54 protein-coding genes and 2 pseudogenes are annotated in these 56,543 nt (G+C 67.1%); 13 read left to right on the top strand and 43 right to left on the bottom strand.

The genetic code is table 11. From position 1 onward, the window contains the following. The 7 genes and pseudogenes from J7024_RS23550 to J7024_RS23520 all read right to left on the bottom strand — a co-directional run. Window positions 1-189, bottom strand: a pseudogene (locus J7024_RS23550) (DNA polymerase Y family protein); the annotation flags it as partial. Continuing rightward, window positions 122-829 (bottom strand): translesion DNA synthesis-associated protein ImuA, encoded by a 708-nt coding sequence (gene imuA / locus J7024_RS23545; RefSeq protein WP_175750989.1) that lies wholly within the window; start codon window positions 827-829, stop codon window positions 122-124. The gene imuA and the pseudogene J7024_RS23550, both read right to left, overlap by 68 nt. Before the next feature lie 279 nt (window positions 830-1,108). Next, the gene (locus J7024_RS23540; protein WP_096507389.1) at window positions 1,109-1,903 is read right to left on the bottom strand and encodes an ABC transporter ATP-binding protein; all 795 of its coding nucleotides are present in this window, start codon (window positions 1,901-1,903) and stop codon (window positions 1,109-1,111) included. A 1-nt stretch (window position 1,904) separates the two neighbouring features. Continuing rightward, complete coding sequence (locus tag J7024_RS23535; protein WP_124827867.1) at window positions 1,905-2,801, bottom strand: ABC transporter permease; 897 nt, start codon at window positions 2,799-2,801, stop codon at window positions 1,905-1,907. A gap of 136 nt (window positions 2,802-2,937) precedes the next feature. Next, window positions 2,938-3,903: an ABC transporter substrate-binding protein gene (locus tag J7024_RS23530; RefSeq protein ID WP_124827866.1), complete on the bottom strand. Its 966-nt coding sequence runs from the start codon at window positions 3,901-3,903 to the stop codon at window positions 2,938-2,940. A 512-nt stretch (window positions 3,904-4,415) separates the two neighbouring features. Further along, window positions 4,416-5,231 carry a MetQ/NlpA family ABC transporter substrate-binding protein gene (locus tag J7024_RS23525; RefSeq protein WP_124827864.1) on the bottom strand — a complete coding sequence of 272 codons (816 nt, stop codon included), beginning with the start codon at window positions 5,229-5,231 and terminating at the stop codon, window positions 4,416-4,418. Between the two features lie 278 nt (window positions 5,232-5,509). Next, window positions 5,510-7,150, bottom strand: coding sequence for a methyl-accepting chemotaxis protein (locus tag J7024_RS23520; RefSeq protein ID WP_234745539.1), 1,641 nt, complete (start codon window positions 7,148-7,150; stop codon window positions 5,510-5,512). 211 nt (window positions 7,151-7,361) lie between these two features. Here J7024_RS23520 and J7024_RS23515 point away from each other — a divergent pair, with 211 nt between their 5' ends. Continuing rightward, complete coding sequence (locus J7024_RS23515) at window positions 7,362-7,652, top strand: YciI family protein (protein ID WP_124827862.1); 291 nt, start codon at window positions 7,362-7,364, stop codon at window positions 7,650-7,652. A 149-nt stretch (window positions 7,653-7,801) separates the two neighbouring features. On the opposite strand, the gene J7024_RS23510 is transcribed toward J7024_RS23515, so the two are convergent. The 5 genes from J7024_RS23510 to J7024_RS23490 are packed head-to-tail and all read right to left on the bottom strand — an operon-like array spanning window position 7,802 to window position 11,884. Beyond that, window positions 7,802-8,419, bottom strand: coding sequence for an SCO family protein (locus tag J7024_RS23510; protein WP_124827861.1), 618 nt, complete (start codon window positions 8,417-8,419; stop codon window positions 7,802-7,804). Window positions 8,420-8,437: 18 nt separating this feature from the next. Beyond that, window positions 8,438-9,340 (bottom strand): heme o synthase, encoded by a 903-nt coding sequence (cyoE, locus tag J7024_RS23505; protein ID WP_124827860.1) that lies wholly within the window; start codon window positions 9,338-9,340, stop codon window positions 8,438-8,440. 8 nt (window positions 9,341-9,348) lie between these two features. Then, on the bottom strand, window positions 9,349-10,461 hold the full coding sequence (locus J7024_RS23500) for a COX15/CtaA family protein (protein WP_175750987.1): 1,113 nt from the start codon (window positions 10,459-10,461) through the stop codon (window positions 9,349-9,351). A 25-nt stretch (window positions 10,462-10,486) separates the two neighbouring features. Continuing rightward, entirely contained in the window at window positions 10,487-11,113 is a 627-nt protein-coding gene (locus J7024_RS23495) for an SCO family protein (RefSeq protein WP_175796167.1), read from the bottom strand. 60 nt (window positions 11,114-11,173) lie between these two features. Further along, entirely contained in the window at window positions 11,174-11,884 is a 711-nt protein-coding gene (locus J7024_RS23490; protein WP_233409980.1) for an SURF1 family protein, read from the bottom strand. Between the two features lie 84 nt (window positions 11,885-11,968). Here J7024_RS23490 and J7024_RS23485 point away from each other — a divergent pair, with 84 nt between their 5' ends. Further along, window positions 11,969-12,178 carry a twin transmembrane helix small protein gene (locus tag J7024_RS23485; protein ID WP_124827856.1) on the top strand — a complete coding sequence of 70 codons (210 nt, stop codon included), beginning with the start codon at window positions 11,969-11,971 and terminating at the stop codon, window positions 12,176-12,178. Window positions 12,179-12,364: 186 nt separating this feature from the next. Here J7024_RS23485 and J7024_RS23480 read toward each other — a convergent pair whose 3' ends face one another. From J7024_RS23480 to J7024_RS23445, 8 genes are all read right to left on the bottom strand, one after another. Further along, window positions 12,365-13,222, bottom strand: coding sequence for a cytochrome c oxidase subunit 3 (locus J7024_RS23480; RefSeq protein ID WP_096507400.1), 858 nt, complete (start codon window positions 13,220-13,222; stop codon window positions 12,365-12,367). 138 nt (window positions 13,223-13,360) lie between these two features. Beyond that, entirely contained in the window at window positions 13,361-13,561 is a 201-nt protein-coding gene (locus tag J7024_RS23475) for a DUF2970 domain-containing protein (RefSeq protein ID WP_124827855.1), read from the bottom strand. Window positions 13,562-13,577: 16 nt separating this feature from the next. Continuing rightward, window positions 13,578-14,186 carry a cytochrome c oxidase assembly protein gene (locus J7024_RS23470; RefSeq protein ID WP_124827854.1) on the bottom strand — a complete coding sequence of 203 codons (609 nt, stop codon included), beginning with the start codon at window positions 14,184-14,186 and terminating at the stop codon, window positions 13,578-13,580. 35 nt (window positions 14,187-14,221) lie between these two features. Beyond that, complete coding sequence (locus J7024_RS23465) at window positions 14,222-14,362, bottom strand: cytochrome oxidase small assembly protein (RefSeq protein ID WP_027789063.1); 141 nt, start codon at window positions 14,360-14,362, stop codon at window positions 14,222-14,224. 80 nt (window positions 14,363-14,442) lie between these two features. Further along, entirely contained in the window at window positions 14,443-16,050 is a 1,608-nt protein-coding gene (ctaD, locus tag J7024_RS23460) for a cytochrome c oxidase subunit I (RefSeq protein WP_124827853.1), read from the bottom strand. A gap of 43 nt (window positions 16,051-16,093) precedes the next feature. After that, complete coding sequence (coxB, locus tag J7024_RS23455; protein ID WP_124827852.1) at window positions 16,094-17,680, bottom strand: cytochrome c oxidase subunit II; 1,587 nt, start codon at window positions 17,678-17,680, stop codon at window positions 16,094-16,096. A gap of 57 nt (window positions 17,681-17,737) precedes the next feature. Next, complete coding sequence (locus tag J7024_RS23450; protein ID WP_124827851.1) at window positions 17,738-18,262, bottom strand: DUF2244 domain-containing protein; 525 nt, start codon at window positions 18,260-18,262, stop codon at window positions 17,738-17,740. Window positions 18,263-18,457: 195 nt separating this feature from the next. Then, window positions 18,458-19,423: a methyltransferase domain-containing protein gene (locus J7024_RS23445; protein ID WP_124827850.1), complete on the bottom strand. Its 966-nt coding sequence runs from the start codon at window positions 19,421-19,423 to the stop codon at window positions 18,458-18,460. 82 nt (window positions 19,424-19,505) lie between these two features. Here J7024_RS23445 and J7024_RS23440 point away from each other — a divergent pair, with 82 nt between their 5' ends. After that, window positions 19,506-20,285, top strand: coding sequence for a ComF family protein (locus tag J7024_RS23440; protein ID WP_124827849.1), 780 nt, complete (start codon window positions 19,506-19,508; stop codon window positions 20,283-20,285). Window positions 20,286-20,392: 107 nt separating this feature from the next. Further along, complete coding sequence (gene trmL / locus J7024_RS23435; RefSeq protein ID WP_098550508.1) at window positions 20,393-20,863, top strand: tRNA (uridine(34)/cytosine(34)/5-carboxymethylaminomethyluridine(34)-2'-O)-methyltransferase TrmL; 471 nt, start codon at window positions 20,393-20,395, stop codon at window positions 20,861-20,863. Between the two features lie 36 nt (window positions 20,864-20,899). Here the strand turns inward: trmL and J7024_RS23430 are convergent, their stop codons facing one another. The 6 genes from J7024_RS23430 to J7024_RS23405 form a co-directional block, all read right to left on the bottom strand. Next, window positions 20,900-21,424 (bottom strand): O-acetyl-ADP-ribose deacetylase, encoded by a 525-nt coding sequence (locus J7024_RS23430; protein ID WP_124827848.1) that lies wholly within the window; start codon window positions 21,422-21,424, stop codon window positions 20,900-20,902. A gap of 87 nt (window positions 21,425-21,511) precedes the next feature. Continuing rightward, on the bottom strand, window positions 21,512-22,510 hold the full coding sequence (locus tag J7024_RS23425) for an NAD(P)H-dependent glycerol-3-phosphate dehydrogenase (protein WP_124827847.1): 999 nt from the start codon (window positions 22,508-22,510) through the stop codon (window positions 21,512-21,514). A 26-nt stretch (window positions 22,511-22,536) separates the two neighbouring features. Further along, complete coding sequence (gene secB / locus J7024_RS23420) at window positions 22,537-23,016, bottom strand: protein-export chaperone SecB (protein WP_011658008.1); 480 nt, start codon at window positions 23,014-23,016, stop codon at window positions 22,537-22,539. Window positions 23,017-23,122: 106 nt separating this feature from the next. After that, window positions 23,123-23,383, bottom strand: coding sequence for a glutaredoxin 3 (grxC, locus tag J7024_RS23415; protein ID WP_011886111.1), 261 nt, complete (start codon window positions 23,381-23,383; stop codon window positions 23,123-23,125). Next, complete coding sequence (locus J7024_RS23410) at window positions 23,380-23,802, bottom strand: rhodanese-like domain-containing protein (protein ID WP_124827846.1); 423 nt, start codon at window positions 23,800-23,802, stop codon at window positions 23,380-23,382. Before J7024_RS23410 ends, grxC begins: the two co-directional genes overlap by 4 nt. Continuing rightward, complete coding sequence (locus tag J7024_RS23405) at window positions 23,799-23,939, bottom strand: hypothetical protein (protein WP_175750984.1); 141 nt, start codon at window positions 23,937-23,939, stop codon at window positions 23,799-23,801. Before J7024_RS23405 ends, J7024_RS23410 begins: the two co-directional genes overlap by 4 nt. Here J7024_RS23405 and gpmA point away from each other — a divergent pair. From gpmA to J7024_RS23390, 3 genes are all read left to right on the top strand, one after another. Beyond that, window positions 23,938-24,684 carry a 2,3-diphosphoglycerate-dependent phosphoglycerate mutase gene (gene gpmA / locus J7024_RS23400; protein ID WP_124827845.1) on the top strand — a complete coding sequence of 249 codons (747 nt, stop codon included), beginning with the start codon at window positions 23,938-23,940 and terminating at the stop codon, window positions 24,682-24,684. The genes J7024_RS23405 and gpmA overlap by 2 nt on opposite strands. 251 nt (window positions 24,685-24,935) lie before the next feature. Then, entirely contained in the window at window positions 24,936-26,477 is a 1,542-nt protein-coding gene (locus tag J7024_RS23395) for a S41 family peptidase (RefSeq protein ID WP_124827844.1), read from the top strand. A 103-nt stretch (window positions 26,478-26,580) separates the two neighbouring features. Then, on the top strand, window positions 26,581-27,333 hold the full coding sequence (locus J7024_RS23390; protein ID WP_096507415.1) for a HesA/MoeB/ThiF family protein: 753 nt from the start codon (window positions 26,581-26,583) through the stop codon (window positions 27,331-27,333). A gap of 94 nt (window positions 27,334-27,427) precedes the next feature. On the opposite strand, the gene ptsP is transcribed toward J7024_RS23390, so the two are convergent. From ptsP to J7024_RS23355, 7 genes are all read right to left on the bottom strand, one after another. Beyond that, entirely contained in the window at window positions 27,428-29,200 is a 1,773-nt protein-coding gene (ptsP, locus tag J7024_RS23385; RefSeq protein ID WP_124827843.1) for a phosphoenolpyruvate--protein phosphotransferase, read from the bottom strand. Window positions 29,201-29,399: 199 nt separating this feature from the next. Continuing rightward, entirely contained in the window at window positions 29,400-29,669 is a 270-nt protein-coding gene (locus tag J7024_RS23380; RefSeq protein WP_006477716.1) for an HPr family phosphocarrier protein, read from the bottom strand. A 74-nt stretch (window positions 29,670-29,743) separates the two neighbouring features. Beyond that, window positions 29,744-30,214: a PTS sugar transporter subunit IIA gene (locus J7024_RS23375; RefSeq protein ID WP_039346239.1), complete on the bottom strand. Its 471-nt coding sequence runs from the start codon at window positions 30,212-30,214 to the stop codon at window positions 29,744-29,746. A 232-nt stretch (window positions 30,215-30,446) separates the two neighbouring features. Continuing rightward, the gene (gene gshB, locus J7024_RS23370) at window positions 30,447-31,403 is read right to left on the bottom strand and encodes a glutathione synthase (protein WP_124827842.1); all 957 of its coding nucleotides are present in this window, start codon (window positions 31,401-31,403) and stop codon (window positions 30,447-30,449) included. Between the two features lie 27 nt (window positions 31,404-31,430). Then, window positions 31,431-32,720 carry a glutamate--cysteine ligase gene (gene gshA, locus J7024_RS23365; protein WP_044848231.1) on the bottom strand — a complete coding sequence of 430 codons (1,290 nt, stop codon included), beginning with the start codon at window positions 32,718-32,720 and terminating at the stop codon, window positions 31,431-31,433. Between the two features lie 237 nt (window positions 32,721-32,957). Then, the gene (locus J7024_RS23360; RefSeq protein ID WP_124827841.1) at window positions 32,958-34,454 is read right to left on the bottom strand and encodes an ammonium transporter; all 1,497 of its coding nucleotides are present in this window, start codon (window positions 34,452-34,454) and stop codon (window positions 32,958-32,960) included. A 32-nt stretch (window positions 34,455-34,486) separates the two neighbouring features. After that, window positions 34,487-34,825 (bottom strand): P-II family nitrogen regulator, encoded by a 339-nt coding sequence (locus tag J7024_RS23355; protein ID WP_006398175.1) that lies wholly within the window; start codon window positions 34,823-34,825, stop codon window positions 34,487-34,489. 357 nt (window positions 34,826-35,182) lie between these two features. On the opposite strand from J7024_RS23355, the gene J7024_RS23350 reads away from it, so the two are divergent. Continuing rightward, window positions 35,183-35,434, top strand: coding sequence for an accessory factor UbiK family protein (locus tag J7024_RS23350; RefSeq protein ID WP_096507419.1), 252 nt, complete (start codon window positions 35,183-35,185; stop codon window positions 35,432-35,434). A gap of 241 nt (window positions 35,435-35,675) precedes the next feature. Further along, a complete protein-coding gene (locus J7024_RS23345) occupies window positions 35,676-37,334 on the top strand; it encodes a YifB family Mg chelatase-like AAA ATPase (protein ID WP_234745538.1) in 1,659 nt (552 codons plus the stop codon). Window positions 37,335-37,667: 333 nt separating this feature from the next. Here the strand turns inward: J7024_RS23345 and J7024_RS23340 are convergent, their stop codons facing one another. Then, window positions 37,668-38,240 carry a hypothetical protein gene (locus J7024_RS23340; protein WP_199568532.1) on the bottom strand — a complete coding sequence of 191 codons (573 nt, stop codon included), beginning with the start codon at window positions 38,238-38,240 and terminating at the stop codon, window positions 37,668-37,670. A 163-nt stretch (window positions 38,241-38,403) separates the two neighbouring features. Between J7024_RS23340 and J7024_RS23335 the strand changes: the two genes are divergently transcribed. Then, window positions 38,404-38,940 (top strand): peroxiredoxin family protein, encoded by a 537-nt coding sequence (locus J7024_RS23335; protein ID WP_124827837.1) that lies wholly within the window; start codon window positions 38,404-38,406, stop codon window positions 38,938-38,940. Between the two features lie 97 nt (window positions 38,941-39,037). Here the strand turns inward: J7024_RS23335 and J7024_RS23330 are convergent, their stop codons facing one another. The 9 genes from J7024_RS23330 to J7024_RS23290 form a co-directional block, all read right to left on the bottom strand. Then, window positions 39,038-40,393 (bottom strand): sigma-54-dependent transcriptional regulator, encoded by a 1,356-nt coding sequence (locus J7024_RS23330; protein WP_124827913.1) that lies wholly within the window; start codon window positions 40,391-40,393, stop codon window positions 39,038-39,040. Between the two features lie 85 nt (window positions 40,394-40,478). Then, window positions 40,479-42,500 carry a sensor histidine kinase gene (locus J7024_RS23325; protein ID WP_124827836.1) on the bottom strand — a complete coding sequence of 674 codons (2,022 nt, stop codon included), beginning with the start codon at window positions 42,498-42,500 and terminating at the stop codon, window positions 40,479-40,481. A gap of 4 nt (window positions 42,501-42,504) precedes the next feature. After that, window positions 42,505-43,794 (bottom strand): dicarboxylate/amino acid:cation symporter, encoded by a 1,290-nt coding sequence (locus J7024_RS23320; RefSeq protein ID WP_124827835.1) that lies wholly within the window; start codon window positions 43,792-43,794, stop codon window positions 42,505-42,507. A gap of 352 nt (window positions 43,795-44,146) precedes the next feature. Beyond that, the gene (locus J7024_RS23315; protein WP_124827834.1) at window positions 44,147-45,832 is read right to left on the bottom strand and encodes a cation acetate symporter; all 1,686 of its coding nucleotides are present in this window, start codon (window positions 45,830-45,832) and stop codon (window positions 44,147-44,149) included. A gap of 11 nt (window positions 45,833-45,843) precedes the next feature. After that, window positions 45,844-46,149, bottom strand: coding sequence for a DUF485 domain-containing protein (locus J7024_RS23310; RefSeq protein WP_059544695.1), 306 nt, complete (start codon window positions 46,147-46,149; stop codon window positions 45,844-45,846). Window positions 46,150-46,247: 98 nt separating this feature from the next. Then, on the bottom strand, window positions 46,248-47,453 hold the full coding sequence (locus J7024_RS23305) for a CaiB/BaiF CoA transferase family protein (protein WP_124827833.1): 1,206 nt from the start codon (window positions 47,451-47,453) through the stop codon (window positions 46,248-46,250). Between the two features lie 30 nt (window positions 47,454-47,483). Beyond that, window positions 47,484-48,620, bottom strand: a complete 1,137-nt coding sequence (locus J7024_RS23300) for an acyl-CoA dehydrogenase family protein (RefSeq protein WP_124827832.1) — start codon at window positions 48,618-48,620, stop codon at window positions 47,484-47,486. Between the two features lie 14 nt (window positions 48,621-48,634). Next, window positions 48,635-49,831, bottom strand: a complete 1,197-nt coding sequence (locus tag J7024_RS23295) for an acyl-CoA dehydrogenase family protein (protein WP_175750981.1) — start codon at window positions 49,829-49,831, stop codon at window positions 48,635-48,637. Window positions 49,832-49,860: 29 nt separating this feature from the next. After that, on the bottom strand, window positions 49,861-51,996 hold the full coding sequence (locus J7024_RS23290) for a 3-hydroxyacyl-CoA dehydrogenase NAD-binding domain-containing protein (RefSeq protein ID WP_124827830.1): 2,136 nt from the start codon (window positions 51,994-51,996) through the stop codon (window positions 49,861-49,863). A 233-nt stretch (window positions 51,997-52,229) separates the two neighbouring features. On the opposite strand from J7024_RS23290, the gene J7024_RS23285 reads away from it, so the two are divergent. From J7024_RS23285 to J7024_RS23275, 3 genes and pseudogenes are all read left to right on the top strand, one after another. Next, a complete protein-coding gene (locus J7024_RS23285; RefSeq protein WP_124827829.1) occupies window positions 52,230-53,192 on the top strand; it encodes a LysR family transcriptional regulator in 963 nt (320 codons plus the stop codon). 70 nt (window positions 53,193-53,262) lie between these two features. Continuing rightward, entirely contained in the window at window positions 53,263-55,146 is a 1,884-nt protein-coding gene (gene ggt / locus J7024_RS23280) for a gamma-glutamyltransferase (protein ID WP_124827828.1), read from the top strand. 354 nt (window positions 55,147-55,500) lie between these two features. After that, window positions 55,501-56,543, top strand: a pseudogene (locus J7024_RS23275) (adhesin); the annotation flags it as partial.

Below are 56,543 nucleotides of genomic sequence, written 5' to 3'. Positions count from 1 at the left end.
AAGCGTCAGCACGCCGCCGCGCTTCATGCCCGCACGCACGCCCTGCCCGCGCGCCGGCGCGTCGGCAATCAGCACGACGCCCTGCTGGAGCACCGCACAGCCGGCATCGCCGGCCGCAGCGTCAGACGGCGGCGGGGCGCACACGTCGAGCGGCAGGCGCGGCAGATGGATGCCGAGCAAGACGCGCATAGCGGCTCTCCACGATGGGCGACGGCAAATCGAGCGTAAGCGGCTCGCTGCGCGCGGGCCCGCGACGCTTGACGATGTCGAGCGATACGCCGCCCGGCACCGGATACAGCGCGACGCGCAGCACGGCCGGCGACGGCTGGCGTGCTGCCGACAGCGGGCGCAGCATCACGAACAGCGTGTCGCCGGTGCGCGCGGCCGCGAGATGCAGGCGCCGCAACGCATCGGGGCGCGCGTCCTGCCAGAGCAGCAGCGCACCGCAGCAGCCCGTCCTGAGCGCCTGCTCGGCGGCCCACAACGCATCGGCGCGGTTGCCGGTGCGCAGCCACAGCAGCGCGTCGGACGGCACGCCTAGACTGGCGAGCGCGGTCGCATGCGGCGACTGCGGCGGCGCGACGAGCGCCAGCGGACGCCGCGCGCTAACAGTGCGCGCGAGTGCCGGCGCGAGCAGCCGCATCTCGCCGCTGCCCGGCTGCGCTGCCAGCAGTTCGACGAGCCCGCCGACCGGCCAGCCGCCGCCCGGCAGCTCGGCCGACAACGGCGCAAAGCCCGTGTCGATCGTGCGCTGACCGCCGCGCGCGAGCTGCGAGCCGCGCCACAACGACGGATGAAGGGATTCGGGAGAAATGGAGGATGCGAGCATGACGCCACCCACAACTGTATGGATATACAGTATATGGCAATGCGCCCGCGTCGCACAGTACTGGTATGAAACCAGTATTTCGTCAGATGAACCGCGGAAGAAAAGCCGGCGTGCCTGTCATCTCAAGGCGAACCGGCCCGGGCGTGGCCGGCTCGCACCGGCCGAACGCCCACCACCCCGGCCCGGGCGACGCCGGCGAAACCGGATCGCGCCGGCGGTCCGGCAAGCAAACCGGCACGATGCCCGCACCGCACACCGCGCCGATCCGCCTGTCGCGCGTCAGCCGAGCAGCAGCGCATCGTCGTCGAGCTGCTCGTGGCGCACCTTCTCGAACATCTGCAGCAGGTCCGGCACGTCGAGCCCCTTGCGCTGGTCGCCCGACACGTCGAGCACGACCTGCCCCTGGTGCAGCATCACCGTGCGGTCGCCGTAGTCGAGCGCCTGCCGCATGCTGTGCGTGACCATCATCGTCGTCAGCTTGCTCTCGGCGACGATGCGCGCGGTCAGCTCCAGCACGAACGCGGCCGTCTTCGGATCGAGCGCGGCCGTGTGCTCGTCGAGCAGCAGGATCCGCGACGGACGCAGCGATGCCATCAGCAGACTCACCGCCTGCCGCTGCCCGCCCGACAGCAGCCCGATCCGGTCGGTCAGCCGGTTTTCCAGCCCGAGGTTCAGCAGACGCAGCTTGTCGCGGAACAGCTCGCGCGACGGCCGGTCGAGCGCCGCACGAAAACCGCGCCGCGCACCACGCGCCATCGCGAGCGCCATGTTCTCCTCGATCGTCAGCGCCTCGCAAGTGCCGGCCATCGGGTCCTGGAACACGCGTGCGACGAGGTGCGCGCGGTCCCACGCGGGCTGGCGCGTGACGTCCGTGCCGTCGATCGCGATGCGCCCCGAATCGACTCGCTGGTCGCCGCTGACCGCATTGAGGAAGGTCGACTTGCCGGCGCCATTCGAGCCGATCACCGCGACGAACTGGCCGTCGGGAATCTCGAGCGACAGCCCGCGCAGCGCGCGCGTCTCGATCGGCGTGCCGGGGTTGAACGTGAGTTTCAGGTCTTGTGCGGACAGCATGTCATGCCCCTCCGTTCTTGCGCGCGAACAGCTTCTTGCGCGTCGCCGGCAACACCAGCGCGATCGTGACGAGCGCGGCCGTCACGAGGTTCAGGTCCTGCGCCTTCAGGCCGATGAATTCGCTGTTCAGCGCCAGCGCGATGAAGAAGCGGTAGACGATCGCGCCGAGCACGACGGCGAGCGTCGTCAGCACGAGCCGGCGTGCCGGCAGCAGCGTCTCGCCGATGATCACGGCGGCCAGCCCGATCACGATCGTGCCGATCCCCATCGAGATGTCGGCGCCGCCCTGCGTCTGCGCGAAGAGCGCACCGGCGAGCGCGACGAGCGCGTTCGACAGTGCCATCCCGGCAAGCGTCGCGCGGCCCGTCGCGATGCCTTGCGCACGCGCCATCCGCGGGTTCGCGCCGGTCGCGCGCATCGCGAGGCCGAGTTGCGACGAGAAGAACCAGTCGAGGCCGAGTTTCGCGGCCACCACGACGATCGCGAGCAGCGCCGGGCGCAGCACGTAGTCGGGCATCCAGTCGGGTTGCAGCACGGTGAAGATCGTCGGCTCGGTGATGAGCGGCACGTTCGGCCGGCCCATGATCCGCAGGTTCACCGAGTAGAGCGCGATCATCATCAGGATACTGGCGAGCAGATCCATGATCTTCAGGCGCACGTTGAGCCAGCCGGTGACGAAGCCGGCCAGCGCGCCCGCGACGATTGCGATCACCGTCGACGTGAACGGATCGTAGCCGGCGGAGATCAGCGTCGCGGCGACGGCGCCGCCGAGCGGAAAGCTGCCGTCGACGGTCAGGTCGGGGAAATTGAGGATGCGAAACGAGATCAGCACCCCGAGGGCGACGAGACTGAAGATCAGGCCGATCTCCAGGGCGCCCAGAAACGAGAACAGAGACATGATGGGGAAATCCTGTTGCTTCCCGGCCGGACGTGTACGACCGGGCGAAGCGGACGGGCGGCTCCGGGTGGGAGCCGCCCGTCCGGCGATGTTGTCCAGGCCCGGATCGGGCCCGCAAGCGCGGCGGTCGGGCCGCTTACTTGATGACCGTTTTCGCTTCCTTCACGAGATCCGGCGACAGCGTCACGCCCTGCTTCGCGGCCGCGCCCGTGTTCACGAACAGCTCGAGGTTGTTGCTCGTCTCCGACGCGATCGCGCCCGGCTTCTCGCCCTTCAGGATGCGCGCGACGATCTTGCCGGTCTGGCGGCCGAGGTCGCCGTAGTTGATGCCGAGCGCCGCGATGCCGCCGCGCTTCACGCTGTCGGTATCGCCGGCGACGAGCGGGATCTTCGCTTCGTTCGCGACCTTCACGAGCGCTTCGTACGCGGACACGACGTTGTTGTCGGTGTTCGTGTAGATCACGTCGACCTTGCCGATCAGGCTCTTCGCGGCCGGGCCGATGTCGACGGTGCGCGGCGCGGCCGCTTCCTTCAGCGTCATGCCCTGCTTCGCGAGGATCTCCTTGAGCTCCTTCACGACCACGACCGAGTTCGCCTCGCCCGGGTTGTAGACCATGCCGACCGTCTTCGCCTTCGGCACGACGCGCTTGATCAGCGCGACCTGGCGGTCGAGCGGCAGCTTGTCGGACACGCCCGTCACGTTGGTGCCCGACGGGCCCCAGCCCTTCACGAGCTGCGCGGCGACCGGATCGGTCACGCCGGAATAGACGACCGGCACGCTCTTGGTCGCCGCGACGACAGCCTGCGCGGCCGGTGTCGCGATCGCGACGATCACGTCGGGCTGGTCACCGACGAACTTGCGCGCGATCTGCGCGGCCGTGCCCGTGTTGCCCTGCGCGCTCTGGTATTCCCACTTGAGCTTGTCGTCGCCGTAGCCTTGCGCCTTCAGTTCGGCGCGCACGCCGTCGCGGATCGCATCGAGTGCCGGATGGTCGACGATCGACAGCACCTTGACCGTCTGCGCGTGCGCAGCGCCGGCGAGTGCGAGTGCGGCCACGCCGGCCGTGATCGAACGGATCGCGAAAGTCTTGAAACGCTTCATGGGTGAGTCTCCCCCGTATTTGTGTCGGTTCTGGATGATGGATTCCCGCCGCCGTCATGCGGGTGCCGGCGCGCGCAACGCGGCGGCACTGGCCCCGCTCGGCCCCCGGGAAGGCGCGCGGCGACGAACGCATGAGAATACCATTTCCGCAGACCACATCCTGACTCCATGCTTTCGCTCGACAGGCCGACGCGCGCCTGCGCCGCGCCGCGTCGAAACGCGCGAGAAGCCCGGCCGACGGCGGTTTGCGCCAGGGTCGGCGCAACGCGTCAGTCGCCGCCGGGTCCTTACGTTATCCTGTCGATCGACCCAGTTCACTCCAGCAGAGGGCAGATGAAACCGGGGATCCGTGCAGCGGCATTCGCGCCGACCAACTGCAATGCGCCATACGGCGATTGCATGCACGACGCGTTGCGCGAGAGCCGCATGCGCAACAGCAACGGAACGCCGCCCGTCGCCCATAAAAAAAGGCCTGCACACGTGCAGGCCTTCGTTCGGTCAACCGATCACGCTCAGAACGACGCAACCATCGAACCCTTGAACTGCTTCTTGATGAATTCCTTCACTTCCGGCGACTGGTACGCCTTGACCAGCTTCTTCACCCACGGCTGATCCTTGTCCTTCGCGCGCACGGCGATCAGGTTCGCATACGGGCTCGTCAGCGATTCCAGCGCGATCGCGTCCTTGGTCGGCTGCAGGTTTGCGGCGATCGCGTAGTTCGTGTTGATCACGGCTGCGTCGACGTCCGACAGCACGCGCGGCAGTTGCGCGGCGTCGAGTTCGGAGATCTTCAGCTTCTTCGGGTTATCGGCGATGTCGAGCACCGTCGCGTTATTGCCGCCCGTGCCCGCACCGGCCTTCAGCTTGATCACGCCTTGCGTCTGCAGCAGCAGCAGTGCGCGGTTCTCGTTCGAGGGATCGTTCGGCACCGCGAGCTTCGCGCCTTGCGGCAGATCCTTCAGCGACTTGAACTTCTTCGAGTACACGCCCATCGGCGAGATGTAGGTCAGGCCCGCGCTGACGATCTTGTAGCCGCGCTGCTTCACCTGGCTGTCGAGGTAGGGCTGGTGCTGGAAGCTGTTCGCGTCGAGGTCGCCCGCGTCGAGCGCCGCGTTCGGCTGCACGTAGTCGTTGAACTCGATGACCTTCACGTTCAGGCCTTCCTTCTCCTTCGCGACCTTCTGCACGACTTGCCACACTTCCGAATCCGGACCGGCAACCGTACCGACCTTGATCACCTTGTCTTCGGCGTGCGCGCCAGCCGACAGCGTCAGTGCGGCACCGGTGGCCAGCACGGAAAATACCTTCAGGAGACTGCGACGCTTCATCTGTTTCTCGCTTTCTTGCTAACTGAAAATAGGGGCGCGATACGGGTATGCCCCGACTCGCAGGAAGGGGCAAATGGTGTCACAGGATGAGCCGGAAGTGAAATACATCCCGCTCATATAGGTATGCACCGCGACGGTGCTGGCAAGGGTGGCTCGAATCGTCCGTTAGTTGCGTTTCATGAGGCGGAGGGATGGCCTTCCCCTCCGAACTGCCGGCCGGGCACGATGCTCCTTCTCGTCGTGCCCGCCTTCGTCGATAGCCGCGCGGGCTGCGGTCGTTACGCGGCGACCGCTTCTTCTGCGGGCTGCACGCCGAACACCGGTTCGCCCGTCCGCCCACCGGCGCGATGCGACGCGCCACCCCCGTTGCCACCACCGACCCGGAAGGCGCCGACCGCGTCGCGCAGCCGCCCGGCCTGCTCCTGCAGCAACGCGGCAGCGGCGGCGGCCTCCTCGACGAGCGCTGCGTTCTGCTGCGTGACCTGGTCCATCTGCGTGACCGCGCGCCCGACCTGCGTGATGCCGCTCGCCTGCTCTTCCGACGCCGCCGCGATCTCGCCCATGATGTCGGTCACGCACGCGACCGCCTGCAGGATCTCGCCCATCGTCGTGCCGGCCTGGCCGACCAGCATCGAGCCGTTGCGCACGCGCTCGACCGAGTCGACGATCAGCTCGCGGATCTCCTTCGCGGCCGTCGCGCTGCGCTGCGCGAGCGAGCGCACCTCGCCCGCGACCACCGCGAACCCGCGCCCTTGCTCGCCGGCGCGCGCGGCCTCGACCGCCGCATTCAGCGCGAGAATGTTGGTCTGGAACGCAATGCCCTCGATCACGCCGATGATGTCGGCAATCTTGCGCGAGCTGTCGTCGATCTCGCCCATCGTGCCGATCACGCGGCTCACGACGTCGTTGCCGGCACGCGCGATCTCCGATGCGTTGTTCGCGAGCCCGCTTGCCTGCCGCGCGTTGTCGGCGTTTTGCTTCACCGTCGCGGTCAGTTGCTCCATGCTCGCCGCCGTTTCTTCCAGCGACGCGGCCTGCTCCTCGGTACGCTGCGACAGGTCGTCGTTGCCGGACGCGATCTCGCGGCTCGCCGATGCAATCGATTCAGCCGACTGGCGGATCCCGCCGATCGCCGCCTGCAAGCGAGCCTGCATGTCGCGCATCGCCGCCATCATGCTCGTGCTGTCGCCGTCGCGCACGGGCACCGGCCGGCTCAGGTCGCCCTGCGCGATACGGATGGCCAGCGCGGCGGCTTCGTCCGGCTCGCCGCCGAGGCTGCCGCGCACGTTGCGGATGATCACGAGCATCGCCGCGCTGATCACGAAACCGATCACGAACACGACCGCGAGGTGACCGAACAGCGTCCGGTAGCAGGCGGTATCGATATCCTTCAGGAATACGCCGCTCGAGATGTTCCAGTCCCACGGGGCGAAGCGCGCGACGTAGCTGATTTTCGGCACGGCCGTCTCGCTGTGCGGCAGCCGTCCGCGATACTCGGCGAAGCCGCTGCCGGTCGCCTTCGCGGCATTCAGGATGGTGACGAACAGCGGCTTGCCGTCCGGATCGAGATAATCGCCGACCTGCGTGCCGACGAGCTTCGGCAACGTCGGGTGCATCAGCACGACGGGTTTCGAGTCCATCACGAACACGTAGCCCGAATCGCCGTAGCGCATCGCGGCCAGGCTCGCGAGCGCATCGCGCTTCGCGTCGGCTTCGGGCAGCGTGCCGTTCTGCGCGAGCGCGTGATACGCGCGTACGATGCCGGCCGCCGAGTCGACGAGGTTCGCGATGCCTGCCTTGCGTTCGGCGAGCATCGTCGCGCGTGTCTCGTACGCGCTCCATGCGCCGACGCCGAGAAGGCCGATCCATACCAGCGCAAGCGCGATCCACAGCTTGCGGTTCAAACTCATTCTGCTCATCTGCATGCCTCTAGTCGATGTCGATGCCCGGCATGCGCGCGCGATGGTCTCGACCGCGCGCAAACGGTTGCTTCCATATTTACGGCAGCGATGCTTACAACTTGAATACACGCGCCCGGCGTGCGAAGCACGGCACGACACGGAACGGCCGCTGTGCTACAAAGACCGGCTAGCCGGCACGCACCGCGCCGGCGACATTCCAGGGCCATCCATGTACGTCATCGACATCCACTACACCGCGTCGCTCGAGCACATCGACGACGCGCTCGAACGCCATCGCGCGTATCTGCAGCCGCTGCTTGAGCGCGGCATCTTCATCGCGGCAGGGCCGAAGGTGCCGCGCGAAGGCGGCGTGATCCTCGCGGCCCGCATCGATCGCGACGAACTGGACGCGATCCTGAAGACCGATCCGTTCGTGACCGAAGGGCTCGCGACCTATCGCGTGACCGAATTCAGGATCACGCGCGCGGCGCAGGGCTTCAACGTACCGGCACTGCCGTAACGCGCTCGAGCGCGCATGTGCGTGCACGCCGCGCGCTGCGAAGCGGTGATGGCAATTCGAGGGGAAGCAGGAAGAATGCGTGACGGCGCGGCGCGGCCGTCACGCGTATCGCCGGGCGAGCGCCCGGGCGATCATGCGGCGCGTGCCGCTCAGTCGACCAGCAGTTTCAGGTCGTGGACCCACGGGCCGGGGCCCTGGCCGTCGCGCACGAACAGGCGCAGCTTGCCGTCGCGATCGAACACGTAGCTCGCGGCGGTGTGATCCATCGTGTAGCTGCCGGGCGTCTTGCCAGGCACCTTCGCGTAATACACGCGGAAATCCTTCGTGACCTTCTTCAACTGCGCTTCGTCGGCCGGCCGCAGGCCGATGAACGACGGATCGAACGCGGGCACGTATTGGCCGAGCAGCGCGGGCGTATCGCGCTCCGGATCGACGGTGACGAACAGCACCTGCACCCGCTTCGCGGCATCTGGCCCGAGCTGCTTCAGCGCCTCGGACAATTCGGCCATCGTCGTCGGACATACATCCGGGCAGTGCGTATAGCCGAAGAACATCACGACTGCGCGGCCCTTGAAGTCGGCCAGCGTGCGCACCTTGCCGGTCGTGTCGGGCAGCGAGAAATCGGTGCCGAACTGCGTGTTGCCGGTGATGTCGAGATTCTGGAATTTCGGCGCGTTGTCGCATCCGGCGAGCAACAAAGCTGTCGCCAATGCGCACGCCAGCATCCAGCCTTGGCGCGCCCGGCGCCCGAATCGTGAATGGAGCATTGCGTTCAAACCGTGCAGTTACACGCCGAGCAGCGGGCGTGCATAGTGATCGACGAGCAGCGCGGCGAACAGCAGCGACAGGTAGACGATCGAATAACGGAAAGCCTTGCGGGCGAGTTCATCCGAGTAATCGCGATAGATCTTCCACGCATATGCGAGAAACACCGCACCGAGCAGCACCGCGCTCGTCAGGTAGACGGCCCCGCTCATCCCCGAGATGAACGGCATCAGCGTGACCGCGAACAGGATTACCGTGTACAGCAGGATGTGCAGCCGCGTGAACTTCTCGCCGTGCGTGACGGGCAGCATCGGCAGGCCCGCGTTCTCGTAGTCCTTGCGGCGATAGAGCGCGAGCACCCAGAAATGCGGCGGCGTCCACACGAAGATGATCAGCACGAGGATCCACGCGTCGCCCGGCACCGCGCCGGTGACCGCGGCCCAGCCGAGCGCCGGCGGCATCGCGCCCGACGCCCCGCCGATCACGATGTTCTGCGGCGTCATCGGCTTGAGCAGCAGCGTATAGATGACCGCGTAGCCGACGAACGTCGCGATCGTCAGCCACATCGTCAGCGGATTCGTGAACGTATAGAGCGTCCATGCGCCGAGGCCGCCGAGCACGGCGGAGAACAGCAGGATCTGCGGCGTCGTGATCTCGCCACGCGCGGATGGACGCCACGCGGTGCGGCGCATCATCGCGTCGATCTTCTGCTCGACGAGGCAGTTGATCGCGAACGCGGCGCCGGCCAGCAGCCAGATGCCGACCGTGCCGCCGATCAGCACATGCCACGGCACCATGCCCGGCGTCGCGAGAAACATGCCGATCACCGCGCAGAACACTGCGAGCTGCGTGACACGCGGCTTCGTCAGCGCCATGTACTGCGAAAACCGGCTACCGGGCGATTGGGAAAGGGTGCTTTGCATGGGGACGGTCACGCCGGGGCGGCGTCGCGCGCGGGCTGCGCGACACGGCCGGGGCGGCTTGAAAGGATGCGAAAGTTTAACATGACGACGAGCAGCAGCAGGATCGCAGCGCCGCCGTTGTGCGCGACGGCCACCGGCAGCGGCCACTGCAGCACGATGTTGGTCAGGCCCGTCACGAACTGCAGCAGCACGACCAGCAGCACGCCGTTCGCGGGCCGCCGCAGCGACTCGAAGCGGCGCATCTTCAGCGCGAACGCGACCAGATACGCGACGACGACGAGCGCGAACGTGCGGTGCGTCCAGTGGATCGCGACCAGCGCGTCCTGCGTGATCGCCTCGCCGTCCTGCGTCATCCCGAGTGCGCGCCACAGATGGAAGCCCTGGCCGAAGTTCATCGGCGGGATCCACTGCCCGTTGCAGGTCGGGAAATCGGTACACGCGAGCACCGCGTAGTTGGTGCTCACCCAGCCGCCGAGCGCGATCTGCACGACCAGCAGCACCAGCGCCGCAAGCGCAGCCGCGCGGTAGCGGCCTGCCTCCGGATCATGCGACGGCAACGGCGTCTGCCGCGCCGCGAGCCAGCCGAGCGTGCCGAGCAGCGTCAGACCGAGCAGCAGATGGGTCGTGACGATCACCGGCTGCAGCTTCATCGTGACGGTCCAGGCGCCGAACACGCCCTGCACGACGATCAGCAGCAACAGGCTCGTCGGCCACCACGGCGACACGTGCAGCGGCCGGCGGCGCAACCGCGCGGACCACGCGATCACGACCTGCGCGATGATCAGCACGCCGATCGCCATCGCGAAATAGCGGTGAATCATCTCGATCCACGCCTTCGTCATGCTGACGGGGCCGGTCGGCATCGCCTGGTGCGCGGCCGTGATCGCGGCGTGCGCGATGAACGGCGACGACGTGCCGTAACAGCCGGGCCAGTCCGGGCAGCCGAGGCCCGAATCGGTCAGCCGCGTGAAGCCGCCGAACATCACCAGGTCTAGGGTCAGGAACGTGGTGATCCACACCAGCTTGCGGAACTTGTTGTCGTCGGCCTTCACCCATACGTACGACAGCGGCAGCAGCGCGATGCAGAAGCCGATCAGGCCGAGTTGCAGTAGATACGACATCGAATGTTTGCCTCGTTGTCTCGCCTTAACCGATGCTCGACCACTTCAGCAGCTTCGTGACGTCCGTCTTGATCTTGCTGGGGTTCGGGTTCTTCGGGAAACGCATCATCAGGTTGCCGTTCGGGTCGACCATGTAGATATGGTCGGTGTCGCGCGTGCCGGCATCGGCCGGCAGCCACGCGGCCACCGCGGCCGCATCGGCGACCAGCCGGCGCGTGTCGGGATAGGCTTGCAGCACCTTCGGCGGAATCGCGGCCGCATCGCTGCGCAGCCACACCATCGTGATCCGGTGCCGTTCGCCCGCCTGCGTGACGCGGATCTGGCGCATGAAATAGAGCTTTTCCGCGCATGCGTCGTCGCACGCGCTCTTGTCGGTCATCACGAACAGCCACACGCCGCGCAGCGACGACAGCGGAACCGTCTTGCCGGTTTCGTCGGTGACCTGCAGATCGGCCGGAATCGGCCGCTGCGGCTCGATCAGCGTGCCGTAGTTGGTCGAGCCGCCCTTCGGCTTGATCACGTAATAGGTGAAGTACGACGCGAGTATCGGCGCCGCGCACACGAGGCCGAGCAGCACGAGCATCCAGCGGCCGCGCTTGCGGGCCGCCGGAGAAATCGGCGCCGTGGCCGAACCCTGACGGGAAGATTGCATGGACAAATCAAACCTCTCGAAACGAACCCGCGGCATGGCCGCCGCGTCCGGGCATCGCGCTCACGCGCCGGCCGACTTCTTCGCCGCACGCCGCGCGGCGTACAGACCGAAACCGAGCGCGGCCGCCGCCATGGCCCACCACTGAAACATGTAACCGTAATTGCGCTCGACGCCGGTCGTCGCCGCCGGCCAGTCGCGCACGAGCTTGTCGCCGTCATCGCTCGTCTGCTGAATCACGAACGGCTGCAACGGCAGCCCCGTTTCCTTCGCATACGCGCCGACGTCCAGGTTCTGCCTGATCTTCTGGTGCTCGGCCGAGCCGCCCTCGCCAAGCTCGAGCGCGCGCGACGCGTCGGCGCGCGCGATGCCCTCGATCTCGACCTCGCCAGCAGGCGTCGGGAACGGCTCGATCGCCGTGCGATCGGAGATGTTGCGCGGCAGCCAGCCGCGGTTGACCAGCACGACGCCGCCGCCCGTGAGTTTAAACGGCATCACGACATAAAAACCCGGCTGGTCGTTATACGGCCGATTGTCGAGGAACACTGCTTGCTCCGGCATGAAGCGGCCCGTGGCTCGCACGCGGTGAAACTCGATCGACGCCAGCGGCATCGGCTGCGCGCCGACGTCGACGGGTGCCGCGTGCTCGTAGCGGACGATATTCGCCTGCAGCGCTTCCTTCTGGTGCGCGCGGTCGCGCTGCCAGAAACCGAGACGGATCGTGACCGCGACGACGATGAGGATCAGCAGCGCAGGCAGCAGACGAATCTTCATCATGCCACCCGCCAGGCGCATTCGCGAAAGCGAAGTGCGATAATTATCCCCTTCCTTTCGAATTGCCGTCGTCCGGTTCGTGTCATGCACATACTCGTTCCTATTGCCTTCGTCCTCATCATCGCCAGCATGGGCTCGGCGCTCTACTTCATGATGCACGACCGCGGCCATACGAAACGCATGGCCTGGTCGCTCGCCACCCGCGTCGGGCTGTCGATCTCGCTGTTCCTGTTCATCCTGCTCGCGAACTGGATGGGCTGGATCCATTCGACCGGCCTGCCGGTCGGGCGTTGATGCATTCGCCACGGCGGCCGCTGCGACCGCTGTGACATTTCGCCGCACAGCCGCGCCACCAAGCAAAAGCGCCGCCTGACTGAGTCGCGGCGGCGCCGGGGTGGCGTTGAGTGCAAGCAGCCAGCCGCTGCCCCATCCCCGCCAATGAAAACGGCCCGCGCATCGCTGCGCGGGCCGCTATTGCATTTACAGCCAGTAGACGACGACGTACAGGCCGAGCCAGACGACGTCGACGAAGTGCCAGTACCACGCGGCGCCTTCGAATGCGAAGTGATGATCGGGCTTGAAGTGGCCGCGGATCATCCGCACCAGCACCACTGCGAGCATCGTGCCGCCGAGGAACACGTGGAAACCGTGGAAGCCCGTCAGCAGGAAGAACGTCGAGCCATACACGCCCGAGTTCAGCGTCAGGTTCAGTTCGTTGTACGCGTGGTAGTACTCGAAGCCCTGCATGAACAGGAAGCAGATACCGAGCACGAGCGTCGCGGCCAGCCAGGCGATCGCCTTCTTGCGGTGATCGTCACGCAGCGCGTGGTGCGACACCGTCAGCGTCACACCCGACGACAGCAGGAATGCCGTGTTCAGCGTCGGGATCGGCCACGGGCCCATGGTCTTGAAGTGACCGGCGAGCGCGGCGGGGCCTTCGTTCGGCCAAACGGCGGAGAAGTCCGGCCAGATCAGCTTGTAGTCGAGGCTGCCGAGCTGGTGCAGCGCGATTTCACGCGCATAGAACAGCGCGCCGAAGAACGCACCGAAGAACATCACTTCGGAGAAGATGAACCAGCTCATGCTCCAGCGGTACGACTTGTCGACGTTCTTGCCGTAATGACCGCCTTCCGACTCGGAAATCGCGTCACCGAACCAGTGATACAGCGTGAAGAGCAACCACAGCAGGCCCACCAGCGCCGTGTACGGAGCCCAGTCGTGACCGTTGATCCACAGCGCCACCGACCCGAGCATGACCAGCAGGCCGATGGCCGCGCTGATCGGGTGCTGCGACGGATGCGGCACGAAATAGTACGGGGTCTGGTTTTGACCGCTCATGCTTGATTCTCCACTTCAGTCCAATTTGTGTACCGGAAACCGCTCCGGCTTTATTTCTTGCGCGGCGCGACCGCCGCCGCTCTTTCCCGCACGCGGCGCCGAGGCGCCGCGCACTGCATTCTTTCGTGGCCGCGGGCGTCAGCCCACGACCGCGCGCACGATCAGGATCAGCACGCCGATGAACACGCCGGCCGCGATCAACGCGACGATCAGCACGTGCAGCGGATTGAGCTGCGTCGCATCGGCCTCCAGATCGCGCCGCTTGCGCACACCGAAGAACGACCACAACACCGCCTTCAGCGCCTGGCCGAACGTGCCGTTCCGCCTGGTCTCCGTCATCGCCCTGTCTCCGTCGTCATGCGCCCGGGGTCGCCGCGCCCTGCGCGGCCGTACTGCGCTGCGCCGGCGCCGACGCGGCCGGTGTATTCAGTTCGAAGAACGTGTACGACAGCGTGATCGTCTTCACGTCCTTCGGCAATTTCGGATCGATCACGAACACCACCGGCATCCTGCGCGACTCGTTCGCGGCCAGCGTCTGCTGCGTAAAGCAAAAGCACTCGATCTTCTTGAAGAACTCCGTCGCCTGCTTCGGCGCGTAGCTCGGAATCGCCTGCGCGACCACCGGACGGCCCTGCCCGTTCGCCACGTCGTACATGATCGTCGTCAGTTCGCCCGGATGCACGTCGAGGCTGTTGTGCTCCGGCTTGAAGCCGAGCGGGCCGCGTGCATTCGCATCGAATTCGACCGACACCGTACGGCTGTAGTCGACCTGCGAATTCTTTGCCTCACGTTCGCTGACGTCGCGCTGCACCAGGTTGTTGATACCGGTGACCTGGCAAATCGCGCGATACATCGGAATCAGCGCGAAGCCGAAGCCGAACATCAGTGCGGCCACGACGAAGAGCTTCACCAGCATCGAACGATTGAATGCGCGATCGACGGCGCCCTCTTCCGGCTTCGACATACGACTGCTTCCTCGCTACTACGTCAGTTACTGCATCAGTGTGTGGACAGCCACCACTGCTTGATCACGACACCCACAAAGAAAACGGCGGCGATGACGAGCAGGATGAGGCCGAGCCGCTTGTTGCCCGCGCGAATCTGCTCGGGCGTACGTCTTTGTTGTGGATTCCGGTTCATCTGAAACTTCGCTGAAACTTCGGTTCGGCGCCCGCCGCGCCTGCCTGCACGGCAGGCAGCGGCGGAGCGCCCGGTGAAACTTATTCGACGTGCGGCGGTTGCTCGAACGTGTGGAAGGGAGCCGGGCTCGGCACCGTCCACTCGAGGCCCGTCGCGCCATCCCACGGCTTGTCCGACGCCTTTTCCAGCTCGCCGCCGCCACGGTAGGCCGGCAGCGCGACTGCGAACAGGAAGTACACCTGCGCGAGGCCGAAGCCGAATGCGCCGATCGTCGCCACCTGGTTGAAGTCCGTGAACTGCGCCGGGTAGTCCGCATAGCGGCGCGGCATGCCCGCGAGACCGACGAAGTGCATCGGGAAGAACGTCAGGTTGAAGAAGATCATCGACGACCAGAAGTGGATCTTGCCGCGCGTCTCGTTGTACATCCAGCCCGTCCACTTCGGTGACCAGTAGTACCAGCCCGCGAACAGCGCGAACAGCGACCCGGCCACCAGCACGTAGTGGAAGTGCGCCACCACGAAGTAAGTACCGTGGTACTGGATGTCGAGCGGTGCCATTGCCAGCATCAGGCCCGTCAGACCGCCGAACGTGAACACGAACAGGAAGCCGATCGCGAACAGCATCGGGGTTTCGAACGTCATCGAACCGCGCCACATCGTCGCGAGCCAGTTGAACACCTTCACGCCCGTCGGCACGGCGATCAGCATCGTCGCGTACATGAAGAACAGCTGACCGGTGACCGGCATGCCCGTTGCGAACATGTGGTGCGCCCAGACCATGAACGACAGGATTGCGATCGAAGCCGTCGCGTACACCATCGAGCTATAGCCGAACAGCGTCTTGCGCGCGAACGCCGGGATCACCTGCGACACGATCCCGAACGCCGGCAGAATCATGATGTACACCTCGGGGTGGCCGAAGAACCAGAAGATGTGCTGGTACATCACCGGGTCGCCGCCGCCTGCCGCGTTGAAGAACGACGTGCCGAAGTGGCGGTCGAACAGCACCATCGTGATCGCGCCTGCCAGAACCGGCATCACGGCGATCAGCAGGTACGCCGTGATCAGCCACGTCCAAGCGAACATCGGCATCTTCATCAGCGTCATGCCCGGTGCGCGCATGTTCAGGATCGTCACGACGATGTTGATACCGCCCATGATCGACGATGCACCCATCAAGTGGACCGCGAAGATCGCGAAGTCCATGCCCGGGCCCATCTGCGTCGACAGCGGTGCGTACAGCGTCCAGCCGGCAGCCGTCGCGCCGCCCGGCGCGAAGAACGAGCCGACCAGCAGCACGGCTGCAACCGGCAGCAGCCAGAAGCTGAAGTTGTTCATCCGCGCGAACGCCATGTCCGATGCGCCGATCTGCAGCGGAATCATCCAGTTCGCGAAGCCGACGAATGCCGGCATGATCGCGCCGAACACCATGATCAGGCCGTGCATCGTCGTGAGTTCGTTGAAGAACTCCGGACGCATGATCTGCAGGCCCGGCTCGAACAACTCGGCACGGATGCCGAGCGCCATCACGCCGCCCGACAGGAACATGATGAACGAGAACAGCAGGTACAGCGTACCGATGTCCTTGTGGTTGGTGGCGAACAGCCAGCGCCGCCAGCCGTGCGGTGTTTCGTGCGCGTGGTCGTCGTGCGCGTGGTCCGCGGCTACGTCGTGCCCGATGCTAGACATGAGAATCTCCTAATGCGAATACGTCGACTAACTCAGCGACACGTCAAGCCGCCGGGCCGATCTCGACACGCCGGGCTTCCTTCGCGTCCGCCCCGCCCGTGATCGTTTCCGGCTTTTTGAGAATAATGTGGTCTTCCGCCACGCCTGCTGCCTTCAGCGCGTCGCGCACGGCTTGTGCACGATGCTTGGCCAGTTCGGCGTTCGCGTCGGCCGAGCCCGTCTTGTCGGTGAAACCCGACAGCGCGAGCTTCGCGTCCGGATGTGCCTTCGCATAGTCGGCCGCTGCGGCGATCGCTGCTTTCGCATCCGCCGGCAATACGCTCTTGCCCGTCTCGAAATAGATCGTCGACAGTGCGGCCGATGCCGCCGGCTGCTCGGCTGCGCCCGACGCGGCTTGCGCCGGTGCCGAGGCTGCTTCTGCCGGTGCTGCCGCGCCTGCCGTGTCTTCCGGCATCTTGCCGTTGCGCGCGTCAGCCACTTGCTTCGGCTGCAGCAGATCGTTCCTGTGGTTGCCCCACGAATTGCGCTCGTAAGTGATGACCGATGCGATGTCGAGGTCCGACAGCGACGCCCACGACGGCATTGCACCCTTGCCGTGCAGCACGCGCTCGAGGTGGCCGGCGATCGGGCCGTTCACGATCGGGCTGCCGTCCATTGCCGGGAATGCGCCGAGACCCTTGCCGTTCACCTGGTGGCAGGCCGCGCAGTTCGCCTTGTAGACGTCCTCGCCGTGCGAGACGAGTTCGGCCATCGTGTAAACCTTGTTCGGATCGACCGCCGCGCCGGCCAGCTTGGCCTTCTGCGCCGTGACCCACTTCGCGTAGTCGTCTTCCGACAGGACAACGACTACGACCGGCATGAACGCATGTTCCTTGCCGCACAGTTCGGTACAGAAGCCGCGGAACGTGCCGACCTTGTCAGCCTTGAACCACGTGTCGCGCACGAAGCCGGGGATCGCATCCTGCTTCACGCCGAACGCGGGCACGTACCACGAGTGGACGACGTCGTTCGCGGTCGTGATGATGCGGATCTTCTTGTTGACCGGCACGACGAGCGGGTTGTCGACTTCCTGCAGATAGGTGTCGGTGATCGGCTTCTTGCCCATCACTTCATCACGCGGGGTGCTGAGCGTCGACAGGAAGCTGATGCCCTCGCCCGGGCCCTTCACGTAGTCGTAGCCCCACTTCCACTGGTAGCCGGTGACCTTGATCGTGAGGTCGGCGTTGGTCGTGTCCTTCATGGCGACGACAGCCTTCGTCGCCGGCAGCGCCATCAATACGACGATGATGAACGGCACGATCGTCCAGATGATTTCGACGGTCGTGCTTTCATGGAAATTGGCGGCCTTGAAGCCCTTGGATTTGCGGTGCGCGAAGATCGAATAGAACATCACGCCAAACACGCCGACGAAGATCACCGTACACAGGATCAGCATCATCGTGTGGAGGTCGTAGAGCTCCTCGGCGATCTTCGTGACAGGCGGCTGAAAGTTGATCTCGTTGACGCGGGGGCCGCCCGGGCTATCACCGACCGCCAGAGCAGCGCCGGCAAAGAGCAATCCGCTGCATGCCAGCACGCCCGTGAGGGCTCGCTTGATTGTTTTCATAGCATCCTTACCCAAAATTTCCATTCAAACCCTCCCCCGTCGCAAGACGCCGGCCTCTCTGCGGCCGGTGCCCGCGCCTCGTCAGCCGCAGCGCCTGAGCGACACGCGCAGTTCGTCGGCGAACTGCGCACGCTTGTACTGCGCGAGATGCTGCCCGATCACGACGGTCTGCCCGCGCGATACCAGTCGAATCGGATCGCGTGGCGTCGCACCCGGCTCGACCCGCACCCAGCGCGGATTGAATTCGATCTGCGTGAGCCGCTCCGCATCCATCCGCTCGATCAGGAGCCGGTGCGGAAACAGCCTGATGCGCTCGTAATCGACTGCGTGGCGAGCATAAATCGCAAATGCGACACCCACTACAAGCAACTCGATTCCGGTGAAGGGCATGACGAGCCAGGCCCCCCGCCACATCAGCAATGCCGCGATCACCAGCGAGAAGCCCGCGAGCGACGCGTAAAACAGCACGAACTGGCGCGGCGACACCGAACAATTGCGTTTCATGAGCCAGTCTGCGATGACCGGTTCGTTGTTCGTCGTCTCCGCCAAAACCCTCGCTGCTTCCATCGCCGCCTCACGCGAATGGCATGCGATGCATGCCTGCATCGGACTCGTCGCCCCGTATTGCGGGGACCCGGGGACGACAAGCTGACGCATTATAGGCGGGTTCAATGGCATCCACAAGCAAGCGCCTATCGGCCCGCGAGCCAAGCGCCACAAGCTTCCCGGCCATTTTCGCCGCTAATTCGACCCCGCTTTGCGCCGCTAATTTCAGACATAACAAAACACCTCTTTACCGCTTTACCGATTCTTCGGACGCCCCTTGCCGATATCTTCGATACGCACGATCCCGTGCCCCTCGGCAGTCGTACGCGGCACGGCCTTCCACGCGTGGCCGTAGACCACCTCGAACGTCAGGGCAATCGTGCCGTCCGCGCGCCGGCGCGCCTCCAGCGCGTCGCCGAGCGCCGCGCGAAAACGCCGCGTCGCGCGCTGCGGCGCCGTGCGTTCGAACGGATAAGCGCCCCAGCGGCGCACGTCGGCCAGCAGGGAATCGGGTGTCTTGTAGGTGACGGTGAGCACTTCCTGGTCCATCACCGGGATCTCGAAGCCGCTCTCGACGAGCATGTCGCCGAGATCGTGCATGTCGACGAAATCGATGACGCGCGGTGCGGGCGGCACGATGCCGAGCGCCGCTTCGGCGTCCGCGCAGGCCGCGCGCAGCTCGCGCAGAGAGTCGGGGCCGAGCGTACTGAACATCAGCAGGCCGTTCACGCGCAGCACGCGCTGCCACTCGGGGAACACCGTATCGGGACGCGAATGCCAGTGAAGCGCGAGATTCGACCAGATCAGGTCGAACGCGCCGGCCGCGAACGGCAGCATCGAGAAGTCGGCCTGTGCGACGCGCGGGCCGCGCTGGCCCAGCGCCCGGCCGAGCGAGGCCGGCAGCCAGCGGCGCCAGCTCGTCTGCTCGACCTCGCGCTGGCCCGCCTGCGCGAGCATCGCGCCGGACAGGTCGACGCCGAACACCGGGGCCTCCGGAAAGCGCGCGCGCAGCGCCGGCAAATCGTCGCCCGGCCCGCAGCCCGCATCGAGCACGGCCGCCGGGCTCACCTTGATGTACTCGAGGCGCTCGTTCATCCGCTGCGCGATCTCGCGCGGCAGGAACGCGACCGTGTCGAACGAGGCGGCACGGCGATCGAAGATCCGCCGCAAACGCCGGGCGTCATTGGCCGGACGGCCGGGTGAAGTCGAGGCTGAGGACATGTCGGGCACACTGGCGAAGAGCCCGAAGTATACTCGCTCGCCTCGCAGCCTTCATCGAGGTGGGCCATCTGGAGTGTTCCCGATGGATCGCAGTTCCGCTCCGCGCACGATGCGCGTCGTTTTGTCGCAGGTCGGTGTGTTGCTTGCGCGCATCGTCGCGCACGCGCTGCCGAATCGATGCGCGCAGTGCGGCAATTTGTCACACAGCGTGATTTGCGCCGCTTGCGACGCCGCGTACTGGAATGAAGCGCGCTTGCGGTGCAACGTCTGCGCCGTGCCGCTGGGCACCGCGCGGCCGCGTTCGCGCGCGGCGGATTACCGGTGCGACGCATGCCGCGCGACGCCGCCGCCGTTCGACGCGACGCTCGCGCTCGCCGATTACCGCGCGCCGCTCGACGGGCTCGCGCGCGGCCTGAAGTTTCACGCGCGGCTCGCGCTCGGCGCGGAATTCGCGGCCCGGCTCGCGCAGCGGGTCGACGATACGGACGACATGCGGCGCGCCGGCAGCTTCGACGTCATCGCGCCGGTGCCGCTGTCGCACGGGCGGCTCGTCGCGCGTGGCTACAACCAGGCGTGGGCGATCGCGCGTCCGCTCGCGCGCCGGCTCGGCGTGCGCGCCGACGCGGCGCTGCTTGCACGCGTGACCGAAACCGCGCCGCAGTCGCGGCTCGACCGGCGCGCGCGGCGGGACAACATGGTCGCGGCGTTTGCGGTGGCGGGCGACGTCACCCGTCGCCACGTGGCGCTCGTCGACGACGTGATGACGTCCGGCGCGACGCTCGCGGCCGCCGCGCACGCATTGAAGGCAGCGGGCGCCGCGCGCGTGACGAATCTGGTTGCGCTGCGCACCGCCAGGGATTAATTAGATAGAGAGGCCGGCCGCCCGAACGCGGCCACGGCCGTCACGAACCGACCGGCCGGGAAGGAATGCACGTCGCTCCGTCCCGACCGGCCCAGCCAGACCCAACCATGTTCAACGTCGTCCTCGTCGCCCCCGAAATTCCGCCGAACACCGGCAACGTGATACGCCTCTGCGCCAACACCGGCGCGCGCCTGCATCTGATCGAGCCGCTCGGCTTTCCGCTCGACGACGCGAAGATGCGCCGCGCAGGACTCGACTATCACGAATATGCGGAAATGCGCGTGCACCGCGACTGGGACGCGTTCGTCGCGGCCGAGACGCCCGATCCCGCGCGGATGTTCGCATTCACGACCCGCGGCTCGGGCCGCTTCCACGATCACGCGTTCGTGCCGGGCGACTGGTTCGTGTTCGGTTCGGAGACGCGCGGGCTGCCTGCCGACGTGCTCGAGCGCTTTCCGAACGAACAGCGCGTGCGCCTGCCGATGCGGCCGGGCAACCGCAGCCTGAACCTGTCGAACACGGTCGCGGTGGTCGTGTTCGAAGCGTGGCGCCAGGCCGGCTTCGAAGGCGGCGCCTGACGCCGCCGCAGCTCGCGCGCCGCGCGGCCCGCCCCGCTAGATGCGCGCGAGCCGCGCGCGATACAGGTCGTAGATGTCGGAAGAAAAGCACGCGAACACCACGCGTGCGAGATTCGGCGCCTGCGGCAGCGTTTCCACGATCGTGCCGACCGCGATGTCGACAGCCGCCTCGGCCGGATAGCGGTATATGCCGCAGCTGATCGCGGGAAACGCGATCGACGTCGCGGCGACGTCCTCGGCCAGTTCGAGCGCGCGCCGGTAACACGACGCCAGCAGTTCGGGCTCGCCGCGCCCGCCGCCGTACCACACCGGGCCGACCGCATGAATCACGTAGCGCGCAGGCAGCCCGTGGCCGCGCGTGAGCTTCGCGTCGCCGGTGTCGCAACCGCCAAGCGTGCGGCACTCGGCCAGCAGGCCCGGGCCGGCCGCGCGATGGATCGCGCCGTCGACACCGCCGCCGCCCAGCAGCGAGCCGTTCGCGGCATTGACGATCGCGTCGACGTCGAGCGTCGTGATGTCGACGACTTGTGCGTCGAACGTGGTGGAACCGATCTGCAGCATGACACCCTCCCGAAACGCCGGAGACTGTTCAAGCGTAGTGCGCTTTGGCGCCGCGCGCATCGCGCGCGCAGCGACGGCAAATCGGCGTTATTCGGCGCGCGCGTCGCGCCGCAGCAGGCCGCTGACCGCATCGCGCGGCGCCACGCCGTCGAACAGCACGCCGCACACGGCTTCGGTGATCGGCATTTCGATCGATTGCGCACGTGCGAGCGCGAGCACGGCCTGTGCGCAGCGCACGCCTTCGGCCACATGGCCGAGCGCGCCAAGGATGTCGTTCAGCGAGCGGCCGGCCGCGAGTTGCAGGCCGACCGTGCGATTGCGCGACAGGTCGCCCGTCGCGGTGAGGATCAGGTCGCCGAGGCCCGTGAGCCCGGTGAAGGTTTCCGCACGACCGCCGAGCGCGACGCCGAGGCGCGACATTTCGGCGAGGCCGCGCGTGATCAGCGCGGCGCGCGCGTTCAGCCCGAGCCCGAGGCCGTCGGCGATGCCGGTCGCGATCGCGAGCACGTTCTTGACCGCGCCGCCGACCTCGACACCGACCACGTCGTCGCCCGTATAGATCCGCATCGCGCCGTGATGGAATGCGGCGAGCGTGCGCTCGCGGCATTCGACGGACGCGCTCGCGACCGTCAGCGCGACCGGCAGCGCGAGCCCGACTTCGCGGGCGAAGCTCGGCCCCGACAGCACGCCGTTGCTGTGCTGCCCGGGCAACTCGGCCGCGATCACCTGATGCGGCAGCAGATGCGTGTCGGCCTCGAAGCCCTTGCAGACCCACACGACGTGCGCCGGCACGCAGCCCGCGTCGCGCATCGCGCCGAACAGCGTGCGCAGCCCGGCCACGGGCGCGGCGATCACGCACAGCGCGTCGTCCGCGGCGCCGTGCGCGAGCGCGACGCCGAGATCGGCGTCGTAGCGCAGCGCATCGGGCAGCGCGATGCCGTCCAGGTAGCGGGAATTTTCGTGCCGGGCCTGCAGCCCGGCGATCAGCGCGGCGTCGCGCGCCCAGAGAAGCGTATCGTGCCGCGCGGCCAGATGGCCCGCGAGCGCGGTGCCCCAGGCACCGGCGCCGAGAACGGCTACTTTCATACCCAGCACCGGTCCGGAGTGAGACGTCAGTTCAGCGTCGTGCCGTTCGGCGCGCCTGCTGCACCGGCCTGCTGCTGAAGCTGCGCGAGACGCTGCTCGTACAGCGCCTGGAAGTTGATTTCCGCCAGGTGGATCGGCGGGAAGCCCGCACGCGTGATCGCGTCGGCGATGTTCGAGCGCAGGTACGGGAACAGGATCGTCGGGCAGGCGATGCCGACGAGCGGGTCGAGTTGCTCGTCAGGAATGTTGCGAATGTCGAAAATGCCGGCCTGCTTCGCTTCGATCAGGAACGCGACCTTGTCCTTCACCTTCGCGGTGACGGTGCCCGACACGACGACTTCGAACACGCTTTCGGCAAGGCGCTCGGCCTTGACGTCGACTTCGACTTCGACAGACGGCATGTCCTGCTCGAGGAAAATCGCCGGCGAATTCGGCTGCTCGAGCGACATATCCTTCAGGTAGACGCGCTGGATGTTGAAGAACGGTTGGTTTTCGACGTCGGACATGGTGTTTCCCTAAAAGTGGTGACGAGACGGCCCGGCTTCTCGCCGGCCGCCTCGGTTGAATCCTGCGCGCTCAGCCGCAGCGCGGCCGGCGGCCATTCTGCCCTAATCAGGCCGCTTGCAGAAGCGGCAGCAGGCCGCCTTCGCGGTCGAGCTTCGACAGATCGTCGTAGCCGCCGACGTGGGTGTCGCCGATGTAGATCTGCGGCACCGTGCGACGGCCCGTGCGCGTCATCATTTCCTCACGGCGGGCCGGATCGCGGTCGATCAGCACCTTTTCGATCTGCTCGACGCCGCGCAGCTTCAGCAGGCGCTCGGCCTGCATGCAATACGGACACACCTGCGTGCTGTACATCAAAACCTTGTTCACTTCGCCACTCCTTGTTTGACGACCGGCATCCCGGCCTGCTGCCAGGCGGCGACGCCACCCTCGAGCACGTGCACCTCGGCATAGCCTGCCGCCTCGACCTCGCGCGCCGCCTTCTGCGACTGCTGGCCGTTCTGGCAGACGAGCAGCACGGGGGTGCTCTTGTTCTTTGCGACCTGCGCAATCTTCGCGCCGATCTCGCCGGCGGCGACCTGGCGCGCCGACGGCAGGTGGCCGGCCGCGAAGTCGGACGCGGCACGCACGTCGATCACGATCGCGTTGCGGCGATTGATGAGTTGCGTCGCCTCTGCAGCCGACAGGCCGCCGCGGCCCCGGCGCAGGGCCGGCCACGCAAGCAGGCCGCCGGAAACCAGCAGGATGGCGATAAGGGCCAGGTTCGTGTAATTGGTAAAGAACGTCACGGAATGCCGCCGGAAAAAGAGAAATCGGAAAAGGACAATCCCACCATTATAAAATAACCGTCTTGCGCGATGGCGGGCCCCGAACCGGGCACCGTGCGACGCGCCCCGCTTCCTTCACTACCGACCGCAAGATCCATGTACAAACTCGTTCTCATCCGCCACGGCGAATCGACGTGGAACAAGGAAAACCGCTTCACCGGCTGGGTCGACGTCGACCTCACCGAACAGGGTCGCAACGAGGCCTATCAGGCCGGCGAATTGCTCAAGGAGGCCGGCTACACGTTCGACATCGCGTACACGTCGGTGCTCAAGCGCGCGATCCGCACGCTGTGGCACGTGCAGGACAAGATGGACCTGATGTACTTGCCGGTCGTCCACTCGTGGCGCCTGAACGAGCGCCACTACGGCGCGCTGTCGGGACTGAACAAGGCGGAAACGGCCGCCAGGTTCGGCGACGACCAGGTGCTCGTGTGGCGCCGCAGCTACGATACGCCGCCGCCCGCGCTCGAGCCGACCGACGAACGCGCGCCGTTCGACGACCCGCGCTACGCGAAGGTGCCGCGCGAGCAGTTGCCGCTTACCGAGTGCCTGAAGGACACGGTCGCGCGCGTGCTGCCGCTGTGGAACGAGTCGATCGCACCGGCCGTCCGCGCGGGCAAGCAGGTGCTGATCGCCGCGCACGGCAACTCGCTGCGCGCGCTGATCAAGTACCTCGACGGCATCTCGGACAGCGACATCGTCGGCCTGAACATCCCGAACGGCGTGCCGCTCGTGTATGAACTCGACGAGAACCTGAAGCCGATCAAGCACTACTACCTCGGCGACCAGGACGCGATCGCCAAGGCGCAGGCCGCCGTCGCGAAGCAGGGCAAGGCGGGCTGACATCCGTCGGGCGGGGCCGCCTTCGGTGCGCCCCGCCCGGCCTTTCCGGTGCGCGGCGCGAACCTTCGCGGCTCCGGTGCTGTCGAATCCGCTTTCGAATCCGTCGCGCGTCCGGCGGCACCCCGCCGGGGCACGAGACCCGGGGCACGAGACCTTTTCGCACCGTTCCACTGAGTAATCGGACGAACAGTTATACTTGTCCGCTACATCCCCGCTACCGCCACGCGCTTCCCGACCGCACCAGACTCTCTATGCGAATGAAATTGAAGAACATCGGCCTGATTGCCGCGGGCCTCGCCACGGGCGTGTTCGCCACGCTGCAGATTTCGGCGTCGGCCGAGCAAACCGCCACGGCACCGCTTCCCCTCGACCAGCTCCGCCTGTTCGCGGAAGTGTTCGGCCAGATCAAGCGCGAGTACGTCGAGCCGGTCGACGACAAGAAGCTGCTGACGGCGGCGATCAAGGGCATGGTGTCGAGCCTCGACCCGCACTCGTCGTTCCTCGACAAGACCGACTACGACGAACTGCAGGAGCAGACGAAGGGTCGCTTCGCAGGTCTGGGCATCGAGATCTCGCAGGAAGACGGCCTCGTCAAGGTGATCTCGCCGATCGAGGACACCCCCGCGTTCCGCGCCGGCATCCGTCCGGGCGACCTGATCACGCGCATCAACGACAAGCCGGTGCGCGGCATGACGCTCGACAAGGCCGTCAAGCAGATGCGCGGCGAGCCCGGCACGAAGGTCACGCTGACGATCTTCCGCAAGAGCGACGACCGCACGTTCCCGGTCACGGTCACGCGCGCGATCATCAAGGTCCAGAGCGTGAAGATGAAGATTCTCGACCCGGGTTACGCATACATCCGGATCACGAGCTTCCAGGAGCGCACGACGCCCGATCTCGCCGCGAAGCTGCAGGACATCGCACGCCAGCAGCCGAACCTGAAGGGCCTGATCGTCGACCTGCGCAACAACGGCGGCGGCCTGCTGCAGAGCGCGGTCGGCGTCGCCGGCGCGTTCCTGCCGCCCGACTCCGTCGTCGTGTCGACCAACGGCCAGATCCCGGATTCGAAACAGGTCTACCGCGACACCTACGACAACTACCGCCTGCCGTCCTTCGATGGCGATCCGCTGAAGAACCTGCCGCCGGTCTTCAAGACCGTGCCGATGATCGTACTGACGAACGCGTATTCGGCGTCCGCGTCGGAAATCGTCGCCGGTGCGCTGCAGGATTCGAAGCGCGCGCTGATCATGGGCAAGACGACGTTCGGCAAGGGTTCGGTGCAGACGGTCCGCCCGATGACGGCCGACACCGCACTGCGCCTGACGACCGCGTACTACTACACGCCGAGCGGCCGTTCGATCCAGAACAAGGGCATCACGCCCGACATTCCGGTCGATCAGTACGCGGACGGCGATCCGGACGACGTGCTCGTGACGCGTGAAGTCGATTACTCGAACCACCTCGCGAACACGCAGGATCCGAACGAGAAGAAGGAACAGGAAGAGCGCGAGCAGCGCCGGATGGATCAGCTGCGCATCCTCGAGGAGCAGAACGACAAGAAGACGCCGGAGCAACGCCAGAAGGACCGCGATCGCAAGCCGATCGAGTTCGGCAGCGCCGACGACTTCATGATGCAGCAAGCGCTCAACAAGCTCGAAGGCAAGCCGGTGCAGGAATCGAAGTCGCTGCTCGCCGAGAGCACGACGAAGAGCCCGGTCAGCAAGGCCGCGTCCGCCGCGAAGGCATCGGGCGCGAAGGCCGCCGCACCGAAGCCCGCGTCGGCACCGCAGTAAGCGCCGGACGGTATCCGACGGGCCATCGCGGGAAGACCGCGATGGCCCGTTTTTCATGCGCGCCTAGAATAGCCAGCAGGTCCGCCTCGCTCACGACTTCCCCATGAACGACGATCAACTCCTTCGCTACTCCCGCCACATCCTCGTCGACGAAATCGGCATCGAGGCGCAGCAGCGCTTCCTCGACGCGCATGCGATCGTCGTCGGTGCCGGCGGCCTCGGCTCGCCGGCCGCGATGTATCTCGCGGCGTCCGGCGTCGGCACGATCACGCTGGTCGACGCCGACACGGTCGACCTCACGAACCTGCAGCGGCAGATCCTGCACGTGACGGCCTCGGTCGGTCGCAGCAAGGTCGAATCGGGACGCGACGCGCTCGCGCAGCTGAATCCCGAAGTGACGGTGCATGCGGTCGCGGCGCGCGTCGACGATGCGTGGCTCGACGAACACGTGCCGCGCGCAAGCGTCGTGCTCGACTGCACCGACAACTTCGCGACGCGCCACGCGATCAACCGTGCGTGCGTCGCGCACGGCGTACCGCTCGTGTCGGGCGCCGCGCTGCGCTTCGACGGCCAGATCAGCACGTTCGATTTCCGCGACCCGGCCGCGCCCTGCTACGCCTGCGTGTTTCCGGAAGACCAGCCGTTCGAGGAAGTCGCGTGCTCGACGATGGGCGTGTTCGCACCGACGGTCGGGATCATCGGTGCAATGCAGGCCGCCGAAGCGCTGCGCGTGATTGGCGGAATCGGCACGACGCTCAACGGCCGGCTGATGATGCTCGATTCGCTGCGGATGGAATGGACGACGATGAAGATCGCGCGCCAGGCCGACTGCCCGGTGTGCGGCGGCCGGCACTGACACGCGCCGGCTGCATGCGCCCGGCGGCGCATGCGTGACGTTTCGCGACTATTTCTCGACTCCGGTTTCGCGGCGCGGCCTGCTTCGCTGCCGCTCAGGCGGCCGCGTCCGCGCGCGGCTCGGCGACCGCCAGGCGCTTGAGCGCCGCCTGCACTTCTTCCGGCTCGAACGCGGCGAGCACGTCGGCCGTCGGCTTTTCGAGCGCCTTCAGGTGCGCACGCAAAATCTCCTGCTTCACCACCAGCAACTGGCTCGGATGCATCGAGAACTCGGTGAGCCCCATCCCGAGCAGCAGGCGCGTGAGCGCCGGATCGCCCGCCATCTCTCCGCACACCGACACCGACACGCCCGCCCGCTTCGCTTCGCGCAGCGTATAGGCGATCAGATGCAGCACCGCCGGATGCAGCGGGTCGTACAGGTGCGCGACCGCGTTGTCCGCACGGTCGATCGCGAGCGTGTACTGGATCAGGTCGTTCGTGCCGATCGACAGGAAGTCGAAGCGCTTCAGGAACAGCGGCAGCGCGATCGCTGCGGCCGGGATCTCGATCATCGCGCCGAGACGCACGTTCGGATCGTATGCGAGCCCCGCGTCGTCGAGCTGGCGCTTCGCCTCGCGGATCAGGTCGAGCGTCTGGTCGATCTCCTGCGCGTGCGCGAGCATCGGGATCAGGATCTTCACCTGCCCGAACGCGGACGCGCGCAGGATCGCGCGCAACTGCGTGAGGAACATCTGCGGCTCGGACAGGCTCCAGCGGATCGCACGCAGCCCGAGTGCAGGGTTCGGCGCCGTCTCGTAGCCTTCGTCGAGCGCCTCGAGCGGTTTGTCCGCGCCGACGTCGATCGTGCGGATCGTCACCGGCATGCCCTTCATCCACTCGACCGCGCGCTTGTACGCGGCGAACTGCTCCTCCTCCTCGGGCATCTCCTTCTGATGCATGAACAGGAACTCCGAGCGGAACAGCCCGACGCCGACCGCGCCGGCCTCGACCGCCGCCTTCGCATCGTCGGGCAGCTCGATGTTCGCGTACAGCTCGATCTTGGTGCCGCACAAGGTCTGCGTCGGCGAGAACTTCAGGCGCTGCAGCTTGCGCTGCTCCAGCAGTTTCTCGGACTGGCGGTACGAATATTCCTCGAGGACGATCGGCGCCGGATCGACGATCACGATGCCCTGGTCGCCGTCGACGATGATCAGGTCGTCCTGGCGGATCAGCGCGCTCGCGTGCTGCACGCCGACCGCGGCCGGAATGCCGAGACTGCGCGCAACGATCGCCGTGTGCGACGTGCGGCCGCCGAGATCCGTGACGAACGCCTGGAACGACTGCGACTTGAACTGCATCATGTCGGCCGGCGCGATGTCGTGCGCGACGACGATCATCTCGTTCGTGCCGTTCCTGGCCGCTCGATCGAGCGCCTGCGACGCGGACGGCGCGCCCGCGAGCGCCTTCAGCACGCGCTCGACCACCTGCTCGATGTCGGCTTTGCGCTCGCGCAGATATTCGTCCTCGATGTCGTCGAAGTGGCGCGTGAGCAGCTCGAGCTGCTCGGTCAGCGCCCATTCGACGTTGTAGCGCCGCGTGCGGATCAGGTCGATGGTTTCCTGCACGAGCATCGCGTCGCTCAGGATCATGATGTGCACGTCGATGAACGCGCCCACTTCGGTCGGGGTGTCGTCGGTCAGGTCGGCGCGCAGCGCCTCGAGTTCGTGATGCACGGTTTCGAGCGCCGTGCGGAAACGCTCGACCTCGGCATCGATCTGGTTCGCTTCGATCAGGTAATGGGCGACGTCGAGCGCCGCCGGCGCGATCAGGTACGCTCGCCCGATCGCGATACCACGTGAGACGGGAATACCATGCAGCGTGAAGGACACGCGCACCTCCTCTGTACATGTAAAGCCGCGGCACACTGCTGCGATGCGCTTATGACCCCGGTTAGCGATTATAAATTCCGTCCCCTCACGCTGACTGCGTGCAGCGCAGCATTACGCGTTACGTATCAATGCTTCAGACGAAAAAAATGCCGCGAAAAACGCGGCATTCCGATTCGAAACGGCAGTGATCCGCGCGGAATCACTGACCTTCGCCGAACTTGTCCGCGATCAGCTTGAGCAGTGCGTCCATCGCTTCGCGTTCGTCCGGCCCCTCGGTCTCGATCGTCACCGTACTGCCGATGCCCGCCGCCAGCATCATGACGCCCATGATGCTCTTCGCATTGATCTTGCGCCCGTTGCGCGTCATCCAGACTTCCGACTGGAAGTTGCCGGCCAGTTGCGTAAGCTTGGCCGATGCGCGTGCATGGAGCCCCAATTTGTTGACGATGGTGGTTTCTTGTTGAAGCATGATTCTCGGTCGGGTCGGTCGAGGCCGCCGGCGACGGGCGTCGGCGGGTCAGTCTGAAACGGAAAACGGGACGGTCAGTGCGATTCGGTGCGCGGTTGCGGCTCGGGCGGAATCGGCGCGCACTGGCCGCAGCCGGTTTCCGACGGCGGCGGCGGCGTGCCGGCAGATACCTCGTGAACACCCTTCGCGCCGCCGGACAGCGCCTTGTCGACGAGCTTGTCGAGCGGCACCGTGCGGTAGCAGACGGCCCGCACCAGCATCGGCAGGTTCACCCCCGCGAGCACGCGCACGTTGTCGAGCTTCGCGAGCTGGCCCGCGATGTTCGCGGGCGTCGCGCCGTACATGTCGGTCAGCACGACGACGCCGTTCTCTTCCCTGAGCCGCGCGAGCTCCGCGTGCGCGAACGCCATCACCTGGGTGGGGTCGCTGTCCGCCATCACGTCGATACAGCCGATGCGGGCGGGCACGCCGCCGTAGATGTGCGCGATGCAGTCCCGCAGCGCGGTGGCGAGGGGCGCGTGTGCGATGATCAGAATCCCGGCCATGTCAGATCGCTCCCGGCCGCCCCTGGCGGGCCGATACCCCGCGGCGGGGCAATGAGCGTAGCGAGTGTGGGGAACGTTTCATGTTCAGCCTTGCAACAGTGTCGGCCCGACCGCCGGGCCTTCGGTGCGCCGATTACGGCACCGGGCAAGCGGGCATTGTAGCAGGCCGGTCAAGCTGCTCCGGCGACGGGGGACCTGCGCGGGCCGCCGCCGGGGTTGCGCGGGAGACGGCCTACGCGGCCGCACGCTCCAGCGCGTCGACGAACATCGCAGCGACGTCAAAGCCCGTCTGCTCCATGATCTCGCGAAAGCACGTCGGGCTCGTGACGTTCACCTCGGTCAGCCAGTCGCCGATCGCGTCGAGGCCGACCAGCAGCAGCCCGCGCGACGCAAGCACGGGCCCGAGCGTGTCGGCGATCTCGCGATCGCGCGCCGTCAGCGGCTGCGCGACGCCGAGCCCGCCCGCGGCGAGATTGCCGCGCACCTCGCTGCCCTGCGGGATCCGCGCGAGCGAATACGGCACGGGCGCGCCCGCGATCAGCAGGATGCGCTTGTCGCCGGCCTTGATCTCGGGAATGAACTTCTGGATCATCAGCGAGCGCGTGCCGTCGTGGCCCAGCATCTCGATGATCGCGCCAAGATTCATTCCATCGGCCTTCACGCGGAACACGCCCATCCCGCCCATGCCGTCGAGCGGCTTCACGATCACGTCGCCATGCTCGGCATGGAACGCACGCAGGCGCGCGGCGTCTCGCGTGACGAGCGTCGGTGCGACGAATTGAGGAAACTCGCCGATCGCGAGCTTCTCCGAATGATCCCGGATCGACTGCGGCTTGTTGAACACCCGTGCACCGGCACGCTCGGCTAGCTCGAGCATCCAGGTGGCCGTCACGTACTCCATGTCGAACGGCGGATCCTTGCGCATCAGCACCGCGCCGAAGGACGTCAACTGACGCGATTCGTGCGCGGCCGCCTCGTGCCACGGACGGCGATGCAGGTCGGCCGTGTCGCCGACGATCGTCACGCGCTGCACGTCCGCCTCGACGCCCGAGCCCGTCCATGCGAGCTGGTGCGGCTGGCACGTATACACCGCATGCCCGCGCCGAGCGGCTTCCGCCATCATCGCGTAGGTCGAATCCTTGTAGATCTTGAAATGATCGAGCGGGTCGGCGATAAAAAGAATGTCCATGCGGGTCCTGTACGTGGCGAAGGTCCGTTACACCTGGATGGCTTCGGGATCGGTCTTTTCCAGTTCGATCGACGACGCGATCAGCGACAGCCGCGCGACGACGCCGTACATGTAGAAACGGTTCGGCGGCGCGGCACCCGGCTTCGCACCGGCATCCGGCAGCGCGGTGTGCTCGAAGCCGAGCGGCACGTAGTGCATGCCGGGGGCGTTCAGGTTCTGGTCGCGCTCGCGGCCGCCGTGCGTGCGATAGAAGCCGCCGACCACGTAGCGGTCGATCATGTATACGACGGGCTCCGCGACTTCGTCGCCGACGCGCTCGAACGTATAGACGCCTTCCTGCACGATCACGTCGCGCACCGCGAGGCCGGCCTTCGATTCGGCCATCTGCGCGCGCTCCGCCTTCGACATGCGGCCGATCTCGGCCGCGTCGTGCACGGTCATCACGCCGCGCCCTGCGGTGCCCGCGTCGGCCTTCACGACGACATACGGCTTTTCGCTGATGCCGTATTCGCGATACTTGCGCGCGATCTTCTTGAGCACGCCGTCGATCGCATCGGCGAGCGCCTGCTCACCTTCATGCGCCTGCCAGTCGACGCCTTCGACGTGCGCGAAATACGGATTCACCATCCACGGATCGACGCCGACCATCTTCGCGAACTTCTTCGCGACGTCGTCGTAGCACGAGAAGTGCGTCGACTTGCGGCGCACGGCCCAGCCCGCATGCAGCGGCGGCAGCAGATACTGCTCGTGCAGGTTTTCCAGCACGGCCGGGATTCCTGCCGACAGGTCGTTGTTCAGCAGGATCGAGCACGGATCGAAATTCTTCAGGCCGAGGCGGCGCTGCGAACGCTCGAGCGGCTCGAGCACGATCTTCTGGCCGTCGGCCAGCGTGATCGGCGTCATGTCGGTGATGCTCGGATCGAGCGAGCCGAAGCGGACGTTCAGGCCGGCCTGGCGCATGATCGTCGCGAGCCGCGCGACGTTTTCCAGGTAGAACGCGTTGCGGGTCGGCAACTCTGGAATCACGAGCAGGTTCTTCGCGTCCGGGCAAATCTTCTCGATCGCGGCCATCGCGGCCTGGACGGCGAGCGGCAGCACTTCGGACGGCAGATTATTGAACGCGCCGGGGAACAGGTTCGCGTCGACGGGCGCCAGCTTGAAGCCGGCGTTGCGCAGGTCCACCGAACAATAGAACGGCGGGGTGTGTTCCTGCCATTCGAGCCTGAACCAGCGTTCGATCGCAGGCGTCGCGTCGAGGATCTTCTGCTCGAGTTCGAGCAGCGGACCGTTCAACGCGGTAACGAGGTGGGGAACCATGAATCACTCGCGAGCGGGAGAATGAAGATTGTAGAGCAATTGCCTCGCCCATTTGGGGATTGTTCCCGGCTTCGCAAGGGTTTGGAGGAAGTTTTCGGCTATTGACCCGATAGGTCGAAGGGTTATGCGCTGCGACAACAGGCGGCAGGAGAAAAAAAGCCCGCCGGGTAGGCGGGCCGAAATCGCTGCGCTCATTCAGGGCGGCCGTCGTCGCGGCCCGCCGTTCATACTTACGACTTATTCGACATGCTCGCCGTGCAGCACCACGTCGAGACCTTCGCGCTCTTCCTCTTCGGTCACGCGCAGGCCGATCGTCAGGTCGATCAGCTTCAGCAGCACGAAGCTCAGCACGCCGCTGTACACCAGCGTGATCAGCACGCCCTTCGCCTGCAGCAGCAGGCTGCCGTCGGCACCGCCGATATCCTTGACCGCGAAGACGCCCGTCAGCAACGCGCCGAGGATCCCGCCGATACCGTGCACGCCGAATGCGTCGAGCGAATCGTCGTAGCCGAGCTTCGACTTGAGCCACGTCGCCGACCAGAAGCACACGACGCCGGCCGCGATGCCGATCACGAGTGCGCCCGTCACGCCGACGAAGCCGGCGGCCGGCGTGATCGCGACGAGGCCCGCGACCGCGCCCGACACGATGCCGAGCACCGACGGCTTGCCGTGCGCCACCCACTCGGCGAACATCCAGCCGAGCGCCGCGCAGGCCGTTGCCACTTGCGTCGTCAGCATCGCGAAGCCGGCACGGCCGTCTGCCGCGACTGCGGAACCCGCGTTGAAGCCGAACCAGCCGACCCACAGCATCGAGCCGCCGATCATCGTCAGCACCAGGTTGTGCGGCGCCATCGATTCGCGGCCGAAGCCGACCCGCTTGCCGAGCATCAGGCACGACACGAGGCCTGCGATACCGGCATTGATGTGCACCACGGTGCCGCCCGCGAAGTCGAGCACACCGTCCGCCGACAGCCAGCCGGTCGGCTCCCACACCATGTGCGCGATCGGCACGTAGACGATCAGCGACCAGAGCGCCATGAACACGAGCATCGCCGAGAACTTCATCCGGTCGGCAAATGCGCCGCAGATCAGCGCCGGCGTGATGATCGCGAACGTCATCTGATAGACGAAATAGACCGACTCCGGAATCGTCGTCGCCAGGTGGCTGACGGTGAGCGTGGTCGCCTTGTCGCCCTTCACGTAGGTCATCCCGTGCAGGAACACGCGCGACAGGCCACCGATGAAGCCGTTGCCCGGCGTGAACGCGAGACTGTAGCCGACCACCGTCCACAGCACCGTGATCACTGCGGTGATCGCGAAGCTCTGCATCACGGTCGCGAGCACGTTCTTCTTGCGGACCATGCCCGCGTAGAACAGCGCGAGGCCGGGGATCGTCATGAACAGCACGAGCGCGGTGGACGTGAGCATCCACGCGGTGTCGCCGGCACTGATCTTCGACGAATCGACGGAGAACGGTGCGGTCGGCGCGGCGGGGGCGGCAGCCGATGCGTCGGCGGCGCCCGAAGCGGGTGCGGCAGCGGCAGCGGCCGGTGCCGATGCGTCCGTGGCGGCCGATGCCGTTGCGGCGGGCGCCGCGGCAGCGGATGCATCGGACGCCATTGCGGCGGGCGCGGACGCAGCCGCGGCGGACGCCGCGTCGTCGGCAAGCGCGGGACCGACACCGGCCGCGATCAGCGAGCCGGCCATCAGCAGGGACATCAGAAGTTTGCGCATCTCGGGTTTCCTCTTGTCACTTGTCTTGTTCGTTACAGCGCGTCCGCGCCTGTCTCCCCGGTCCGGATCCGGATCACCTGCTCGATCGGCGTGACGAAGATCTTCCCGTCGCCGATCTTGCCGGTGCGTGCGGCCCGCTCGATCGCCTCGACCGCCTGGTCGACGAGGTCGTCCGACACGGCCGCCTCGATCTTCATCTTCGGCAGGAAATCGACCACGTATTCCGCGCCCCGATACAGCTCGGTGTGCCCCTTCTGGCGCCCGAACCCCTTCACCTCCGTCACGGTGATGCCCGAGACGCCGAGCGCGGAGAGCGCTTCGCGCGTCTCATCGAGCTTGAACGGCTTGATGATTGCGGTAATCAGTTTCATGGAGTCCTCTCGCTGGTGTGTCCCGTCGAATTGGTTGGAATGTTGTAACGGTTCTCTTCTCAGCAACTCGCATGCCATGTTCGCGAGAGCGCCGCCTCGAACGGCCCGGAAGCGGGGCCGCATCGCACGCTGAAAGGCGCGCGAGCCCGGCCGAATGGCCAATGTGGGCCAGGTTTGCTGGCGCGGCGAAAGGATCGTTGCTAGAGTGCACGCACGTCCCGGATCACCGGGCCATTCACCCATGCGGGCGCCATGCCCGGAATTCGCGCCGCCGGCGCACCATTTCCGGTCATGCGTGCATCATGGGCACGTACGCAACTGAAGATGCACATTTTTTGTGCAAGGAAGGGTAACCACATGAAGCAACCCAGCGACGTTTTCAACGACTTGCAGTCGCGCGTCAGCGACCTGCTGAAAAACTCGCCGGCCAAGGATGTCGAGCGCAACGTGAAGGCCATGCTGTCGCAAGGCTTCTCGAAACTCGATCTCGTCACGCGCGAGGAATTCGACACGCAAGCCCAGGTGCTCGCCCGCACCCGCGTGCGTCTCGAGGAACTCGAGAAGCGGGTCGCGGAACTCGAGCAGAAGCTTACGGCACCCCAGGCCTGACGCCCCGCCCGACCGACGGGTCCGGGCGCGGGCCGCCTCGTGCGGCTCGCGCCCGCCACGCCGAAGTCGCTCCGCCGTTTCGTCGTACTCCGCAGTCCCCCGCTCTTCGCTGTTCCTCGTTTCAGCAGTTCCTCGTTCTTTCCCCGCGCCACGCCGGCAAGCGCGCACCGATTCCTCCGATTCCCGCGGCATGCGGCCCCGAACGGCCGTGGCCGTCCGATTCCTTTACAGGAGCCTCGCCATGTCGCTTGCCGTGGTGCGCAGTCGCGCGCCGGCGGCCGGCCGCGCGCCGGACGTCACCGTCGAAGTCCACCTCGCCAACGGGTTGCCGTCGTTCTCCATCGTCGGCCTGCCCGACCTCGAAGTCCGCGAAAGCCGCGAGCGCGTGCGCGCCGCGCTGCAGAACTGCGGATTCGAATTCCCCGTCAGGCGCATCACCGTCAATCTCGCACCGGCCGACCTGCCGAAGGAGTCGGGCCGCTTCGACCTGCCGATCGCGCTCGGCATCCTCGCGGCGAACGGCCAGATCCCGACCGACGCGCTGGCCGGCCGCGAATTCGCCGGCGAACTGTCGCTGACCGGCGCACTGCGGCCGATGCGCGGCGCGTTCGCGATGGCGTGTGGTGCGGCCCGCGACTGGCGTGCGGGTGACGCCGGAGCGGGCTTCGGTTCCGGTCTCGGTTCCGGTCTCGGTTCCGGTCCCGATTCCGGGCTCGGCCCCGGCCGCCATTCCAGCCCCGATTGCGTCGCGATATCCGGTGCGACCGCCCTGTCACGCCCGCCCGAGCTGTACCTGCCGCTCGACAGCGCCGCCGAGGCCGCGCTCGTGCCGGGCGTTACCGTGTTCGGTGCGCCCGACTTGCCGGCACTGTGCGCGCATCTCGCCGGTGCGCCCGACGCGCGGCTCGTGCCGGTCGCGGCCCCGTGCCTCGACGGCGTGCCGACGCCAGCCGCCCCCGATCTCGCCGACGTCGTCGGCCAACGTGGCGCGCGGCGCGCGCTCGAAGTCGCCGCCGCGGGCGGCCACCACATGCTGATGGTCGGGCCGCCCGGCGCCGGCAAGTCGATGCTGGCCGCGCGCCTGCCCGGCCTGCTGCCACCGCTGACCGACGACGAAGCGCTGACGTCGGCCGCACTCCTTTCCGCGAGCCGCCTCGGCTTCTCGCCCGCGCAGTGGCGCCGGCGGCCGTTCCGCTCGCCACATCATTCGTCGAGCGCCGCCGCGCTGGTCGGCGGCCGCAATCCGCCGCAGCCGGGCGAGATCACGCTCGCCCACCTCGGCGTGCTGTTTCTCGACGAGTTGCCCGAATTCGACCGGCACGTGCTGGAAATGCTGCGCGAGCCGCTCGAAGTCGGCCGCATCACGATCTCGCGCGCGGCGCAGCAAGCCGACTTCCCCGCCGCCTGCCAGCTGATCGCCGCGATGAATCCGTGCCCGTGCGGCTGGCACGGCGATCCGTCCGGGCGCTGCCGCTGCTCGCCGGACGTCGCCGCGCGCTACCTGCGCAAGCTGTCGGGGCCGCTGCTCGATCGCATCGACATCCAGATCGACCTGCCCGCACTGTCGCCGGCCGAGCTCGCGTCGCGCGTGACGGCGCCCGGCGAATCGAGCGCGGCGGTCGCCGCACGGGTCGCGCAAGCGCGTGCGCTGCAACTCGCCCGGCAGGGCAAGACGAATCACATGCTGAGCGGCCGCGAGACCGACGATCTGTGCCGGCCGACCAGCGACGGCGAGCGGCTGCTGCGCGAGGCCGGCGAGCGCTTCGGCTGGTCCGCGCGCGCGTATTTCCGCGTGCTGAAGGTGGCGCGAACGATCGCCGACCTCGCCGGCGACCCGCTGCCGACGGCCACGCAGATCGCCGAGGCGATCCGCTACCGCCGCACGCTCACGGCGCTGTAAATGCCCTCGGAGGACAAAATCAGACTGTCAAGACTTGACTTATGCACAATTCCACGAATCCGACCCCGGATCGATTCGCGCGGGCACCCTCTCGTCGCGGAATTTCCATCTCGTTGTTTTTATTGATTTTTCTCAAACGGCGCACGAGCTGTCAAATGTACCGAAAGGCCGTCCGACATGGCTTTGCGGCTGGTTCGACAAACTTTTCAACAAAGTTATCCACATGCACTGTGGATAGCCGAAAAATCCCCGCAAAATCCGGCGATTAGCGCCGAAAGCTGCGAATGAACTTTCAATTGTCACCGCGTGTCTGAGCGCCCTCGCGGGCCGGTATCAGTCGAGCTTGAACGAGCCGAAAAACTGGTCGAGCTGCTCCTGCGCGAGCGGCTCGTCGGAGATCACGACGGCCTGGTACGCGCGGCGGCCGCGTACAACGAGCCGCGCGATGATCGTCTTGCGCGCATGGTCGCCGCCGCTGGCTGCGCCGGCAATGCGCAACTCGAGTCCGTTCACCGTACCGCCGGCCGCGAGCGGCACGGGCACCGATACGGTCTGCGGCGTGCCTTCGAGATTGCGCGACAACCCGGCCTGCAGAAAATCGAGCGCCGCGCCGCGCGTCTCGTCGCGATCGTCGGGCAGCGTCAGCGTGCCGACCGCGAACACGGCGCCGTCGACGTGCGCGGCCTGCATCCGCATCGGCATCGACACGCCGCCCACCGCCACCGGCTGGTTCTCGACGGTCGGCTTCGCCGGCAGGTCAATCGTGTAGCCGGCATCGTTATGCAGCGTACGCCAGTCATATGACGGCGAGCACGCGGCCAGCGCCGCGCTCACGCACGCCAGCGCGGCGAAGTGTCGCAGCGGACGAAAAAGGGGACGCAACGGCTCGATGACTTCCTTCGGCATGGCAGTGATGGGGACAGGCAAAACACCTATTATCCGCCGAACCCGACGGCCGGGATGTGTGGCCGCCACCGATGCACGGGCCGCATTCGCGCTAAAATAAACGCCGAATTTCGACGTCCTTTGCATCGACCCGCGTCATCGACCGACTCCGAGAGCACCGCAGATGAACACCACCCCTCCCGCCCAGCGCCGCACCGGCCCCGTCCGCTATATCGTCGCGGCCGTCGTCGTCGCGGCCATCGCCGTTGCCGGCTTCTTCGCGTTCAACGGCAAGTCCACCGTGCCCGACGCCACGTTCACGCTGCTGTCGGGCCAGAAGGTGTCGACGGCCGGCGACCTGAAGGGCAAGGTCTATCTCGTGAACTTCTGGGCGACGAGTTGCGCGACCTGCATGCAGGAAATGCCGCAGATGGTCGATACCTATAATCGCTTCAAGGGCCAGGGGCTGGAATTCGTCGCGGTCGCGATGAACTACGACCCGCCGATGTACGTCGCGAACTACGCGCAGACGCGCCAGTTGCCGTTCAAGGTCGCGCTCGACGACGGCAGCGTCGCGAAGCAGTTCGGCAACGTGCAACTCACGCCGACGACCTTCGTCGTCGACAAGGACGGCAAAATCCTGAAGCGCTACGTCGGCGCACCGCAATTCGCGGAACTCGATGCGCTGCTCAAGAAGGCACTCGGCAACAACGCGGCCTGAGCGCCGCCCGACACGACTCGCAGGGCTGCGCCGCGCACCCTGCCTCGTCGAACGGACCGCACGACCGGACAACCCGGTTCTGCGGTCCGTGTCTTTTTCAGCGCTCGGTTTCGCCTTTCGCGGACAGCCCGTAGCGCTTCATCTTCTCGTACAGCGTCGCCTTGCCGACATGCAGCCGGTCGGCCGTCGCGGCGACCGCGCCGCCCGTCTGGTTCAACGCCTCGGCAATCACCGCGCGCTCGAACTGCTCGATGCGCTCCTTCAGCGTCTGGTCGCTCTCCGCGTCGTCGCCGCCTGTACCGGCTTCCTGCGGCATGTCGGCGACGCCGAGCACGAAGCGGTCAGCCGCGTTGCGCAGTTCGCGCACGTTGCCGGGCCAGTCGCGCTGCATCAGGCTCGCGCGCTGCCGGTCGGTCAGCACCGGCGCGGGCCGCCCGTAACGCACGGCCGCGTCGAGCATGAAGTGCTCGAACAGCGGCACGATGTCCTCGCGGCGCTCGGCGAGCGGCGGCAGCGCGATCGTCACGACGTTGAGCCGGTACAGCAGGTCGCGCCGGAACGTGCCGGCCGCGACGAGTTCGCTCATGTCGCCTTTCGCGGCCGCGACGACGCGGCAGTTCACGCGGATCGGCTGGTTCGAGCCGAGCCGCTCGAGCACGCCGTCCTGCAGCACGCGCAGCAGCTTCACCTGCAGCGCGAGCGGCATGCTTTCGATTTCGTCGAGGAACAGCGTGCCGCCGGACGCGTATTCGAGCTTGCCGATGCGGCGCTTCGCGGCGCCCGTGAATGCGCCGGGCTCGTAGCCGAACATCTCCGACTCGAACATCGGCTCGGGCAGCGCGCCGCAGTTCACCGCGATGAACGGCTTGTCGCGACGCGGCGACAGCTCGTGCAGGCTGCGCGCGATCAGCTCCTTGCCGGCGCCCGTGTCGCCGTTGATCAGCACCGACGCATCGGTAGGCGCGACGTTCGCGATCAGCTTGCGCACCTGTTCGATCGCGGGACTCCGGCCGATGATGCGCGGCGCGACGATGTTCTGCCCGGCCAGTTCGCGCCGCAGCGCATGGTTCTCGAGCACGAGCTCGCGCCGCTCCAGCGCGCGGCGCACCGTCTCGATCAGCCGTTCGGCCGCGAACGGTTTTTCGATGAAGTCGTACGCGCCGTCGCGCATCGCCTGCACGGCCATCGAGATGTCGCCGTGCCCGGTGACGAGGATCACCGGCACGTCGGGTACGCGCTCGCGGCACTGCGCGAGCAGGTCGAGTCCGCTCGCGCCGGGCAACCGGATGTCGCTGACGATCGCGCCGGCGTTTTCGGAGACGATCGCCTTGTCGGCCGCTTCGGCCGATTCGAACCCGACGACGTCGAACCCCGCGAGCTGGAGGCTTTGCACGCTCGCCCGGCGAACGAGCGCGTCGTCTTCGATATAGATCACTTGCAGCCGGTTGGCCATCGTAGTCACTTGCTCCTGACGGGCCGCGCGGCAGGGTTGCGCGCGCGGCTCTCGTTGATGCCGGTCGTGCGACCGGGTCTGCGGCCTAGTGCGAGCCCGCCGGCTCGGACACGGAGTCCGGATGATGCGTGCGCGCGCGCCGCAGCGTCAAGACGAACAGCGCGCCGCCGGACGGCGCATTGCGCGCGGTCAGCGCACCGCCCGCGTCGCTTGCGATCGACGACGAAATCGCGAGGCCAAGCCCGAGTCCGCGCCCCATTTCCTTTGTCGTGAAGAACGGTTCGAACAGGCGCGGCAGCAGCTCGGGCGCGATGCCGGAACCGTTGTCGCGCACCTCGATCGACAGCGTCGCGACCGACACCGCGATCGTCACTTCGATCGCCGGTGCCGGGGTCGTCACACCCGCGCCCGCCACCGCATCGAGCGCGTTGCCGAGCAGGTTGATCAGCACCTGCTCGAGGCGCAGGTCCTCGCAGCGGGCGACGAGCTGCGGATAGTCTTGTGCCAGGTCGAGCGGCGCATCCTGCGCCGGCGACACCGTCGCATCCCGCAGCGTCAGCGTGAGCGCGACGCCGCGCAGCCGCTCGCCGAGCAACGACAGTACGCTGCGCAGCGCGCGCACGACGAGCGCCTGCTCGTTGCGGGGCTTCGCGCGGCCGACGAACAGCTTCAGCTGATTGGTGATCTTGCCCATCCGCTCGGTCAGCGCGGCGATTGCCTCGAGGTTCTCGCGCGCGGCCGCCTGCTCACCGCGATCGAGCAGCACTCGCGTGTTGTCCGAAAAACTGCGCAGCGCCGCGAGCGGCTGGTTCAGTTCATGCGTAATGCCGGCGGCCATCTGGCCGAGCGCGGCGAGCTTGCTCGCCTGGATCAGTTCGTCGTGCGCGGCGCGCAACTCCTGTTCCGCCCGGATCCGGTCGCCGACTTCCTTCTGCAATTGCTCGTTCGCTTCCGACAGGTCGGCCGTGCGCTCCTCGACGCGCCGATTCAGCTGCGCATACGCCTGCTGCAACAGCGCGCGGCCGCGGATCATCTCGCGCACACGCGCGCGACGCATCCGCCAGTAGAACGCGAGCAACGCGACCGACACGAAGCCGAAGCCCGTGACGATCGTCGCGTTGCGTGCGTCGGCGTCCACCGGTGCGATCGGCGCGAGCGTGACGAGCAGCCAGTCGGGCTCGCCGATGCGCCGCTTGGAGGCCAGGAAACGCGGCGCACCGAGGCCCGGGCCGAGCCGCACGATCTCGGCATCGGGGCCGAGCACCTGCTCGACGCGCAACGGCAGCGGCGTCACGGGCTGCTGCGCGTACTGGCGCGTCTCGTAGATCGACGCGGCGACCGGCCCCGTCAGCGGATGCAGCGTGTGGTATTTCCACGCGGGCACGGACGACAGGAACACGACGCCGTGATCGTCCGCGACGACGAGCGGCTCGGACGCATCGGCGCCCTGGAACCATTCGAGATTGAGCTTCACGACGACGACGCCCGCGATCCGCCCGTCGCGCCACACCGGCTGCGAGATGTAGTAGCCCGGGTCGCGCGAGATCGTGCCGATGCCGAAGAAGCGGCCGACCTGGCCGTTCATCGCGTCGATGAAATAAGGACGGAAACGATATTCGATCCCGACGAAACTGTCCGGCGCGCGCCAGTTGCTGGCAGCCACGCACAGGCCGTCCGCGCCGATCACGTAGGTGACGGTCGCATGTGCGTGTTCGTTGAGGTCTTCGAGGTAGCGGTTCGCGCGCGCGGTGAAATCGGCGCGCTTCGGCTCGGCGAGGAGATCCTGCACGTACGGATGACTGCCGAGCAGATAAGGCAGCGATTCGTAGCGATCGAGCGTGCTCTTGAGCGCGTTGGTGGTGCGATCGACGCGCACCGCGGCGTTGCGCTGCAGCTCCGCGACGCCGCGCCGCCACGTGATGGTCCACGTCAGCGCGCACGCCGCGGCGAGCGCGGCGGCAAGCATGACGAGGATGAGCAGGCGGCGCTTCACGGACGAGACTTCCTGGCGATGCGGATCGCCTATTGTGTCATAAGGCTCCGCATCGCCGCCCTGGCCACCGTGCGGCGCGCCGCCTGTGGGCGGTGCCGCCGCCTGCGCCTTCATGATGTCAGACGCCGGCCGTCTCGGTCGTCGCGACCTCGCCACCGCCCTTGAGCGCCTGGCGCAGCTTGTTGCGGTCGAGTTCCTTCTCCCATGCCGACACGACGACGGTCGCGACACCGTTGCCGACGATGTTGGTCAGCGCGCGGCATTCGCTCATGAAGCGGTCGATGCCGAGGATCAGCACCATGCCCGACAGCGGGATCGTCGGCACGACGGCGAGCGTCGCGGCGAGCGTAATGAAGCCCGCGCCCGTGACACCGCTCGCGCCCTTCGACGTCAGCATCGCGACCGCCAGCAGCGTGAGCTGCTGCATCCACGTCAGTTCGATGTTGGTCGCCTGCGCGATGAACAGCACGGCCATCGTCATGTAGATGTTGGTGCCGTCGAGGTTGAACGAGTATCCGGTCGGCACGACGAGGCCGACGACCGAACGCGAGCAACCGGCCTTCTCGAGCTTTTCCATCAGCTGCGGCAGCGCGGCTTCCGACGAGCTCGTACCGAGCACGATCAGCAGTTCTTCCTTGATGTACGACACGAAGCGGATGATCGAGAAGCCCGTGAAGCGCGCGATCGTACCGAGCACGACCAGCACGAACACCACCGACGTCAGATAGAACGTGCCGATCAGCTTGAGCAGCGGCACCAGCGAGCCGACGCCGTACTTGCCGATCGTGAACGCCATCGCGCCGAAGGCACCGATCGGCGCGAGTTTCGTGACGATGTGCACGATGCCGAACAGCACGCGCGTCAGGCCGTCGATGAAGTCGGTGACGACGCGGCCGCGCTCGCCGAGGTGCGCGAGCACGCTGCCGAACAGCAGCGCGATCAGCAGGATCTGCAGGATTTCGCCCTGCGCGAACGCATCGACCATCGTGTTCGGGATGATGTGCATCAGGAAGTCGACCGTCGACTGTCCATGCGCCTTCGCCGCGTACGATGCGACGGCCTTGCCGTCGAGCGTCGCCGGATCGATGTTGAAGCCGACGCCCGGACGCAGGATGTGCGTGGCCGCGAGGCCGAGCAGCAGCGCGAAGGTCGACACGATCTCGAAGTACAGGAGCGCCTTGCCGCCGACGCGACCGACCTTCTTCATGTCCTCCATGCCGGCGATGCCGGTGACGACCGTACAGAAGATGATCGGGCCGATCACCATCTTGATCAGCTTGATGAAGCCGTCGCCGAGCGGCTTCATGTCGGTGGCGATCGCCGGGTAGTAGTGGCCGAGGATCACGCCGACGATGATGGCGAAGATCACCTGCACATAGAGCACTTTGTAGATGGGTTTCTTCTTCACGATGGTTCCTGCTGAAGTAGATGAGCCGGTGGAAACGGCGTCACGCGCGCGGACGAATGTCAGGGAAGTGCCACTCGCCCGCGCGGCTGCCGTGCCGCAACAAGCGATGCCTCAGGACGTCCGGAGGGGGAGGAAGGCAGTGGTCATCGATTGTCTCCTTGGTTTAATAGTCAGGCCGTGGGATTGGCCGTGCTTTTCATATCGCAAGGTCGATGCCAGGTCTTCGGAAGCCACCAAAGCATTGTTTTTATTGTATTTCCCATAATGCGGCAGGCAAGGAAATCCGGGATTCCGGATTTCCGGAAAGCATCCGTCCGGCGATCCGGACGAATGCCCCGTTTCATCAGACAACTCAGTGCTGGACGGCCCGGCTCGCGAGCACGCCCGTCTGCGCATAGAACTCCTGCTGCGCGAACGCGTCGCGCTCGCGCCGCGCGCGCTCGCCGCGATCCGCGAGCGAGCCGGCGACGATCCCGATGAACGCGAGCGGCACCGACACGAGTGCCGGATTGTCGAGCAATACCGGCGCGTGCGCGTGGTGCAGCACGTCGACCCATACCGACTTCGACAGCACCGTGAGCGCGACTGCCGACGCGAGGCCGAGGCCGCCGCCGAGCACCGCGCCGCGCGTCGTCATCCCGCGCCAGAAGATCGACATCGCAAGCACCGGGAAATTGGCGCTGGCGGCCACGGCCGCGACGAGGCCGACCATGAACGCGACGTTCACGTGCTCGAACAGGACCGACAGCGCGATCGCGATTGCCGACAGCCCGATCGTCGCCGTACGCGAGATGCGCATTTCCAGCCGCTCGTCGGGCTTGCCGCGCGCCCACATCTGCGCATACAGGTCATGCGAGATCGTGGTCGCGCCGGCGAGCGTGAGCCCGGCGACCACCGCGAGAATCGTCGCGAACGTGACGGCCGCGATGAAGCCGTAGAACCAGTTGCCGCCGACGGCCTGCGCGAGCTTCACCGCGACCATGTTCGAGCCGCCGAGCAGGTCGTGCGTCAGGTTGAAGGTGCCGTTCGCACCGAGCCGGAAGAATTCCGGATGCTGCGCGAGCAGCACGATCGCCGAGAAGCCGATCACGAAGGTCAGGAGGTAGAAGTAGCCGATGAAGCCGGTCGCATACAGCACCGACTTGCGCGCCTCCTTCGCGTTCGGCACCGTGAAGAAGCGCATCAGGATGTGCGGGAAGCCTGCCGTACCGAACATCAGCGCGATGCCGAGCGACAGCGCGTTGGCCGGATCGCGGATCAGCTTGCCCGGCCCCATGATCGACAGCGCGCCCGGATGCACGGCCACCGCGCGGCGGAACATCGCATCGACGCTGAAACCGAATTCGCCGAGCGCGAGCACCGCCAGCAGCGTCGCGCCGCACAGCAGCAGCACGGCCTTGATCATCTGGACCCAGGTCGTCGCGGTCATCCCGCCGAAGAACACGTAGACGACCATCAGCACGCCGACGATCAGCTCGGCCGTGCCGTACGACAGCCCGAACAGCAGCTGGATCAGCTTGCCCGCGCCGACCATCTGCACGACCAGGTACAGCACGACGATCGTCAGCGCGTTCGCGGACGTCAGCAGCCGGATCGGCCGCTGAGCGAAGCGGTACGCGACGACATCGACGAACGTGAACTTGCCGAGGTTGCGCAGCGGCTCGGCGATCAGGAACATCACGAACGGCCAGCCGACCAGGAAGCCGATCGAATAGATCAGCCCGTCGAAGCCGAACATGAACACCATGCCCGACAACCCCAGGAACGATGCGGCCGACATGTAGTCGCCCGCGATCGCGAGCCCGTTCTGCAGCCCGGTGATACCGCCGCCGGCCGTATAGAAGTCGCGGGTCGAGCGCGTGCGGCGCGCGGCCCAGCGCGTGAGCGCGAGCGTCGCGAACACGAACGCGAAGAACATCGCGATCGCCACCGGGTTCAGCTCGACCTTGTCGGGCATCGGCCCCGCGACGCCCGTCGCGTCGGCGGTGGAGGAAACGAGAGCGGCCAGCGCGCCGAGCGCGCGCGAAGTGCGTTGCATGTCGGCCTCCGTCACGAACGCTGCAGGATCGCGTCGACGCGGCGGTCGAACGCACGGTTCGCGCGCAGCACGTAGCATGCGGTCAGGCCGATCGCGACCAGGATGATCGCGACGCCCGCGACGATCCCGACCGTGGTCGTCGCGCCGCGGTACAGCGGCGCGGCCAGCACGTGCGGCGCAAGCGCGACGAGCAGGATGAAGCCGTAATAGGTCGCGATCATCAGCGCCGTCAGCGTGAAGCTGAAACGGCGCCGTGCCCGCACGAGCTGCTGGTAGTCACGGCGAGCCGTGACCGATTCGATGACGGAAAGCTCCATGGTGTCTCCAATGTCTCCTCGTCGTTTCGCGAGAAGTGTCTTGTGGATGGCCGGCGCGTCAACCGATCCGCCCGCGCCACGGCGGCGGAAAACCTGCGTTACACGATGCGATCCGTACGCAGCCGCGCAACGTCCTCCGGCGACATCCCGAGCCAGCCGCCGAGCACCGCATCCGTGTCCGCGCCGAGCACCGGTGGCGCACCGCGCACCGGCAGCCGCGCTCCATCGAAGCGGTACGGCGGCGCGAGCACGTCGACGCCGCCCGCGACCGGATGCGGCTGGCGCGTGACGAGGCCCGCGCGGGTCGCGCGTTCCGACGTCAGCGCCTCGTGCAGCCCGAGCACTTCGCCGCACGGAATACCCGCGCCGGCGAGCGCGGCGAGCAGCGTCGCGCGCGGCCGGCGCGCGAGTTCGCGGCGAATTTCAGGGAGCAGGTCGGCGCGGTTCCGCGAGCGGCCGAGGTTGGTCTTGAAGCGTTCTTCGGCGGCGAGGTCGGGCCGCTCGATCACATCGCAAAATCGCGCGAACTGCGTGTTGTTGCCGACCGTGATCACGAGCGGGCCGTCGGCCGCGTCGAACACGCCGTACGGGACGATCGACGGATGCGCGTTGCCGTAGCGCGGCGGATCCTCGCCCGTGAGCAGCGCATCGAGCCCGTAGTACGCGGTGATCATCAGCCCGCAGTCGAACAGCGCCATCTCGATCTGCCGCCCGCGGCCCGTCGCATGGCGCTCGTACAACGCGGCGAGGATCGCCTGCGCCGAATACATGCCGGTGAACAGGTCGACCGCCGCGACACCGAACTTCAGCGGCGGCTGGTCGGCCTCGCCGTTCAGCGCCATCAGCCCTGCCTCGCCCTGCACGACGAGGTCGTAGCCGGGCCGCGCGGCCTCCGGGCCCGAACGGTCGTAGCCGGAGATCGCGCAATGCACGAGCCGCGGATTGAGCCCGGCCAGCGCGTCGTAGCCGAGCCCAAGCCTTTCCGCGCCGCCGCACTTGAAGTTGTGGATCAGCACGTCGGCCTGCACGGCCAGTTCGCGCGCGATGCGCTGCCCGGCTTCGGTCTGCAGGTCGACGCAGATCGAGCGCTTGCTGCGGTTCACGCTGTTGAAGTACGTCGTCTCGGTATTGCCGACCCGCAGCCCCCAGTCGCGCGTGTCGTCACCGCGAGCCGGATGCTCGACCTTGATCACTTCCGCGCCGAAATCGGCGAGCACCATCGCGCTCCACGGGCCCGCGAGCACGCGCGAGAAATCGAGCACCTTAACGCCGGCCAGCGGTAGCGCGCGCGGTTCGTTCGTCATGCCTGTCTCCTCCATTCGCGGGGTTTGCGCTTACTGCTTCGACAGCGCGATATAGCGCGCGAGATGATGATCCTCGTCGCCGAGCTGGTGATCGATCATCACGAGCCGCTTCGCGTAGTGCGACAGCGGCAGCTCCCAGGTCATCCCGATCCCGCCGTGCAGCTGGATGCTTTCTTCCGCCACCAGCGTGCCGATCCGGCCGATGCTGAACTTGGCCGCCGCAAGCGCACGCTCGCGCGGCGCGTGCGGTGCATCGAGCTGCGCGGCTGCATTGATCACCGCCGAGCGCGCCTGCTCGATTTCGAGCAACAGGTCGGCCATCCGGTGCTGCAGCGCCTGGAAGCTGCCGATCGGGACCCCGAACTGTTTGCGCGTGCGGAGATACTCGAGCGTCGCCTCCTTCGCGACGTCCATCGCGCCGAGCGCCTCCGCCGACAGCGCGAGCAGCCCGTAGCCGAGCACGCGTTCGAGCAGCGCCGCGCCCGCCTCTCCATCGAGTTCGCCGAGCGCGGCATCGGCCGGCAACGCGACGCGATCGAAGCGCACTTCCGCCGCGCGGCCGCCGTCGATCTTCCGGTAATCACGCAGCGACACGCCCGGCGCGTCGGCCGGCACGACGAACAGGCCGATGCCGGCTGCGTCGTCGTCCTGGCCGGACATGCGCGCGCTGACGACGAAGAACGCCGCCTGCGCGGCCTGGTCGACCACGCCCTTCGCACCCATCAGCACCCAGCCGTCGGCCGAGCGCTCGGCGCGCGTGCGCACGGTCGTCAGTTCGTAGTGCGAGCCCGGCTCGTCATGCGCGAACGCGGCGCTCGCGCTGCCGTCGATCAGCGCCGCGAGCTTGTCGGCGTGTGCGGGCCCGCCCGCGAGCGACAACGCACGGCCCGCGAGCAACGCGCCGAGGAACGGCTCGACGACAAGCCCGCGCCCGAGGCATTCGAACACCACGGCGATGTCGAAGCCTGCGCCGCCGAAGCCGCCATCGGCTTCGGGAAACAACGCGCCGACCGCGCCGAGCTCGGCAAAACGCTGCCACATCGTGCGATCGAAGCCTTCGGCCGACTGCGCGATGCGATCGCGAACCGGGAATGCATACTGTTCGGCGATGAAGCGGTTCAAGGTGTCCGCCAGCATCCGGCGGTCTTCTGTGTGCTGGAAATCCATCCTCGCGTCCCTCGTTACAGCCCGAGCATCATCTTCGCGATGATGTTCTTCTGGATCTCGTTCGAGCCGCCGAAGATCGACAGCTTGCGGTTGTTGAAGTACTGCCGCGCGGCGCTCGCGGCCTCGTCAGGGCCGACCGGCTCGCCGTCGTAGCTGGCGTCGAGCGCATCGTCGACGAACGGCTGCGCGTATGGCCCCATCGCGCGGCGCATCAGCGCGGTGATCTCCTGGCGGATCTGCGTGCCGCGGATCTTCAGCATCGAGCTTTCCGCGCCCGGCACGCCGCCGCCCGCGACCGCGGCCAGCACGCGCAGGTTGGTCGTGCGCATGTTCTCCAGCTCGATCTCGACGCGCGCGACGCGCGCCGCGAAGAACGAATCGTCCGCGAGCGGCCGGCCGTTCTTCGTGACCTTCGCGGCGACCGCACGCAGCCGCTCGAGCGCGGCCGTCGAGAAGCCGATCCCGGCGATGTTGGTGCGCTCGTACGTGAGCAGGTATTTCGCGTAGGTCCAGCCGCGGTTCTCTTCGCCGACCAGGTTTTCCACCGGCACGCGCACGTCGGTGAAGAACACTTCGTTTACCTCGTGCTCGCCGTCGAGCGTGATGATCGGGCGCACTTCGACGCCTGGCGTATTCATGTCGATCAGCAGGAAGCTGATGCCCTCCTGCTTGCGCACGTCGGTCGCGGTGCGCACGAGACAGAAGATCATGTTCGCGTAGTGGCCGAGCGTGGTCCACGTCTTCTGGCCGTTCACGACGTAATGATTGCCGTCGCGCACCGCGCTGGTCTTCACCGATGCGAGATCGGAGCCGGCGCCCGGCTCCGAATAGCCCTGGCACCACCAGTCGGTGCCATCGAGAATGCGCGGCAGCCAGTGACGCTTCTGCGCGTCGTTGCCGTACTTGATCAGCACGGGCCCGAGCATGTTCAGGCCGAACGGCACGATGCGCGGCGCCCCCGCAAGCGCGCATTCGTTGTCGAACAGGAACTTCTGCGCGACGCTCCAGCCGGGGCCGCCATATTCGCGCGGCCAGTGGCTCGCGAGCCAGCCGCGTGCATTGAGGATCGCGTGCCATTCGCGCATGTCGTCGCGCGTCAGATGCAGGCCGCCCTTCACCTTGCGCGCGGTGCGCGCGGGCAGTTCGGCTTGCAGGAAGCGCTGCACGTCGGCGCGGAACGCTTCCTCTTCGGGAGTGAAATTAAGATCCATCGTGGGTCCGTTGCGAATGCGGTTGGCGTTCAGTCGACACGGTTCAGGCTCGCAAAATCCGCGCCGCGCTCAACCAGCTCGACGAGCAGCGGCGAAGGCTTCCAGAACAGCGGATCTTCTTTCGCGAACGCGCGGATGTCGGCGAGCACGTTCGCGAGGCCGACGGTGTCCGCGTAGTGCATGGGGCCGCCGCGATAGCGCGGGAAGCCGTAGCCGTACAGGAACACCGCGTCGACGTCGAGCGGACGCAGCGCGATCTTCTCGTACACGACGTTCGCGCCTTCGTTGATCATCGCGGCGAGGTAGCGGCGCAGGATCTCGTCGTCGCTGAATTCGCGCGGCGTGACGCCCTTCTTCGCACGTTCTTCCGCGACGATCGCCTCGACTTCCGGGTCCGGCGTACCGACGCGCGCACCGCCCGGATACAGGTAATAGCCGCGCCCCGTCTTCTGCCCGAACCAACCGCGCTCGCACAGCCGGTCCGAAATCTCCACGTAGCGCGCGCGCGGATCGCGCGTCGCCGCGCGGCGCTTGCGGGTCGCCCAGCCGATGTCGCCGCCCGCGAGGTCGACAACCTGGAACGGCCCCATCGGGAAGCCGAATTCGCGCACCGCGCGATCGATCCGGTACGGCGACGCGCCGTCTTCCATCAGGTAGTCGGCCGCGGTGCGGTAGACGGCTAGGATCCGGTTGCCGATGAAACCGTCGCACACGCCCGCGCGCACCGGCGTCTTCTTCATCTGTTTCGCGAGCGCGAACGCGGTCGCGACGACGTCCGCACTCACGCGCGCCGGCACGACGATTTCGAGCAGCTTCATCACGTTGGCCGGCGAGAAGAAATGCAGGCCGATCACGTCGGCCGGCCGGTCGGTGCCGGCCGCCAGCTCGTCGATGTCGAGATACGACGTGTTGGTCGCGAGCACCGCGCCCGGCTTGCACGCGCGCGCGAGTTCGGCGAACACGGCCTTCTTCACCGCCATGTCCTCGAACACGGCCTCGATCACGACGTCGGCCTGCGCGAGCGCGTCGTACGACGTGCTGCCCTTGAAGCGCGCGAGCCGCGCCGCGTGCGCGGCCGGCGTCATGCGGCCCTTCGCGACGAGGCCGTCGTACACCTTCTCGACATGTGCGCGGCCGCGCGCGAGCGATGCTTCGTCGCGTTCGATCATCGTCACCGGCAGCCCGGCATCAAGCGCCGCGACCGCAATGCCCGCGCCCATCGTGCCGCCGCCGATCACGCCGATCCGCTCGACCGGGCGCGCGCTCGCGCGGCGCGCCTCGGGCGCCTTCGCGGCTTCGCGTTCCGCGAAGAACGCGTGCACGAGGCCCGCGCGCTGCGGGCTGTCGAGGCATTGCAGGAACAGGCTGCGCTCGAGCTTCATCCCGGCGTCGAACGGCTGCGTGAGCGCGGCCTCGACCGCGTCGACGATCTTCGCCGGCGAGAAGAGGCCACGCGACTTCTTCGGCAGTTCGGCGCGCGCCGCGTCGATCGCGGTCTGCGCGGCCGCGCGATCCGCGAGGCCGTGCGCATCGCGCGTGCGACGCACCGGCGCGCCGAGCGACACGAGTTCCTGCGCGTAGGCGAGCCCTTCGGCAAGCGTGTCGTCGCTGCGCGCGACGCGATCGACGAGGCCGAGCGCGAGCGCTTCGTCCGCGCTCGCGTGGCGCCCCGTCAGCATCAGGTCGAGCGCAGCCTTCGCGCCGATCAGGCGCGGCGCGCGCTGCGTACCGCCGGCGCCGGGCAGCAGGCCGAGCGTGACTTCGGGCAACCCGAGCTTCGAGCCGGGCACCGCGAGCCGGTAATGCGCGGCGAGCGCAACCTCGAGGCCGCCGCCAAGCGTCGCGCCGTGCAACGCGACCACGACCGGCTTCGCGCTCGACTCGATCCGCTCGCACACGTCGGGCAGCGACGGCGGAACCGGCGGCTTGCCGAATTCGCGGATGTCGGCACCCGCGATGAAGTTGCGGCCGGCGCCGACGATCAGCACCGTGCGGATCGCGTCGTCGGCCTGCGCGGCGTCGAGCGCATCGGCGAGGCCGCGCCGCACATCGGCGGACAGCGCGTTGACGGGCGGATGGTCGATCGTGACGACAAGCACCTTGTCGCGCCGTTCGCGCGTGACCGTGCCGGCCGCGGGGCTGGCGGGGGAAGCGGTGGAATTCATCGTGTCTCCAGTGCGGTGCGCCGCGCGGGGCTGCGGGACGAGCCGGCAGGGCCGGTTCCCGATCGGGGCCCGCGCGGCGCGGGAAACGCGCCAGCGTGGTCGCCGGGCATGACTCGATTCTCGATTGATCGAGATTCATTGACAATTCCCGCATGACTTTACAAGCTGTCAAGTCTGCCTTGACACCGAATGTTTTCCGACCGTTAAACGGGACGGATCAGGAGACACCGCGCATGGACCTGAACGCACTGACGCTGCTCGTCGAGATTCTCGACGCGGGCAATCTGAGCAAGGCCGCGCAACGGCTCAAGATGAGCCGCGCGAACGTCAGCTACCGGCTGAACCAGCTCGAACGCTCGATCGGCCAGCAGCTCGTGCGCCGCACGACGCGCCGCATCGAGCCGACCGAGATCGGACTGAAGCTGTACGAGCACGGCCGGCGCATCCGCAACGAGTTGCTCGCCGCGCAGGAATCAGTGACGACGCTCGGCCAGGACCTGCAGGGCCGTGTGCGGCTGTCGGTGCCGAGCGGCTACGGGCAGATGGTGATGTCCGACTGGCTGCTCGCGTTCAAGCGGCTGTATCCGGGCATCGTGCTCGACGTCGTGTTCGAGAATCGCGTGGAAGACCTGATGCGCGACGAGATCGACATCGCGGTGCGGGTGATGCCGGAACCGCCGCAGAACCTCGTCGCGCGCGACATGGGTGCCGTGCGCTACGTCGCGTGCGCGTCACCCGCGTTCGCGGCCGCGCACGGGATGCCCGCGAGCCTCGGCGCGCTGGCCGCGGCGCCGGTCGTCACCGCGACGGTGCTGGGCCGGCAGTTGCGGATCGCCGCGTATCTCGGCGACGAACGCCATGAGGTACTGCTCGAACCCACGCTGATTTCGGAGAACTTCCTGTTCCTGCGCCAGGCGATCCTCGCCGGGATCGGCGTCGGCATCGTGCCCGACTACGTGATGCAGGACGACATCCGGCACGGCGCCGTCGTCACGTCGCTCGACGCGTACCGCCTCAGCATCTTCGGCACGCACATGTACATGCTGTACATGCCGAACCGGCACCATACGCGCGCGACGTCGACGTTCATAGAGTTCATCCTCGAACAGGCCGGAAAGACCGGCCGGGGCGGGCCCGGCGGGATCCGTCAGGGTTTCCTGTCGGGTGACAATCCGCCGGCCGCGCGGCGACAATAGCGCGCCGCCCGTGCGGAGCGCGTGCCGCGCACACGCCGCCGCCTTCGAATTCACCGTTGCCGAGGGTTCCATGTTCGACCGGATTCGTCCGCATTCGCGTCCCCCGACGCTAGTCGCCGCGCTCGCGCTCGTCGCGCTCGTCACGTTCAACGCCGGCTGCACGTCCCCGTCCGCGCCGTCGGGCGCCGTCGTCCCGGTTGCCGCCGCGTCCGGCGTCGCGGTGCCGCTGCCCGGCGTTCACGCGCCCGAACTGTCGTCCGGCTGGACCGACAAGCCTGGCTGGACCTCGCAGCACTTCATGATCGCGGCCGCGAACCCGCTCGCGACGCAGGCCGGCTACGACATGCTGAAGGCCGGCGGCACCGCGATCGACGCGGCGATCGCGACGCAGATGGTGCTCGCGCTCGTCGAGCCGCAATCGTCGGGGCTCGGCGGCGGTGCGTTCATGCTGTACTTCGACGGCAAGGCAACGCAAGCGTACGACGGCCGCGAAACCGCGCCGGCCGCCGCGACCGATCGCCTGTTCTACGGGCCGACCGGCCAGCCGATGGGGTTCTACGAAGGTGTCGTCGGCGGGCGTTCGGTCGGCACGCCGGGCGTGCTGCGCATGCTCGACGCCGCGCACCGCGCGCACGGCAAGCTGCCGTGGCGCCGGCTGTTCCAGCCCGCGATCCGGCTCGCCGAGCACGGCTTCGCGATCAGCCCGCGCCTGGCGATGCTGATCGCGAACGACAGGTACCTGAGCAGCGATCCGGCCGCGCGTGCGTACTTCTACAACAAGGACGGCACGCCGAAGGCGGCCGGCACGGTGCTGAAGAACCCCGCGCTCGCGACCGTGCTGCGCCAGGTCGCCGACCGCGGCGCGAGTGCGTTCTACACCGGCGCGATCGCGCGCGACATCGTCGCGAAGGTGCGCAAGCATCCGACCAATCCGGGCCTGCTGTCGCTGCAGGATCTCGCGCGCTACAAGGCGAAGGTGCGTGCGCCGCTGTGTACCGATTACCGGCGCTCGGTCGTCTGCGGGATGCCGCCGCCGTCGTCGGGCGGCCTCGCGATCGCGCAGATGCTCGGCATCCTCCAGGCGATGCCCGACTGGCAGCAGATCGGCGTGCAGAAGCCGGTACGCACCGAACTGGGCTACGAGCCGACGCCGTTCGCCGCGCACCTGTTCAGCGAGGCCGGGCGCCTCGCGTATGCGGACCGCGCGCGCTACGTCGCCGATCCCGATTTCGTGCCGCTGCCGGGCGGCAGCTGGGCGAGCCTCACCGACAAGACCTATCTCGCGCAGCGCGCACGCCTGATCGGCGACAACAGCATGGGCGTCGCGCAGGCCGGCACGCCGCAGGGCGCGACGCTCGCGATGGCCGATGACCGCAGCCCCGAATTGCCGTCGACGTCCGACATCGCGATCGTCGATCGCTACGGCCAGGCGCTGTCGATGACGACGAGCATCGAAGACGCGTTCGGTTCGCGGCTGATGGTGCGCGGCTTCATGCTGAACAACCAGCTCACCGATTTCTCGTTCGTGTCGAGCGAGAACGGCCGGCCGGTCGCGAACCGCGTGCAGCCAGGCAAGCGGCCGCGCTCGGCGATGTCGCCCGAGCTGGTGTTCGACCAGAAGACGAAGCAGGTGACGATGATCGTCGGTTCGGCCGGCGGCCCCGCGATCATCAATCACGTCGCGAAGGCGCTGATCGGCGTGCTCGACTGGGGGATGACGATGCAGCAGGCGATCGCGCTGCCGAACTTCGGGTCGATGAACGGGCCGACGCAGCTCGAGCGCGGACGCGTATCGGATGCGCTCGTCGATGGGCTGAAGGGCCGCGGGCATGACGTGCAGCTCGTCGAGATGAACTCGGGACTGCAGGGAATTCAGCGGTTGAACGTGCAGGGGCAGACGGTGTGGTTCGGCGGCGCCGATCCGCGGCGCGAAGGGGTGGCGATGGGGGAGTGAGCGTACCCGTGCGCGGCGGCGCAGCACGCCGCGCGAAACCATTCGTCCGCCCATCCGTGGCGATATACCGACTCGTCTTACGCGCGTCGCGCGCGTCCCGCCTTTCGACCCGGTCCGACCACGATATGGTGCACCGCGCTCGATATCGAGTCCCATCCCCCGCCCCGTCAATTCCGTACTTGTCTGATCGACGACATATACGTCGCTCCGTATAGTCGTCCGCTCGAGTCGCAGACACCTCATCCCGGCATCCCGTTCGCAACGGCGATGCGCTCCGGTGCAGACGAAGCCTATTGCCGCCGTCTCGGGCTGTGTATGCGAAATCAAGCCATCAAATAATAAGGAGTACGATTCATGACCCACACCATCTCCACGCCTTCTGGCCGCGAGCGTGTCCGCTCGTGTATTGCGACGCGCCCGCCGCGCCTGTCCGCGCTCGCCTTCTCGCTCGTCGCGTTCGCCTCGGGCTACAGCTATGCAGCGGCCCCCAGTCTGACCCTGGACAACCTTGTCATCATTGAAGGCTATACCCCGCTAACCAGCGCAACGGGCGCAGGTTCGATCGCCCTTGGCGCCGGCGCGCAGGCGAAAGGTGAGAGCGGTGCCGATTACTCGGCGATCGCAATTGGCGCAGAAGCAATCGCCGACGGACGGTCCACGATCGCCATCGGCGAAGGAGCAAACGTTCACGGCGATCGCTCGAGCGCGCTCGGCGTCGGGTCGAACGTCAAAGCGAACCGCGCGCTCGCACTCGGCGCGGATGCGGCGGTCACCGCGCACGACGCAGTCGCGCTCGGACAAGGCAGCGTCGCCGACCGAGGCAACACGGTGTCGATCGGCAAGAGCGGCAACGAGCGCCAGCTCGTCAATCTTCGCGCCGGCACGACGGACACCGACGCGGTCAACCTGTCCCAGCTCAGGCCGGTCGTCGAAGCGCTCGGCGGAGAAGCCACGATCAACGCGGACGGGAGCGTGCGCGGCCCGAACTACAAGATCGACGGCCGGTCGTTCAGCGATGTCGGCAGCGCACTGACGAATCTGGACGAACGGGCCAAAGCCAGCGCGCAATCGATCACGACGCTCGACGGCCGCGTAACGAACGTCGAAGGCGAAGTCAAATCCATCCGCGTCGACGTCGACGATCTCGGCACGCGCCTCAACAACGGCATCACCGGCCTCGTGCGCCAGGATCCCGCGAGCCTCGCGATCTCGATCGGTGCGGACAAGGGCGGCGCGTCGGTGAGCGTCGCCGGTACGGACGGCACGCGCGTGCTGACCGGGCTGTCCAACGGTGTCGACGACACCGACGCCGTGACCATCGCGCAGTTGAAGGCGACCGGCCTGATCGATCCGAACGGCAAACAGCTCGGCGCCCTCGCGTACGACGACCTGACGCT

Source organism: Burkholderia sp. WTPI3 (assembly GCF_021483755.1).
GTDB lineage: Bacteria > Pseudomonadota > Gammaproteobacteria > Burkholderiales > Burkholderiaceae > Burkholderia.
Note: the sequence above shows the minus strand (reverse complement) of the source record. Positions and strands in the feature narration are given on the sequence as shown.

Bases quoted from the DNA above. Each gene is read 5' to 3' on its own strand.
- J7024_RS23295 (WP_175750981.1), bottom strand. From the start codon at position 49,831: ATGGATCTTAATTTCACTCCCGAAGAGGAAGCGTTCCGCGCCGACGTG.
- secB (WP_011658008.1), bottom strand. From the start codon at position 23,016: ATGTCCGACGTCGAAAACCAACCGTTCTTCAACATCCAGCGCGTCTAC.
- J7024_RS23350 (WP_096507419.1), top strand. From the start codon at position 35,183: ATGAAGCAACCCAGCGACGTTTTCAACGACTTGCAGTCGCGCGTCAGC.
- J7024_RS23335 (WP_124827837.1), top strand. From the start codon at position 38,404: ATGAACACCACCCCTCCCGCCCAGCGCCGCACCGGCCCCGTCCGCTAT.
- ggt (WP_124827828.1), top strand. From the start codon at position 53,263: ATGTTCGACCGGATTCGTCCGCATTCGCGTCCCCCGACGCTAGTCGCC.
- J7024_RS23450 (WP_124827851.1), bottom strand. From the start codon at position 18,262: ATGCAGGCATGCATCGCATGCCATTCGCGTGAGGCGGCGATGGAAGCA.
- J7024_RS23330 (WP_124827913.1), bottom strand. From the start codon at position 40,393: ATGGCCAACCGGCTGCAAGTGATCTATATCGAAGACGACGCGCTCGTT.
- J7024_RS23425 (WP_124827847.1), bottom strand. From the start codon at position 22,510: ATGAAAGTAGCCGTTCTCGGCGCCGGTGCCTGGGGCACCGCGCTCGCG.
- J7024_RS23405 (WP_175750984.1), bottom strand. From the start codon at position 23,939: ATGGATCTTGCGGTCGGTAGTGAAGGAAGCGGGGCGCGTCGCACGGTG.
- J7024_RS23325 (WP_124827836.1), bottom strand. From the start codon at position 42,500: ATGAAGGCGCAGGCGGCGGCACCGCCCACAGGCGGCGCGCCGCACGGT.
- J7024_RS23440 (WP_124827849.1), top strand. From the start codon at position 19,506: ATGGATCGCAGTTCCGCTCCGCGCACGATGCGCGTCGTTTTGTCGCAG.
- gshB (WP_124827842.1), bottom strand. From the start codon at position 31,403: ATGGACATTCTTTTTATCGCCGACCCGCTCGATCATTTCAAGATCTAC.
- J7024_RS23290 (WP_124827830.1), bottom strand. From the start codon at position 51,996: ATGAATTCCACCGCTTCCCCCGCCAGCCCCGCGGCCGGCACGGTCACG.
- J7024_RS23375 (WP_039346239.1), bottom strand. From the start codon at position 30,214: ATGGCCGGGATTCTGATCATCGCACACGCGCCCCTCGCCACCGCGCTG.
- trmL (WP_098550508.1), top strand. From the start codon at position 20,393: ATGTTCAACGTCGTCCTCGTCGCCCCCGAAATTCCGCCGAACACCGGC.
- J7024_RS23430 (WP_124827848.1), bottom strand. From the start codon at position 21,424: ATGCTGCAGATCGGTTCCACCACGTTCGACGCACAAGTCGTCGACATC.
- J7024_RS23395 (WP_124827844.1), top strand. From the start codon at position 24,936: ATGCGAATGAAATTGAAGAACATCGGCCTGATTGCCGCGGGCCTCGCC.
- gpmA (WP_124827845.1), top strand. From the start codon at position 23,938: ATGTACAAACTCGTTCTCATCCGCCACGGCGAATCGACGTGGAACAAG.
- J7024_RS23480 (WP_096507400.1), bottom strand. From the start codon at position 13,222: ATGAGCGGTCAAAACCAGACCCCGTACTATTTCGTGCCGCATCCGTCG.
- J7024_RS23340 (WP_199568532.1), bottom strand. From the start codon at position 38,240: ATGCCGAAGGAAGTCATCGAGCCGTTGCGTCCCCTTTTTCGTCCGCTG.
- ctaD (WP_124827853.1), bottom strand. From the start codon at position 16,050: ATGTCTAGCATCGGGCACGACGTAGCCGCGGACCACGCGCACGACGAC.
- cyoE (WP_124827860.1), bottom strand. From the start codon at position 9,340: ATGCAAAGCACCCTTTCCCAATCGCCCGGTAGCCGGTTTTCGCAGTAC.
- J7024_RS23530 (WP_124827866.1), bottom strand. From the start codon at position 3,903: ATGAAGCGTTTCAAGACTTTCGCGATCCGTTCGATCACGGCCGGCGTG.
- J7024_RS23355 (WP_006398175.1), bottom strand. From the start codon at position 34,825: ATGAAACTGATTACCGCAATCATCAAGCCGTTCAAGCTCGATGAGACG.
- J7024_RS23485 (WP_124827856.1), top strand. From the start codon at position 11,969: ATGCACATACTCGTTCCTATTGCCTTCGTCCTCATCATCGCCAGCATG.
- J7024_RS23360 (WP_124827841.1), bottom strand. From the start codon at position 34,454: ATGCGCAAACTTCTGATGTCCCTGCTGATGGCCGGCTCGCTGATCGCG.
- J7024_RS23490 (WP_233409980.1), bottom strand. From the start codon at position 11,884: ATGAAGATTCGTCTGCTGCCTGCGCTGCTGATCCTCATCGTCGTCGCG.
- imuA (WP_175750989.1), bottom strand. From the start codon at position 829: ATGCTCGCATCCTCCATTTCTCCCGAATCCCTTCATCCGTCGTTGTGG.
- J7024_RS23345 (WP_234745538.1), top strand. From the start codon at position 35,676: ATGTCGCTTGCCGTGGTGCGCAGTCGCGCGCCGGCGGCCGGCCGCGCG.
- J7024_RS23525 (WP_124827864.1), bottom strand. From the start codon at position 5,231: ATGAAGCGTCGCAGTCTCCTGAAGGTATTTTCCGTGCTGGCCACCGGT.
- J7024_RS23520 (WP_234745539.1), bottom strand. From the start codon at position 7,150: ATGAGCAGAATGAGTTTGAACCGCAAGCTGTGGATCGCGCTTGCGCTG.
- J7024_RS23495 (WP_175796167.1), bottom strand. From the start codon at position 11,113: ATGCAATCTTCCCGTCAGGGTTCGGCCACGGCGCCGATTTCTCCGGCG.
- J7024_RS23510 (WP_124827861.1), bottom strand. From the start codon at position 8,419: ATGCTCCATTCACGATTCGGGCGCCGGGCGCGCCAAGGCTGGATGCTG.
- J7024_RS23500 (WP_175750987.1), bottom strand. From the start codon at position 10,461: ATGTCGTATCTACTGCAACTCGGCCTGATCGGCTTCTGCATCGCGCTG.
- J7024_RS23535 (WP_124827867.1), bottom strand. From the start codon at position 2,801: ATGTCTCTGTTCTCGTTTCTGGGCGCCCTGGAGATCGGCCTGATCTTC.
- J7024_RS23465 (WP_027789063.1), bottom strand. From the start codon at position 14,362: ATGAACCGGAATCCACAACAAAGACGTACGCCCGAGCAGATTCGCGCG.
- J7024_RS23380 (WP_006477716.1), bottom strand. From the start codon at position 29,669: ATGCTTCAACAAGAAACCACCATCGTCAACAAATTGGGGCTCCATGCA.
- J7024_RS23515 (WP_124827862.1), top strand. From the start codon at position 7,362: ATGTACGTCATCGACATCCACTACACCGCGTCGCTCGAGCACATCGAC.
- J7024_RS23305 (WP_124827833.1), bottom strand. From the start codon at position 47,453: ATGACGAACGAACCGCGCGCGCTACCGCTGGCCGGCGTTAAGGTGCTC.
- J7024_RS23475 (WP_124827855.1), bottom strand. From the start codon at position 13,561: ATGACGGAGACCAGGCGGAACGGCACGTTCGGCCAGGCGCTGAAGGCG.
- gshA (WP_044848231.1), bottom strand. From the start codon at position 32,720: ATGGTTCCCCACCTCGTTACCGCGTTGAACGGTCCGCTGCTCGAACTC.
- J7024_RS23315 (WP_124827834.1), bottom strand. From the start codon at position 45,832: ATGCAACGCACTTCGCGCGCGCTCGGCGCGCTGGCCGCTCTCGTTTCC.
- J7024_RS23310 (WP_059544695.1), bottom strand. From the start codon at position 46,149: ATGGAGCTTTCCGTCATCGAATCGGTCACGGCTCGCCGTGACTACCAG.
- J7024_RS23390 (WP_096507415.1), top strand. From the start codon at position 26,581: ATGAACGACGATCAACTCCTTCGCTACTCCCGCCACATCCTCGTCGAC.
- J7024_RS23285 (WP_124827829.1), top strand. From the start codon at position 52,230: ATGGACCTGAACGCACTGACGCTGCTCGTCGAGATTCTCGACGCGGGC.
- J7024_RS23445 (WP_124827850.1), bottom strand. From the start codon at position 19,423: ATGTCCTCAGCCTCGACTTCACCCGGCCGTCCGGCCAATGACGCCCGG.
- J7024_RS23300 (WP_124827832.1), bottom strand. From the start codon at position 48,620: ATGGATTTCCAGCACACAGAAGACCGCCGGATGCTGGCGGACACCTTG.
- J7024_RS23470 (WP_124827854.1), bottom strand. From the start codon at position 14,186: ATGTCGAAGCCGGAAGAGGGCGCCGTCGATCGCGCATTCAATCGTTCG.
- J7024_RS23540 (WP_096507389.1), bottom strand. From the start codon at position 1,903: ATGCTGTCCGCACAAGACCTGAAACTCACGTTCAACCCCGGCACGCCG.
- coxB (WP_124827852.1), bottom strand. From the start codon at position 17,680: ATGGAAATTTTGGGTAAGGATGCTATGAAAACAATCAAGCGAGCCCTC.